At 70.7% G+C, this 56284-nt stretch carries 52 protein-coding genes, 1 tRNA gene and 1 pseudogene (2 of these 54 only partly in view); 18 read left to right on the plus strand and 36 right to left on the minus strand.

What is annotated here, in order from left to right; translation table 11 throughout:
* A protein-coding gene (cbiQ, locus tag ACIRQP_RS10580) for a cobalt ECF transporter T component CbiQ (protein WP_403886512.1) crosses the window boundary here: on the minus strand, positions 1–221 show its 5' portion. Its footprint begins 541 nt before the window's first position; 221 of the gene's 762 nt are visible here — the first part of the coding sequence; the start codon lies at positions 219–221; the stop codon falls past the left edge of the window.
* Position 222: 1 nt separating this feature from the next.
* Positions 223–1272: an energy-coupling factor ABC transporter permease gene (locus tag ACIRQP_RS10585; RefSeq protein WP_403886515.1), complete on the minus strand. Its 1050-nt coding sequence runs from the start codon at positions 1270–1272 to the stop codon at positions 223–225.
* A 266-nt stretch (positions 1273–1538) separates the two neighbouring features.
* Between ACIRQP_RS10585 and ACIRQP_RS10590 the strand changes: the two genes are divergently transcribed.
* Positions 1539–1952 (plus strand): SsgA family sporulation/cell division regulator, encoded by a 414-nt coding sequence (locus ACIRQP_RS10590; protein WP_403886518.1) that lies wholly within the window; start codon positions 1539–1541, stop codon positions 1950–1952.
* A gap of 137 nt (positions 1953–2089) precedes the next feature.
* Here the strand turns inward: ACIRQP_RS10590 and ACIRQP_RS10595 are convergent, their stop codons facing one another.
* Positions 2090–4327, minus strand: a complete 2238-nt coding sequence (locus ACIRQP_RS10595; protein WP_403886521.1) for an MMPL family transporter — start codon at positions 4325–4327, stop codon at positions 2090–2092.
* 104 nt (positions 4328–4431) lie between these two features.
* Complete coding sequence (locus tag ACIRQP_RS10600; protein ID WP_403886524.1) at positions 4432–5004, minus strand: TetR/AcrR family transcriptional regulator; 573 nt, start codon at positions 5002–5004, stop codon at positions 4432–4434.
* Positions 5005–5709: 705 nt separating this feature from the next.
* On the opposite strand from ACIRQP_RS10600, the gene ACIRQP_RS10605 reads away from it, so the two are divergent.
* Positions 5710–9075: a S41 family peptidase gene (locus ACIRQP_RS10605; RefSeq protein ID WP_403886527.1), complete on the plus strand. Its 3366-nt coding sequence runs from the start codon at positions 5710–5712 to the stop codon at positions 9073–9075.
* A gap of 55 nt (positions 9076–9130) precedes the next feature.
* Here the strand turns inward: ACIRQP_RS10605 and ACIRQP_RS10610 are convergent, their stop codons facing one another.
* The 3 genes and pseudogenes from ACIRQP_RS10610 to ACIRQP_RS10620 all read right to left on the minus strand — a co-directional run bounded on the left by ACIRQP_RS10610 (position 9131) and on the right by ACIRQP_RS10620 (position 11529).
* On the minus strand, positions 9131–9442 hold the full coding sequence (locus ACIRQP_RS10610) for a hypothetical protein (protein ID WP_403886530.1): 312 nt from the start codon (positions 9440–9442) through the stop codon (positions 9131–9133).
* 279 nt (positions 9443–9721) lie between these two features.
* Positions 9722–9853 (minus strand): annotated as a pseudogene (locus ACIRQP_RS10615) (alpha/beta hydrolase); the annotation flags it as partial.
* Entirely contained in the window at positions 9850–11529 is a 1680-nt protein-coding gene (locus ACIRQP_RS10620; RefSeq protein ID WP_403886532.1) for a flavin-containing monooxygenase, read from the minus strand. The pseudogene ACIRQP_RS10615 and the gene ACIRQP_RS10620, both read right to left, overlap by 4 nt.
* A 196-nt stretch (positions 11530–11725) precedes the next feature.
* On the opposite strand from ACIRQP_RS10620, the gene ACIRQP_RS10625 reads away from it, so the two are divergent.
* Positions 11726–12421, plus strand: a complete 696-nt coding sequence (locus tag ACIRQP_RS10625; protein WP_403886535.1) for a MerR family transcriptional regulator — start codon at positions 11726–11728, stop codon at positions 12419–12421.
* A gap of 9 nt (positions 12422–12430) precedes the next feature.
* Here the strand turns inward: ACIRQP_RS10625 and ACIRQP_RS10630 are convergent, their stop codons facing one another.
* The 8 genes from ACIRQP_RS10630 to ACIRQP_RS10665 form a co-directional block, all read right to left on the minus strand.
* The gene (locus ACIRQP_RS10630; protein WP_403886538.1) at positions 12431–13033 is read right to left on the minus strand and encodes a hypothetical protein; all 603 of its coding nucleotides are present in this window, start codon (positions 13031–13033) and stop codon (positions 12431–12433) included.
* Between the two features lie 115 nt (positions 13034–13148).
* Positions 13149–13955 (minus strand): exodeoxyribonuclease III, encoded by an 807-nt coding sequence (locus ACIRQP_RS10635; RefSeq protein WP_403886541.1) that lies wholly within the window; start codon positions 13953–13955, stop codon positions 13149–13151.
* A gap of 305 nt (positions 13956–14260) precedes the next feature.
* Positions 14261–14428, minus strand: coding sequence for a hypothetical protein (locus ACIRQP_RS10640; RefSeq protein WP_403886544.1), 168 nt, complete (start codon positions 14426–14428; stop codon positions 14261–14263).
* 162 nt (positions 14429–14590) lie between these two features.
* Positions 14591–16075 (minus strand): DUF2079 domain-containing protein, encoded by a 1485-nt coding sequence (locus ACIRQP_RS10645; protein ID WP_403886546.1) that lies wholly within the window; start codon positions 16073–16075, stop codon positions 14591–14593.
* Between the two features lie 40 nt (positions 16076–16115).
* The gene (locus tag ACIRQP_RS10650; protein ID WP_403886549.1) at positions 16116–16622 is read right to left on the minus strand and encodes a hypothetical protein; all 507 of its coding nucleotides are present in this window, start codon (positions 16620–16622) and stop codon (positions 16116–16118) included.
* Complete coding sequence (locus ACIRQP_RS10655) at positions 16615–17130, minus strand: SigE family RNA polymerase sigma factor (protein ID WP_403886552.1); 516 nt, start codon at positions 17128–17130, stop codon at positions 16615–16617. Before ACIRQP_RS10655 ends, ACIRQP_RS10650 begins: the two co-directional genes overlap by 8 nt.
* A 160-nt stretch (positions 17131–17290) precedes the next feature.
* On the minus strand, positions 17291–17698 hold the full coding sequence (locus ACIRQP_RS10660) for a rodlin (protein WP_403886554.1): 408 nt from the start codon (positions 17696–17698) through the stop codon (positions 17291–17293).
* A 175-nt stretch (positions 17699–17873) separates the two neighbouring features.
* The gene (locus ACIRQP_RS10665) at positions 17874–18284 is read right to left on the minus strand and encodes a rodlin (RefSeq protein WP_403886557.1); all 411 of its coding nucleotides are present in this window, start codon (positions 18282–18284) and stop codon (positions 17874–17876) included.
* A 254-nt stretch (positions 18285–18538) separates the two neighbouring features.
* Here ACIRQP_RS10665 and ACIRQP_RS10670 point away from each other — a divergent pair, with 254 nt between their 5' ends.
* The 3 genes from ACIRQP_RS10670 (at position 18539) to ACIRQP_RS10680 (ending at position 20639) form a co-directional block, all read left to right on the plus strand.
* Positions 18539–18949: a rodlin gene (locus ACIRQP_RS10670; protein ID WP_403887140.1), complete on the plus strand. Its 411-nt coding sequence runs from the start codon at positions 18539–18541 to the stop codon at positions 18947–18949.
* Between the two features lie 318 nt (positions 18950–19267).
* Positions 19268–19501 carry a chaplin gene (locus ACIRQP_RS10675; RefSeq protein WP_403886561.1) on the plus strand — a complete coding sequence of 78 codons (234 nt, stop codon included), beginning with the start codon at positions 19268–19270 and terminating at the stop codon, positions 19499–19501.
* Between the two features lie 139 nt (positions 19502–19640).
* Positions 19641–20639, plus strand: a complete 999-nt coding sequence (locus ACIRQP_RS10680; protein WP_403886564.1) for a chaplin family protein — start codon at positions 19641–19643, stop codon at positions 20637–20639.
* A 94-nt stretch (positions 20640–20733) separates the two neighbouring features.
* Here the strand turns inward: ACIRQP_RS10680 and ACIRQP_RS10685 are convergent, their stop codons facing one another.
* Entirely contained in the window at positions 20734–22002 is a 1269-nt protein-coding gene (locus ACIRQP_RS10685; protein ID WP_403886567.1) for an FAD-dependent oxidoreductase, read from the minus strand.
* Positions 22003–22067: 65 nt separating this feature from the next.
* Positions 22068–23441, minus strand: coding sequence for an ATP-grasp domain-containing protein (locus ACIRQP_RS10690; protein WP_403886569.1), 1374 nt, complete (start codon positions 23439–23441; stop codon positions 22068–22070).
* Positions 23442–23603: 162 nt separating this feature from the next.
* Here ACIRQP_RS10690 and ACIRQP_RS10695 point away from each other — a divergent pair, with 162 nt between their 5' ends.
* Positions 23604–24785, plus strand: coding sequence for a glycoside hydrolase family 26 protein (locus ACIRQP_RS10695; protein WP_403886571.1), 1182 nt, complete (start codon positions 23604–23606; stop codon positions 24783–24785).
* A gap of 39 nt (positions 24786–24824) precedes the next feature.
* On the opposite strand, the gene ACIRQP_RS10700 is transcribed toward ACIRQP_RS10695, so the two are convergent.
* From ACIRQP_RS10700 to ACIRQP_RS10735, 8 genes are read right to left on the minus strand one after another with little or no spacing between them, the layout of a single operon-like run.
* On the minus strand, positions 24825–26027 hold the full coding sequence (locus tag ACIRQP_RS10700) for a GNAT family N-acetyltransferase (RefSeq protein WP_403886573.1): 1203 nt from the start codon (positions 26025–26027) through the stop codon (positions 24825–24827).
* 7 nt (positions 26028–26034) lie between these two features.
* Positions 26035–26796, minus strand: a complete 762-nt coding sequence (locus ACIRQP_RS10705; RefSeq protein WP_403886576.1) for a lipopolysaccharide biosynthesis protein — start codon at positions 26794–26796, stop codon at positions 26035–26037.
* Between the two features lie 7 nt (positions 26797–26803).
* On the minus strand, positions 26804–27952 hold the full coding sequence (locus ACIRQP_RS10710) for a glycosyltransferase (RefSeq protein WP_403886579.1): 1149 nt from the start codon (positions 27950–27952) through the stop codon (positions 26804–26806).
* On the minus strand, positions 27949–28797 hold the full coding sequence (locus ACIRQP_RS10715; RefSeq protein ID WP_403886581.1) for a polysaccharide deacetylase family protein: 849 nt from the start codon (positions 28795–28797) through the stop codon (positions 27949–27951). Before ACIRQP_RS10715 ends, ACIRQP_RS10710 begins: the two co-directional genes overlap by 4 nt.
* Positions 28787–30598, minus strand: coding sequence for a murein biosynthesis integral membrane protein MurJ (murJ, locus tag ACIRQP_RS10720; protein ID WP_403886583.1), 1812 nt, complete (start codon positions 30596–30598; stop codon positions 28787–28789). Before murJ ends, ACIRQP_RS10715 begins: the two co-directional genes overlap by 11 nt.
* Entirely contained in the window at positions 30595–32058 is a 1464-nt protein-coding gene (locus tag ACIRQP_RS10725; protein ID WP_403886586.1) for an O-antigen ligase family protein, read from the minus strand. Before ACIRQP_RS10725 ends, murJ begins: the two co-directional genes overlap by 4 nt.
* Entirely contained in the window at positions 32058–33803 is a 1746-nt protein-coding gene (locus tag ACIRQP_RS10730) for a sugar transferase (RefSeq protein ID WP_403886589.1), read from the minus strand. Before ACIRQP_RS10730 ends, ACIRQP_RS10725 begins: the two co-directional genes overlap by 1 nt.
* Complete coding sequence (locus ACIRQP_RS10735; protein ID WP_403886592.1) at positions 33800–35002, minus strand: glycosyltransferase; 1203 nt, start codon at positions 35000–35002, stop codon at positions 33800–33802. Before ACIRQP_RS10735 ends, ACIRQP_RS10730 begins: the two co-directional genes overlap by 4 nt.
* 470 nt (positions 35003–35472) lie before the next feature.
* Between ACIRQP_RS10735 and ACIRQP_RS10740 the strand changes: the two genes are divergently transcribed.
* The 3 genes from ACIRQP_RS10740 to ACIRQP_RS10750 all read left to right on the plus strand — a co-directional run bounded on the left by ACIRQP_RS10740 (position 35473) and on the right by ACIRQP_RS10750 (position 37067).
* Complete coding sequence (locus ACIRQP_RS10740; RefSeq protein ID WP_403886595.1) at positions 35473–35712, plus strand: chaplin; 240 nt, start codon at positions 35473–35475, stop codon at positions 35710–35712.
* A 319-nt stretch (positions 35713–36031) separates the two neighbouring features.
* On the plus strand, positions 36032–36523 hold the full coding sequence (locus ACIRQP_RS10745; protein ID WP_403886598.1) for a hypothetical protein: 492 nt from the start codon (positions 36032–36034) through the stop codon (positions 36521–36523).
* A 205-nt stretch (positions 36524–36728) separates the two neighbouring features.
* Positions 36729–37067: a hypothetical protein gene (locus ACIRQP_RS10750; RefSeq protein WP_403886601.1), complete on the plus strand. Its 339-nt coding sequence runs from the start codon at positions 36729–36731 to the stop codon at positions 37065–37067.
* 131 nt (positions 37068–37198) lie between these two features.
* Here ACIRQP_RS10750 and ACIRQP_RS10755 read toward each other — a convergent pair whose 3' ends face one another.
* From ACIRQP_RS10755 to ACIRQP_RS10765, 3 genes are all read right to left on the minus strand, one after another.
* Positions 37199–37831 carry a vitamin K epoxide reductase family protein gene (locus tag ACIRQP_RS10755; RefSeq protein WP_403886603.1) on the minus strand — a complete coding sequence of 211 codons (633 nt, stop codon included), beginning with the start codon at positions 37829–37831 and terminating at the stop codon, positions 37199–37201.
* A 56-nt stretch (positions 37832–37887) separates the two neighbouring features.
* Positions 37888–38394: a DUF5949 family protein gene (locus tag ACIRQP_RS10760; RefSeq protein WP_403886606.1), complete on the minus strand. Its 507-nt coding sequence runs from the start codon at positions 38392–38394 to the stop codon at positions 37888–37890.
* Between the two features lie 91 nt (positions 38395–38485).
* Positions 38486–40030 carry a hypothetical protein gene (locus ACIRQP_RS10765; RefSeq protein WP_403886609.1) on the minus strand — a complete coding sequence of 515 codons (1545 nt, stop codon included), beginning with the start codon at positions 40028–40030 and terminating at the stop codon, positions 38486–38488.
* Positions 40031–40250: 220 nt separating this feature from the next.
* Between ACIRQP_RS10765 and ACIRQP_RS10770 the strand changes: the two genes are divergently transcribed.
* Both ACIRQP_RS10770 and ACIRQP_RS10775 read left to right on the plus strand, forming a co-directional pair.
* Positions 40251–40820, plus strand: a complete 570-nt coding sequence (locus tag ACIRQP_RS10770) for a SigE family RNA polymerase sigma factor (RefSeq protein ID WP_403886612.1) — start codon at positions 40251–40253, stop codon at positions 40818–40820.
* The gene (locus tag ACIRQP_RS10775) at positions 40817–41341 is read left to right on the plus strand and encodes a PASTA domain-containing protein (protein ID WP_403886614.1); all 525 of its coding nucleotides are present in this window, start codon (positions 40817–40819) and stop codon (positions 41339–41341) included. The genes ACIRQP_RS10770 and ACIRQP_RS10775 overlap by 4 nt, the downstream gene beginning before the upstream one ends.
* A gap of 126 nt (positions 41342–41467) precedes the next feature.
* Here the strand turns inward: ACIRQP_RS10775 and ACIRQP_RS10780 are convergent.
* From ACIRQP_RS10780 to galU, 7 genes are all read right to left on the minus strand, one after another.
* Positions 41468–41541, minus strand: a tRNA-Ala gene (locus tag ACIRQP_RS10780).
* 114 nt (positions 41542–41655) lie between these two features.
* On the minus strand, positions 41656–42828 hold the full coding sequence (gene glpR / locus ACIRQP_RS10785; RefSeq protein WP_403886617.1) for a gephyrin-like molybdotransferase receptor GlpR: 1173 nt from the start codon (positions 42826–42828) through the stop codon (positions 41656–41658).
* 137 nt (positions 42829–42965) lie between these two features.
* Positions 42966–43604 carry a GNAT family N-acetyltransferase gene (locus tag ACIRQP_RS10790; protein WP_403886620.1) on the minus strand — a complete coding sequence of 213 codons (639 nt, stop codon included), beginning with the start codon at positions 43602–43604 and terminating at the stop codon, positions 42966–42968.
* The gene (locus tag ACIRQP_RS10795) at positions 43601–44152 is read right to left on the minus strand and encodes a molybdenum cofactor biosynthesis protein B (RefSeq protein ID WP_403886623.1); all 552 of its coding nucleotides are present in this window, start codon (positions 44150–44152) and stop codon (positions 43601–43603) included. Before ACIRQP_RS10795 ends, ACIRQP_RS10790 begins: the two co-directional genes overlap by 4 nt.
* Positions 44149–44733, minus strand: coding sequence for a cyclic pyranopterin monophosphate synthase MoaC (gene moaC, locus ACIRQP_RS10800; RefSeq protein WP_403886626.1), 585 nt, complete (start codon positions 44731–44733; stop codon positions 44149–44151). Before moaC ends, ACIRQP_RS10795 begins: the two co-directional genes overlap by 4 nt.
* Positions 44734–44805: 72 nt before the next feature.
* Positions 44806–46140 carry a gephyrin-like molybdotransferase Glp gene (gene glp, locus ACIRQP_RS10805; RefSeq protein WP_403886628.1) on the minus strand — a complete coding sequence of 445 codons (1335 nt, stop codon included), beginning with the start codon at positions 46138–46140 and terminating at the stop codon, positions 44806–44808.
* A gap of 3 nt (positions 46141–46143) precedes the next feature.
* On the minus strand, positions 46144–47046 hold the full coding sequence (gene galU / locus ACIRQP_RS10810; RefSeq protein ID WP_403886631.1) for a UTP--glucose-1-phosphate uridylyltransferase GalU: 903 nt from the start codon (positions 47044–47046) through the stop codon (positions 46144–46146).
* Positions 47047–47149: 103 nt separating this feature from the next.
* On the opposite strand from galU, the gene ACIRQP_RS10815 reads away from it, so the two are divergent.
* Positions 47150–47767: a 5-formyltetrahydrofolate cyclo-ligase gene (locus ACIRQP_RS10815; protein WP_403886634.1), complete on the plus strand. Its 618-nt coding sequence runs from the start codon at positions 47150–47152 to the stop codon at positions 47765–47767.
* A 147-nt stretch (positions 47768–47914) separates the two neighbouring features.
* On the opposite strand, the gene ACIRQP_RS10820 is transcribed toward ACIRQP_RS10815, so the two are convergent.
* On the minus strand, positions 47915–50800 hold the full coding sequence (locus ACIRQP_RS10820; RefSeq protein ID WP_403886637.1) for a penicillin acylase family protein: 2886 nt from the start codon (positions 50798–50800) through the stop codon (positions 47915–47917).
* Between the two features lie 236 nt (positions 50801–51036).
* Here ACIRQP_RS10820 and ACIRQP_RS10825 point away from each other — a divergent pair, with 236 nt between their 5' ends.
* The 5 genes from ACIRQP_RS10825 to ACIRQP_RS10845 form a co-directional block, all read left to right on the plus strand.
* Positions 51037–52626: a potassium/proton antiporter gene (locus ACIRQP_RS10825; protein ID WP_403887143.1), complete on the plus strand. Its 1590-nt coding sequence runs from the start codon at positions 51037–51039 to the stop codon at positions 52624–52626.
* Between the two features lie 240 nt (positions 52627–52866).
* Entirely contained in the window at positions 52867–54222 is a 1356-nt protein-coding gene (locus ACIRQP_RS10830) for an MFS transporter (RefSeq protein WP_403886640.1), read from the plus strand.
* Between the two features lie 66 nt (positions 54223–54288).
* Complete coding sequence (locus ACIRQP_RS10835; protein WP_403886643.1) at positions 54289–54669, plus strand: FmdB family zinc ribbon protein; 381 nt, start codon at positions 54289–54291, stop codon at positions 54667–54669.
* Between the two features lie 101 nt (positions 54670–54770).
* Entirely contained in the window at positions 54771–55604 is an 834-nt protein-coding gene (locus tag ACIRQP_RS10840) for an S-methyl-5'-thioadenosine phosphorylase (protein WP_403886646.1), read from the plus strand.
* Between the two features lie 193 nt (positions 55605–55797).
* A protein-coding gene (locus ACIRQP_RS10845) for a hypothetical protein (RefSeq protein ID WP_403886649.1) crosses the window boundary here: on the plus strand, positions 55798–56284 show its 5' portion. Its footprint extends 152 nt past the window's final position; only the first 487 of its 639 coding nucleotides appear in the window; it begins with the start codon at positions 55798–55800; the stop codon falls past the right edge of the window.

The following is a 56284-nucleotide window of genomic DNA, read 5'->3' on the forward strand; positions in this document are numbered from 1 at the left end:
ATCAGCAGCCGGCGCAACAGGACGCCCGCGGGGATACGGGCCGCGCGCGTCACGGCCGCGAGCAGCACGGCGTACAGCGCGAACGCCCAGACCGCCTCGCGCGGGGTGGAGACCACCACGAGCACGAAGCAGAAGACGGCGGCCAGTTTGCAGTGCGGCGGCAGCGCGTGGACCGGCGAGTGTCCGTGCCGGTAGAGCGTGTGGGCGTGACCCGCGCCCATGTCAGACGTTCCCGCCGGCCACGGCCGTATCCGCCGTGGTACGGCGCCGTCGTACCGCCCAGAAGACACCACTGCCCACGGCCACCGTCGCGCCCACCCCGATCACGCCGGCGAGCCCGCCGGAGATCCGGGCGTCGCCCACGTCCTTGACGCCGTAGTCGGCGAGCGGGGAGTCGGCGGTGTGGTGCGGCTCGGTCTTCCGGTCGATGCCCTGGTCGGCGGCGACCTTCTCCAGGCCGTCGGGGCTCGCGGAGGCGTAGAAGGAGACGAAACCGGCCAGGACGAGCGCCGTGACCAGCCCGGTCGCCCAGACCTTACGGGTGGAGCGCGCGGCCACCGGCACCGGGCCGGACGCCGGGGCGGCGTCGACCAGTTCACCGCCCACCCGCAGCTTCAACGGCGCGGACAGCCCCCGGGCGCCGTACACGAGGTCGGGCCGTACGGCGATGACCGCGCCGACCGTCAGGGCGGTGATCGCGGCCTCGCCGATACCGATGAGCACATGCACCCCGACCATCCCCGTCAGCACCTTGCCGATCGGGATGTCGGTCGTCCCGCCGATCCAGTAGAAGAAGGTGAACGCGAGGGCCGCGGCCGGTACGGAGACCAGCGCCGCGACGAACGACGAGACGGTCACCGAGCGGCGCGTACGCGGCAGGACCTTCACCAGTGCGCGGAAGAACGCGTACGCGACGACGGTCGTCACCACGGCCATGTCGGTGATGTTCACCCCGAGCGCGGTGAGCCCGCCGTCCGCGAAGAGGATGCCCTGCATGAGCAGGACGACGGAGATACAGAGGACCCCGGTATAAGGGCCGACGAGTATCGCCGCGAGCGCACCGCCCAGCAGATGCCCGCTTGTCCCGGCGGCCACCGGGAAGTTGAGCATCTGTACGGCGAAGATGAACGCGGCGACGAGTCCGGCGAGCGGCGCGGTGCGCTCGTCCAGCTCCCGGCGTGCGCCGCGCAGACTGACCGCGACGGCGCCCGCGGCGACGGCACCGGACGCGGCCGAGACGGGCAGATCGATGAATCCGTCGGGGACATGCATGGCGGGGGCTCTGCTTTCTGATCGTTCGACGCGGTGATGAGCCGTTCGATGATTGCTCTCTTGCGAGAAGGTCGCAAGAGCAGGTGACATGCAGAGTGCTGGGAAGGTGTTCCGTAGGTGTGCGAACGGCAAAGCTGTGGACAAATGCGGGAGGTTTTGTATTATTAGGAGTTAAATGTCCGGTTCATTGAGGAACCGTGCTCCCGATCCAGCCCAGCCACAGCAGCCACAGCAGCCGTCGCAGCAGCCACCGAGGAGCCGAGTCGATGTCACGCACCGTCGAGCAGCCCGCCATAGCCCGTCTCATCACGGACGCCCCCCACCCGAAGACCGTTTCCGTCACCTTCCGCTACGACGGCGGCGATCCGCTCGCCATACGTATCGTGTTCCCTCCCGAGGTCTCGCCCGACGATGACGAGGTCGTCTGGGCCTTCGCCCGCGATCTCCTCGAATCCGGCCTGCGGCTGCCCTCGGGCGAGGGCGACGTACAGGTATGGCCCTGCGGCCGGGCCCAGACCGTGGTGGAGTTCTACTCGCCGGACGGGGTGGCGGTGGTCCAGTTCGACACCGCACCGCTGCGCCGGTTCCTGGACAGCTCGTACGCGATGGTCCCGGCCGGCCAGGAGCGGCACGACATCGAGGTCGAGACCGAGCTGAGCAAACTCCTCCACAGAACGTGAAACGCACAGCGGCCCGGCCGCCACCCCTCAGGGTGTACGACCGAGCCGCGTAGCACGCTCCGGCTCCCGTCCCCACGGCCGCCGGGCGCGATCCGGGGCCACGCACCGCTCATGCGGCGGCCCCGGAGCAGGTGGGGTCAGACGCCCACGAGCTCACGGTCCGCGCCGGGCCCGCCGTCCGGACCCCGTGACGCGTCGTCCCCGAGCCGGTGGCGCAGCGCCTCGCCCTCCACATCCACATTGGGCAGCGCCCTGTCCAGCCAGCGCGGCAGCCACCACGCCTTGTTGCCGAGCAGCGCGAGCACCGCGGGCACGATCGCCATCCGGACCACGAACGCGTCGAAGAAGACCGCGATGGCCAGCCCGAAACCGATCATCTTGATCATCGACTCGCTGGAGCCGATGAAGCCGGCGAAGACCGCGATCATGATCACCGCGGCGGCCGAGACCACCCGCGCGCCGTGCCGGAACCCGGTGACGATCGCCTCACCGGGCCGCTCCCCGTGGACATACGCCTCCCGCATCCGGGTGACGAGGAAGACCTCGTAGTCCATGGCGAGACCGAAGACCACGCCCACCATGAAGATCGGCATCATCGACATCACCGGACCGGTCTGCTCGACCCCGAGCAGCCCTCCGAGCCAGCCCCACTGGAAGACCGCGACGACCGCGCCGAGGGCGGCGACCACGGAGAGCAGGAAGCCGAGAGCGGCCTTGAGCGGCACGAGCACGGAGCGGAAGACGAGCATCAGCAGGAGAAAGGCGAGTCCGACGACGAGCGCGAGATAGGGCAGCAGCGCGTCGTTCATCTTCTGCGAGAAGTCGATGTTCATCGCGGTGGAACCGGTGACCAGGACCTTTGCACCGCTGTCCGACGTGATCTCCCCGCCGGTGTCCCGGATGGAGTGGACCAGGTCCTCGGTCTTGACCGAGGAGGGGCGGTCCTCGGGGATCACCGTGATGGTCGCGGTGTCGCCCGCCTTGTTGACGGTGGACGGAGTGACGACGGCGACGCCGTCCAGCTTCTTCACCGTGTCCGACAGCTCGGTGGCCGCCACCTTGGCGTTGTCATTGGCCTTGCCGTCCACGACGACCATCAGCGGCCCGTTGAACCCGGGGCCGAAGCCGTCCGAGAGCAGGTCGTACGCCTTGCGCTGAGAGGTGGACGGCGGCTGCGAACCGTCGTCGCCCAGCCCCAGTTCCAGCGAGGCCGCCGGGATCGCGATGGCCCCGAGACCCAGAACGGCCGTGACCAGAACCGCGACCGGACGACGCAGCACGAAGCGCGCCCAGCGGGTACCCATGTTCGGCTTCCCCGTCTCCTTGCCGCCCGCGGCCTTGGCGTCCATGGCCCTGCGGTCCTTGCGGCCGTGCACCCGCCTGCCCGCGAAGCCCAGCGCCGCCGGGATGAGGGTGAGCGCGATGAGGACGGCGATCACGACCGTACCGGCGGCGGCGAAGCCCATCTTGGTGAGCATCGGGATATTGACGACGGCCAGCCCGACGAGCGCGATCACCACGGTGAGACCGGCGAACACCACGGCCGACCCGGCGGTACCGACGGCCCGTCCCGCCGCCTCCTCGTGCTCCCTGCCCTCGGCCAGCTCGGCCCGGTAGCGGGAGACGATGAACAGCGCGTAGTCGATCCCGACCGCGAGACCGATCATCATCGCCAGGATGGAGGTGGTGGAGCCCAGATCGAGGACGCCGGCCAGCGCGGTGATCGTGGACACCCCGACGCCGACCCCGATGAGGGCGGTCAGCAGCGGCAGCCCCGCCGCGATCAGCGAACCGAACGTGATGACCAGCACCACCGCGGCCACGGCCACACCGATGATCTCCGTGGACCCGGTCTCGGGAGTGGCCTGGAGCGCGTCCCCGCCGACCTCCACCGTCAGCCCCCGCGCCCGCGCCTCGGCGCCGGTCTCCTCAAGCGCGGTACGGGTCTCGTCGGTCAGCTCCATCGAGGCGACCTTGTACGAGACCTGGACGTACGCCGTCGAGCCGTCCTTCGAGACGGCGTTCGCGGTGTACGGATCGGTCACGGAGCCGACCTGGTCGGACCCGCCCGACAGCTCATCGACGATCTCCCCGACCTCGGCCTTGTGACCGGCGTCGGTCATCTTCTCGCCGGCCGCCGCCTTGAAGACGACCCGAGCGGTCGCACCGTCGGCACTGGCTCCGGGGAAGCGCTGTTCCAACAGGTCGAAGGCCTTCTGCGCCTCCGTCCCCGGTATCGAGAAGGAACTGGACGTGGGCGTGGACGCGGAGGCGGCTCCGACACCGGCGAGCGCGAGCAGTGCCACCCACACCAGGGCGACAAAGTTGCGGCGCCGGAAGGCAAGCCGTCCGAGTTTGTAGAGGAACGTGGCCACGAGGGCGTACTCCCGGGTCTGTGAATGGATCTGAGGGCATGGGGAGCCGGCCCGACGGCGAGAGAGCGGCACGCGTCAGGTAATGCGGGTGCTGAGGGGGACTGTCAGACGCCGAGGGCGGGGAGGATCACGGCGTCGAAATACGAAGTGAGGAAGTCCCGGTCGGGCGACCGGTCCTCGATCAGCTGCCGGGCGACGAGGGCGCCGACCAGCATGTGCGTGACGTACTTCAGCGCGGGATTGTCCACGGCGACCTCGCCGCGGTTCACAGCACGCTGGAGAATCTCCGCGAGCCCATTGAGCTCGGGCTCGATCAAGAGCTCGCGAAGCGCCTGATGGAGATCGGGGTTGTCGTGGACGGCATGGAAAAGACCTCGCATCAGCGCGCTGTCCTTCTCCATCTGGCAGTCGTCGGTGAGTGCCATCACGGCGTGGAAGTCACCGCGCAGTGAGCCGGTGTCCACGTCGACGAGCTCGATCGGCTTGTTGTGCCGCATCGCATGGGCGACCAGCTCGGGCTTGCTCCCCCACTGGCGGTAGAGGGTGGCCTTGCTGGAACGGGTGCGGGCGGCGATGGCGTCCATGGTGAGGGCGTCATAACCGACCTCGCGCAGCAGATCGAGCACGGCGGCGTACAACTGTGCTTCACGCTCGGGGGTGAGCCTGCTGCGCGCCACGATCTGCTCCTGCCAAACGAAACGGTTTCGTACAGTACGAAGATAGCCCCACCCCCAACGAAACGAAACCGTTTCGCTTGTGGGCTACGCCATATTTTTTGGTGGACTCGGCCCGCCTCGGGGCGGGGTGGGGTGGGGCGGGGTTCACAAGACAGACACGCACCTCCTCCGACCCCGACCCCCTCCCCCCGGCGGTCGGCTCCCACTCACCGCCCGCCTGAGGATGGGGGTGAGTGCCGTCCGGTGGTCGCCCCAGCCTGACGCTCGGGGTGCTGGCTGGGGTGGGCTGCCGATCCGTTCCGGGTGCGGTCTGTCTTTCCGGCGGCGAGTGAGCCGAAGGGGCGCGTCGACGTCGAAAGGGAGAGCGCGCGGAGGTTCGTGAGGAACGAGCGAATCGAGCACGGTCGACCGTCGACGTCGGCATAAAGCGCCCCGGAGGCGAACCGAGCCCCCAAAAAATAGGCCGCGCGCGGCGGTGCGGAGACGTTGGCGTTCAGGTCTTTCCCCGGCCGCCGGCAGCCGACCACGCACCGCACCCCCGCCGGAGGCGCACCGCCCCGGCAGCCGACCGCGAGACCGCAACCGGCCACCCACCGACCCCGCACCCCCGCTGGAGGCGCACCGCACCCCCCCGCCGGACGGCGCCCCGCTGGACAGCGACACGCCAGGAGGCGCCACACCCACGGAAAGTGCAGCATTAGGTGGGTGAGTGACGACGTCGCGTATCTCCGCTTCCCGCACCTTCACGACGATTCCCTGTGCTTCGCCGCCGAGGACGACCTCTGGGTCGCCCCCCTCGTCCCCGCCGGGCACCGCCCCGCCCGTGCCTGGCGGGTCACCGTCGACCGCACCAGGGTCGGCCACCCCCGCTTCTCCCCCGACGGCCGCCACATCGCCTATACGACCTGGCGCAGTCTCGACCCCGAGATCCATCTCGTCCCGGTCGCCGGAGGGCCCTCCCGCCGGCTCACCTACTGGGGCGCCACCGACACCCGCGTCTGCGGCTGGGCGCCCCCCGACAAGAACGGCGAGTCCCAGATCCTCGCGGTCTCCTCGCACGGCCAGCCGTTCTCCTACTTCGCCTGGGCCTACAGCCTCCCCCTCGACGGCTCCCCCGGCGGCGCGCTGCCCTGGGGCCCGGTCAACGACATCGCCGTCGCGGACCTGGAGGGCGCGCACCGTACGCTCCTGCTCACCGGAAAGCCGCCGCACGAGCCCGCCGCCTGGAAGCGGTACCGCGGCGGCGCGATGGGCCGGCTCTGGCTGCACGGCGAACGGCTGCTCGCGGATCTCGGGGGCCATCTCGACTGCCCGATGTTCGTCGACGGCCGGATCGCGTTCCTCTCCGACCACGAGGGCGTCGGCAACCTCTACTCCTGCCGTCCCGACGGCACCGATCTGCGCCGGCACACCGACCACGACGCCTTCTACGCCCGCCACGCCTCGTCCGACGGGCGCCGGGTCGTCTACCAGTGCGCGGGGGACCTCTGGCTGGTCGACTCGCTGACGCCCGACGCGGTGCCGCGCAAGCTGGACGTACGGCTGGGCGGTCAGCGCGCGGGACGGCGGGACTACCAGGTCCCGGCCAGCAGCCATGTCGCCGGGATCTCCGTGGACATGACGGGCCGGGCGAGCGCCGTCTCCGTACGCGGCAGCCTGTACTGGCTCACCCATCGCGACGGCCCGGCCCGCACGATCGCGGACACCCCCGGCGTCCGGGTCCGGTTCCCCGTGATGCTCGGCGACAGCGGCCAGGTCGCGTACGTCACCGACGCGGAGGGCGAGGACGCGATCGAGATCGCGTATCTGCCCAGGGCGAGCGGTGAACGGCAGCCTCGGCGGCTGGCCTCCGGACAGCTGGGCCGCGTACGGGAGATGGTGGCGGGCCCCGACGGGGAGCGGATCGCGATCGCCTCGCACGACGGCAGACTGCTGCTGATAGACACGGCGGGACCCGAACCGGAAGCGAAACCGAAACCGATCGCGGACACAGCGACCGGCACGGAACCAACGGCCAACACCCAAGCGGCAACAGACACCGCCGCCCCCACCCCGGAACCGGTCACCGAACTCATCCGCTCCATCAACGGCGCCGTCACCGACCTCGCCTTCTCCCCCGACGGCGGCTGGCTGACCTGGTCCCACCCCGGCATCGGCCGCTCCCTCCGGCAGATCAAGCTGGCCAAGATCGCCGGGAGCTTCGCCCGTACGATCGTCGACGTCACCAACGGCCGCTTCGAGGACGAGAATCCGGTCTTCACCAGCGACGGCCGCTATCTCGCGTTCCTGTCCTGGCGCGGCTTCGACCCGGTGTACGACGTGCACACCGGCGACCTCTCCTTCCCGCTGGGCTGCCGCCCCTATCTCGTACCGCTCTCCTCCGCGACCCCGTCGCCCTTCGCGCTGTCGCCGGAGGGCCGCCCCGCGGCCGGCGGACTCGACCCGTCCGTCGGCGAGTCCGGCGACGGTACGGTCACCGTCGAGGTCGAGGGGCTGGCCGACCGCGTCACCCCGTTCCCCGTCACCGCGTCCAAGTACTCCGCGCTCTATCCGGTCAGCGGTGGCGGTCTGGTGTGGCTGCGCTGGCCGATCTCCGGCGCGCTCGGCGAGACCTTCGCCAACCCCGCCGACATGTCGGGCCGCCCCACCCTCGAACACTTCGACATCACGAAGGCGCGCAAGAGCGAACTCGTCGGTCATCTGGACTGGTTCGTGCCGAGCGGCGACGGCTCCCGGCTGGTCGTCGTGGACGACGGCGAACTGCGCGCCGTGCCCGCCACCGAGCCCGGTGACGGCGATACGACCGTCTATCTCGACATGCGCAGGATTCTGCACGACGTCGACCCCGGTGCGGAGTGGCGCCAGGCGTTCGACGAGGCGGGGCGCGTCATCCGCGCCTATTTCTGGGAGCCGGACATGTGCGGCATCGACTGGGACGGGGTGCTCGACCAGTACCGTCCGCTGGTCGAACGGGTCTGCTCCCCCGACGAGTTCGCGGATCTGCTGCGCGAGGTCCTGGGCGAACTGGGTACGTCCCACGCGTATGTCACCCCGGCCCGCCGCAACGAGGGGCCGCCGCACTACCAGCGCCCGATCGGTCTGCTCGGCGCCAATCTGGTCTGCCGGGACGGCGAGTGGATGATCAAGCGGATCCTGCCCGGCGACTCCTCCGACTCCAAGGCGCGCTCACCGCTGGCCGGTACGGGCATCCGCGAGGGCGCGGTCCTGACCCATGTGGACGGCCGGCCGGTCGATCCGGTGGCCGGTCCCTATCCCCTGCTGGCCGCCGCCGGCGGCACGACCGTCGAGCTGACCTTCCGGCCCGCGGAGCGCAACCGCCCCTCCCGCCGCGTCGCGGTGGTCCCGCTCATCGACGAACGCCCGCTGCGCTACCAGGACTGGGTGGCCAAACGCCGTGAGGCCGTACGGGAGATCAGCGGCGGCAGATGCGGCTATCTGCACATCCCCGACATGGGCGGCTCCGGCTGGGCCCAGTTCAACCGGGATCTGCGGCTTGAGGTCTCACGCCCCGCGCTGATCGTGGACGTACGGGGCAACGCGGGGGGCCACATCAGCGAGCTGGTCGTCGAGAAGCTGACCCGCCGGATCATCGGCTGGGACCTGACGCGCGACGCGCAGCCCGTCTCGTACGCGTCGAACGCGCCGCGCGGCCCGGTCGTCGCGCTCGCCGACGAGGCGACCTCGTCCGACGGCGACATGATCACCGCGGCCTTCCGGCTGCTGAACCTCGGGCCTGTGGTCGGCCAGCGCACCTGGGGCGGGGTGGTCGGGATGACGGGACGGCACCGGCTCGGCGACGGCACGGTGATCACGGTGCCCATGAACGCCGCATGGTTCGACGCGTACGGCTGGTCCATCGAGAACCATGGCGTGGAACCGGACATCGAGGCGCTGCGCACCCCCCTCGACTGGGCGGAGGGCCGGCACGCCCAGCTCGACGACGCGGTCTGGATGGCGCTGGACCTGCTGGCCGGGCATCCGGCCTCGACACCGCCGGGGTACGGAGCGGTCCCGGACCTGCGCCGCCCGCCCCTCCCGCCGCGGGCATAAAGGGGAGGCGCACCCGGCGGAACCGGGTGCGCCTCGCTGTCATCAAGCCATGCACTCAGGCGTCGAAGCGGTCATCCAGCTCGTCGCGCACGTTCTGCGCGTTCTGCACGTTCTTCTGCGCGTTGTTGTGCTGCGCGTCGTGCTGGACGTCGTTCTGCACGTTGTTCTGCTGGGCGTTGTTCTGCTGGGCGTCGTGCTGCCCCGGGTTGCGGTCCCTGGCGGGTGAGCCGGGCTGCGAACCGCGGTCGGGCTGTCCGGGGCGGCCGGGCTGCTGCGGCCGGTCGTCCTTCTTGTCGCCCTGTCGCGACTTCGCCTGCTGGGCGGCCAGCTCTTCGGCCTTGTCCTTGAACTGATCGGCAATAGCCATGGAATGTCACTCCTGAGGGGGTGTTGGGGGGCACCGGAGTGGGGCCTCGACCAGACTTACACGCCCCGACATTCCGCGCATTTCGATCAGTAACGCTGTGTGCGGTCCGGCGTGTCGGCCGCCCCGCCCGCCCCGACCAACCCCTTTCGCACGCCCGCCAGACGTGGTTCGAAGCGGCGCGTCTCGCGCTGCCCGACCGCCGCGACGAGGGCGGCGGATATCCGCGTACGGACCGCGTTCCGCGCGGCCACCACCGCGCGTACACATGCGCCGCGCGACGGCCGGGCCGCAGGTCCAGCCGTGCGCGAGGACGACGGCGGGCCGGCCGTCGTCGCCGTGGACCTCGACATGGATACGGGTGCCGTCGGCGGAGACGGCGGTCAGTTCGCGCTCCTTGTGCGGCTGCCTCATCGGACGCTCTCCCGCGCGGCCCGCGTCCCGGCGCGCGTCCCGGCGCGCTGCTCGGACGCCCGCTGCTCGGACGCCCGCTCCTCTGGCATCCGCCTCTCCGCGACCGGCCTCTCCGCCTGCCGCGGCACCCGCGCGGACGCGGTGGCGCGGATCACCTCGTACTCCGCGAGATCGACCTCCCGGGTGGCCCGCCGGAACTCGGACGTCGTCCCCGGCCAGACGGTGGTGTTGCGGCCCTGCTCGTCCAGGTACCAGCTGGTGCAGCCGCCGGTGTTCCACACGGTCCGCTTCATGCGCTCCTGCACCCGGTGGTTCCAGGCGCGTACGGCGGCGGGCCGCGGCTCCAGCGCCACGCGCCCGCTCCCCGTGCCGCCCCCGGCACCCGCCGCGCTCCGCCGGCCCCCGAGGCCGTCCAACTGCCGCAGATAGTCGGCCATGTAGTTCAGCTGGGACTCGATCATCAGGATCATCGAGGAGTTCCCGAGACCGGTGTTGGGGCCGACGATCGTCATCCAGTTGGGGAAGCCCGCCGCGGTCGCGCCGCGCAGCGACTCCATCCCGTCCTTCCACGCCTCCGCGAGCGTGATCCCGTCGGCGCCCACCACCCGCTCGGCGATCGGCATGTCCGTCACATGGAAGCCGGTCCCGAAGACGATCACGTCGGCCTCGGTCTCCGTACCGTCCGCCGCGACCAGTGTGGAACCGCGCACCTCGGCCAGCCCCGAGGTGACCAGGTCCACATTGGGCCGGGCGACCGCCGGATAGTACGAACTGGAGAGCAGGATGCGCTTGCAGCCGATGCGGTACGAGGGCGTCAGTTTGGCGCGCAGCACCGGGTCCTTGATCGCTCTCGCCATATTGGCCTTGGCGAGGGCCTCGACGAACCCGAGTCCGTCCGGCCGCTTGGTGAAGGCCTGGACCTGTAACTCCCGGATGCCCCACAGGAACCGGCGCCGCAGGCTCCCGGTGAACGGCAGCGCCCGGTGCAGCCGGCGCTCGGCCCCGGATATCGCCCGGTCGACGCGCGGCATCACCCAGGGCGGTGTCCGCTGGAACAGCGTGAGCCGGCCCACCTCGGGCTGGATCGCCGGCACGATCTGTATGGCGGAGGCGCCGGTACCGATCACGGCGACGCGCTTGCCGCGCAGGTCGTGGCCGTGGTCCCAGCGGGCCGAGTGGAAGACCTTCCCCGGGAAACCGGCGAGCCCGGGTATCTCCGGGATCTTCGGATCGGAGAGCGCCCCGGTCGCGGAGACGATGACATCGGCGGTGATCGTTCCGCGCGAGGTCTCGATCTCCCAGCGCAGGGCGTCTTTGTCCCAGCGCATCAGCCGTGCCTCGTGGTTCAGCCGCAGATGCGGCCGGAGCCCGAAGGTGTCCGCGACATGCTCCAGATACGCCCTGATGTGCCGCTGCCCGGAGAAGGTGCGCGGCCAGTCGGGGTTGGGCGCGAACGAGAACGAGTAGAGGTGTGAGGGTACGTCGCAGGCGCATCCCGGATAGTTGTTGTCCCGCCAGGTCCCGCCGACCGAGTCGGCACGCTCCAGCACGACGAAGTCGGTCATCCCCTCCCGGCGAAGCCGGACGGCCGCCCCGAGCCCTCCGAACCCGGACCCGACCACCGCCACGTGTACGTGCTCGCGCTGGTGGTCGTGGTCATGTTCGTGCTGGCCCATACCGCCTCCTGATACCGGACGACATCCACGCAACCCCGCCACTCATCACTGGCATGATGTGGAGGGTAGAGCAGTTGACTACTGATAGGTAGGGGCTGAGGACGGAAAGTTACCGCTGGGGCGGGCGCGCCTGCCGGGCGTCGCGGGCCCGGCGGGACTTTCCCAACACGCGTCGGCGCGCCATAAGCTGGCCGACATGGCAGAAGGCCGCGAACCCCGCGAGTACCGCATGGAGGAGCTGGCCCGTGAGGCGGGCATCACCGTCCGCACCGTGCGCTTCTACCGCGAACGCGGCCTGATACGGCCGCCGCGCCGGGAAGGCCGGATCGCCTGGTACGACGACCGCCACCTGGCGCGGCTCCGTACGATCGCGGGCCTGCTGGAGCGCGGCCACACCCTGACCGGCATCGCCGACCTCGCCACCGCCTTCGAGAGCGGCCGGGACGTGGGCGAGGTGCTCGGCCTCGGCGAACCCACCGAGGAGACCCCGGTCCGTCTCTCCCCCGAGGAACTCACCGACTACTTCGACGGCCAGGTCACCCCGGAGAACCTACGGGCCGCGCTCGACCTCGGCTATCTGGCCACGGACGGCGACGAGATAGTGCACATCAGCCGCCGTCTGCTGGAGGTATCGGCGGCCCTGGTCCGCGAGGGCGTCCCCCTGACAGCGGTCCTCGAAGCGGCTCGCCGCGTCCGCGTCCACGCGGACGCCCTGGCCGGACTCTTCGCCACGGTCCTGCGCACCCACACCACCACGCCGGACACGGAGAAGCTCCGCCCGCTGGCGAAGAGCGTGGTGGACGCGGAATTCTCGCTGGCCCTGGACCGCCACCTGCGCACGGACCCGGAAGCCGCGATGCCCCCCAACCCGCCCGAACCCACGGCTGGTTGAGAACCGCCCCTATTCGGCGCCGTCGGCCGCGCGCCTGATCATCCGGACGGCCCCGCCCGGATCGTCCACCGCGAAATGAACCCGCCGGGCGTGTACGGACCCGCCCCGCCGCGGGGGCACCGGCAAGGGACCGGTGAGTTCGAGGACGACCGAGGTCGCACTGGACACGGAGTACGCGACGACGTCACTCTCCCCGTCCCCGTCGCCATCCCCTGCCCCGGACACACGGCGCAGCCCGCGCCCCGGATACCTGCCGTGGGCGATACGCAACGACTTCACCGCCGGGAGCGGCACGACCAGCTCCCGGAACGGCCCGGTGCGCAGCCGCAGCACCTCGCCCTCGATCACATGGGGAGCGCGCGCGGTCATGGCGCAGAACCCGAGACAGAGGACCAGGAGGATCACCTCCCAGAAGATGTGCAGCGGCCGGAAGGCGGGCGGGATCACGGCGTCCACGACGACGGCGGTGACGACCTCGATCCCGGTCATCGCCCAGATCAGCATGCGGACATCGGAGGAGTGCGTCAGATGACGCCCGCCCTCGGGCAGACTCAGCGGCCTGCGCGCGCACCAGTCCCTCAGGTCCCGCAGCATGGTCGATATCCAGGTCACTGAGCGTCTCGGTCCTTCCGCGGGGGTCACCCAGGGCCTCTCGCCGGGCGGACGTACGGGCCGGACGCCGCCGGGCCCGCCCTTCGGGCGGACGGCGCTACTTTGAAGACAGGCCCTAGCCGAGATCGTAGGTGACCGTCACCGGCGCGTGGTCGCTCCACCGCTCCTCGTGGCTCGCGGCCTTCTCGACGTACGCCTTGACCGCGCGCGCGGCCAGGCCCCGCGTCGCCACGTGGTAGTCGATACGCCAGCCCGTGTCGTTGTCGAAGGCACGGCCACGGTACGACCACCACGAGTACGGTCCCTCCCGGTCCGGATGCTGGGCGCGGACGACATCGACGTAGTCCGCGCCCGTCTCCTCGAAGACGCGGGTCAGCCAGGCGCGTTCCTCGGGGAGGAAGCCGGAGGACGTGCGGTTGGCCCGCCAGTTCTTGAGGTCGGCCTCCTGGTGGGCGATGTTCCAGTCGCCGCACACCAGCACCTCGCGCCCGTCCGCCGCCGCACGCTTCTTGAACTGCTCCAGATACGGGAGGAACTCGTCCATGAACCGGATCTTCTCGTCCTGCCGCTCCGTGCCCACCTCGCCCGAGGGCAGATAGAGGCTGGCGACCGTGACACCGGGCAGATCGATCTCCGCGTACCGACCGCTCGCGTCGAACTCCGCGCTGCCGAAGCCGATGCGCGTGCGCTCCGGCTCCCGCCGCGAGTAGAGCGAGACACCCGCGCGCCCCTTCGCGGCGGCGGGCGCGTGCAGCGCGTGCCAGCCCTCCGGGGAGCGGACCTCCTCGGGAAGCTGCTGGGGCTCGGCGCGTACCTCCTGGAGGCAGATCACATCGGCGGAGGTGCCGGCCAGCCACTCCACGAAACCCTTCTTCGCGGCGGCGCGCAGTCCATTCACATTCACGGAGGTCACAGTGAGCATTCCGACACACTACCCGCCCGGCTCAGGCGCCCTCGGGCCCGGTCACGGCTATTCCGGCGTTCCCCCGTAACGGGCGGTAATCCCACGTGAGGGGAATTCCGCGGGCGTTCACGCCACTCACGCCCCGCCGCGACCACTCCATTTGTTCCGTTCCGCCACGCGCGCGGAGAGCACCCCGGAACGGGCGCCGACACGCGTCGCGCCCGCGCTCTTGCCGTCGGGGCAAATCGATTGTCCGCACTCGCACTTGGGCCACCGGAGACCGGACCCCGGCACCAGATCAGCGCCCTCAACTCCGCGTACGGTCATTCCGCCAGCCCTCGCAGTCCGACGGCGACGCGCTCCACCAACTCACGCGTGGGCTCGGGAAAATCGGGCGGCACCCAATCCGGATCCCATCGCACAAGATCGCGGCCCCCGCCCGACGTCGCCGGCTTGTCGATCTCTTCGATCGAGAGTGAATCCCTAGCCATAGGTGCGAGTCCTCGCCTCTTCGCGTGCAATTCCTCGTTTCTACACCCGAAGTGACCTTTACTCACTACTCCGCATGGGGAAATCTCCGTGACAACCCATATGGAATAGAGGGGAGTTGAACGCATGAGCGATCCCCGCCACCCGGCGACCGCCGCCCGCCCCTACGTCCGCGGTTTCGTCACCCGCTCCAGCAGCACATAACCGCCCGCCTCGCCCGCGACCGTATAAGTGCCCCGCGGATGCAGCCGCTTCGCGTACGCCGGCGGGTCGCCCACCCACCCGCTCGCGTTGTCGAGCGCGATGTAGTCCGGGGTGATGCCTCGCGTATCGCCCACCCAGAAGACCCGGCAGCGCGAGGTGAGACGGCTGATGGGCCCCACGTTGGCCTCGACCGTCGCCTCGTCGGGGATACGGTCGAGCAGCCTCTCCACCGCTCTCACCTCGGGCCGGACACGGTAGGTGTCCGGTTCGGCCAGGGCCGACAGCGGCAGCGACGTCGTCAGGGCGAGCGCCGCGCCCGCGACCGCCGCCGGGAGATGACGCGCGTACGCACGCGACCAGGGGCGTGGACTACGCCGGATCCGCCGGGCCGCGTCGACCAGCGCGAGCGTCACGATGGGCATCAGCACGGCGCTGTAGTGCCAGTCCGTGCCCCAGTAGTGGTCGTCCGACGACAGAAAGCGCCAGCCGAGCGTGGGCAGGGCGATCAGGATCAGCGGGGAACGCAGCGCGAGGAGCCCGGTGGTCGGCAGCAGGAGCCAGGCGAGGGTACGGAACTTGGTGTCGAAGCCGTCCAGCGGCCCGGTCCCGCCGTCGACCTTGACCCAGTAGTCGTATGTATCGCCCGAGTTGAAGGCCGGTATGACGAAGGCGAACGTGAGCACGGCGGCGACCACCGCCAGCGCCGCCACCGCCAGCGCGTCGGGCACGATACGGGGTGCCGTACGCCGCGCACGCCAGGCGACGACCAGCGCGATGGCGGCGGCGGTCAGCCCCAGGTCCTCCTTCACCAGTACCAGCGGCAGCGCCCAGCACAGCGCTGCGCGCCCGCGGCCCGTCAGCAGCGCTTCAAGAGAGAAGGCGATCAGCGGGACCGCGAAGGCGATCTCGTGGAAGTCGAACTCGACCGCCCGCTGCACCCCCCACGACAGGCCGTACCCCACGCCGATCGCCAGACCGGGCCACCGGCCCAGCCGACGCGCCGCGACGCGCGTGACGGGGATGACGGAGAGCGCGAACAGCGCGGCCTGGGCGACCAGCAGCGTGACGGGCGTCGGGAACAGCCGGTACGCCGGGGCCAGCAGCGCGGTGACGGGGCTGAAGTGATCGCCGAGGATGTTCACGCCGGGCCCCTTGAGGTCGGCGACCGGGGCCCGCAGATGCGCGTACGCGCGTATCACCTGCTCGAAGATGCCCAGATCCCAGGACATCGTGCGCATGTGCCGGTATCTGCCTATGGACAGGGCGGCGTACGCGCAGAACAGAACCACGGCCATGACGTACGGATCACGGACCCGGACAGCCCGCGCCGAGCTCGCGGCCGGTTCGGGAAGCGACCCGGAAGGCGGCGGGGAAGAGGGCGTGGAAGGGGTGGACGGCGGGCTCGGCGGGCCGTTTTCGGGCAGCGCGAGGCGAACTCCGTGCATGGGTGTGAGGTCTCTCTGTGCGTACGCCGGTGGATGGGATCTAGTCCGTGCCGCGACTGGGCGACACCGTGACCGACGGCCCGAGGCCCCCCTGGCCGAAGGTCGGCGTCGTGAACGGCGACGCGCCGCTGGGCGAACCCGAAGCGGGAGGGGCGGGCGAGTACGAGGCACTGCCGGACGGCACGCCGCCCCCCGGTGAGCCGGTGGACGCCTCGGCGGACGTGGTCGCACCGGACGGCGAGGAGAACTGGCCAGTGGTGGGCAGCGGACTGGGCGGCGACGAGAATCGCGACGGGGTGACCGAGGGAACGGGACGGGCGGGCGGCTGCTCGGAGGTGAGGTTCAGCGCGGCGACCGCGCTCGCTCCGCTCAGCACACACACCGCGCACGCGGCGGCGAGGGCCAGTACGGTACGCCGCCGTCGGGTCCCGCGTGCCTCGATCTCCTCGACGGGCAGCGGCACCACCCGCCGCCCGCTCTGGTCCGCGGCGTGTTTGAGCGCGGCGGACAGGGGATCCTCTCCGCCACTTCGATGGAACTCAGGCACCGTGCTCCTCCTCGGAGGTGTCGGAGGCGGGTGAGTCGTCGAGCCCGGCCGCGAGCGCGGCCCTGGCCCGGAATAGATGAGTCTTGACGGTTCCGGTCGAGATCCCGGCCTCTGCCGCCACCTGTTCCACCGTCAGGTCGCACACGTAGTGCAGGACCGTCACCAGGCGCTGTCGCTCCGACAGCCGCTGGAGTGCGGAGACGAGGGCGACCGTGCCCGGCTCGGGAGCGGCCAGGGCATGCGGTTCGCTTCCGCTGTACCGCCGCCAGGCCTCCAGGGCCCGGCCGCGCCTTCGCCACCGGCTGACCGCCAGCCGGAACGCGACGATACGGATCCACGCCTCGGGTCCCGCGTCCCTGTCCAGCTTCGCCCGGCGGCCCCAGGCGCGTACGAAGGCCTCCTGCACCACGTCCTGAGCCTCGTGAAGGTCTCCGGTCATCAGATACACCTGTCCCACCAGCTGCTGAACGGAGTGAGCGTAGAACTCCTCAAACTCCTCGACGGTCATGCGGCTCCCAGGACGTGGTCAGATCTCACGGGGTATACGCATGGGGTCGGTGATCCGGTTGACGCCGTTCCGCGAATTTTTCGCACTCGTCGCACACGGAGCCCGGACATGCCAAAGGCCCGGCCCCGCGCAATGCGCCGGGCCGGGCCTTCGAGTGGGATCAGCGGTTGCCGACACCGTTCCCGGACAGGACCGGGATGTCGTCCAGGATGTGCGACAGCGCCTCGTCGCCCTTCGCCTGAGTCGAGTTCTCGACACACTGCTGGTTCTGCGGGGAGGACAGCACGTTGATGTCCTGGACCGCGATCGGCACGGCGCCCAGCAGGGAGCCGACGTTCGCCTTGAGCGGCAGACCGATACAGGGCTTGTTCAGCGAGCCCTGGACCAGGCCCAGCTGCGGGCTCATGTCGCCCTTGGTGGACTGGTTGCCGAAGGCCTGCTTCGCACCGTTGCCGCTGAACGACGTGGTGCCCGAGTCATCACCGATGGCAAGCGCCGGCGACGCGGCGGCAGCCGTGGCTCCGACGATCGACGCCGCTACAGCGGCGGTTGCCCACAGCTTCTTCATTTAAATACCTTTCCGGAAAGTCGGACTCCACCGGTGGAGTCCGACATGCTCAACTCGCGCACGGATGGATTAGTTTCGGCGTTTCCCCCGAATGGCGTAATGCAATATTCAGAGAAAAAGGCCGGTCCACCGCGGAATCTCAGCGGCGGCCCGGCCCGGCGGCCCGGCCGGTTTCTCAGCGGTTGCCCGTGCCGTTCCCGGACAGGATCGGAATGTTGTCCAGGATGTGCGACAGCGGCTCGTCGCCCTTCGCCTGAGTCGAGTTCTCGACACACTGCTGGTTCTGCGGGGAGGACAGGACATTGAGGTCCTGGACCGAGATCGGCACGATGCCCAGCAGGGAGCCGACGTTCGCCTTGGCCGGAAGTGCGATACAGGGCTTGTTCAGCGAGCCCTGGATGAGGGCGATCTGCGGGCTCATGTTGCCGTGGGTCGCCATGTTGCCGTATGCCTGCGTGGCGAAGTTCCCGCTGGCGGACGTGGTACCGCCGTCGTTGCCGACGGCGAGCGCGGTGGGCGCGGCGGCGGCGGAAACGCCGACCACGGAGGTGGTGACGGCCAGACCGGCCATGACCTTCTTGATCACGATGAGTCCCCATTCTGAAGGAAGCCCCAAAGTCCCCGGGGCTACCGGTGCAACTCCAGACCCCGCTTTTGGTTCCGGCCCTTCACTCCAACGGCGTATTACCGGGGGTAACAGGCTCACAACTCCCGGCAACACCGCAGGACAATGCCGCACTCACCGGCAAGCCGATCGAGTGAAGCAGCGGAACTAAACAGCTGGTGACCGGTTGTGCAGGTCGCTCCGCATGCATTCTTTGAGAAAAGGAACACATCGTGATCAAGAAGATTATGGTCGGCGCGGCCGTCGCCGTCTCGGTGGTCGGTATCACGGCCGCGGCGGCGCCCTCGGCGTTTGCCACCGCTAATGACGGTGGCACCACCTCCTTCAGTGGAAACGGTGCCGAGGAAGCGTTCGGCAACCAGTCCACCAAGGGCGACATGAGCCCCCAGGCGGAGCTGATCCAGGGCTCGCTGAACAAGCTGTGCCTCGGGGTGCCGGTCAAGGCCAACGTCGGCTCGCTGGTCGGCGTCCTCCTGCCGGTCGCGGTCCAGGACGTCAACGTGCTGTCCAGCCCGCAGAACCAGCAGTGCGCGGAGAACTCCACCCAGGCCAAGGGCGACGAGCCGCTCTCGCACATCCTGGACGACATCCCGGTCCTGTCCGGGAACGGCGCGGGCAACCGCTGATCCCGCACCTCCCGCACCACGTACGGGCCGGCAGGGGCAATGGAGCCCCGGTCGGCCCGTACGGCGTTTCCGACGGCGAATCGAGAACACGACACGAGGCGCGGAATTCCCTCCAAATGGCGCATACATTCCGGGATAAGTAGTGACGAAAACATTATCGTGGCAATCGAGTGAACAAACGGCTGCCCGAATCCCGGACAGTTTCTTCGCCACCGCGTAATCGTTGGACCTCCAGCAGCGGACGTGTGAGCCGGAAAGCCGTGCTCGCGTTCCACGAAAGCCGTGCGAACGTATTCGCCGCTGCGGAAAGGGCTCAAGATGAAGTGCAAGAAGGCCGCAACGGTCGTCGCAGGCCTGCTCCTGGCCATGGGTTCAGCTGCCCCGGCCATGGCCGACGCCGAGGCGGAGGGCGTAGCCGCCCACTCCCCGGGTGTTCTCTCCGGAAATGTCATTCAGGTTCCTGTGAATGTCCCGATCAACGTGTGCGGTAACACCATCGACATCATCGCCCTGCTGAACCCGACCACAGGCAACGTCTGCATCAACAAGTGACGTTGTAAGGGCACCCCCACCGGGTGTTCTCCGCCGGTCCCGGGGCGCGAGCGACATGCGCCCCGGGACCGGCCTCAGTTGGCACCGATTTCAACCAGCGACCACTGCTCGCCGCACCGGCGGGCAGGAGGAGAACCAGATGCGAGATCTCATCAGTAAAGGACTGCTCACCGCCGCCGCGGCGTCGAGTGTCCTCTCCATGAGCGGCGGTTACGCCCAGGCGGTGGACGCGGACGGGGCGGCCGTCGGTTCACCGGGCGTGCTGTCCGGGAACAACATTCAGGCGCCTCTGGAGATCCCGGTCAATATCTGCGGGAATACGGTGGATCCCGTCGGGGTACTCAACCCGACTTTCGGCAATGCCTGCGCCAATTCGTCGAGCGGACGGAAGCACACGGAGCATCCTGCTCCCGCGCCCCACAGCGCACCGGGACCCCAGGCGGACCCCGCACCGCACTCGGACCCGGCGCCCCACGGTGCTCCGCCGGCCCCGCCCCACAGCGACGCGCCGCACCACGACGCACCCGGCCACGCGTCCCCGGGCGAGTACCACGACGAGGCCGACAGCTCCACGCACGCCTCCACCGTCGCCGCCGGCTCGCCGGGCGTGCTCACGGGCAACGCCCTGGAGACCGTCCTCGACATCCCGCTGAACATCTGCGGCAACTCGGTGGATCTGATCGGCGCCCTCAACCCGGCCTTCGGCAACCTCTGCGCGAACGGCACCCCGGGGGCGTCCCACGGAACACCCGGCAATCCCGGCACCACCCCCGGCAACCCCGGCACCCCCGGCAATCCCAGCAACCCTGGTGACCCCGGCAACCCTGGTGAACCGGGCAACCCTGGCGAACCCGGCAACCCCGGATCTCCGGCGGCACCCGAGGAGGCCACACCGCCGGGCGGCCCCACTGTGGACCCGGCCGCCCCCGCCACGCACCCGCGTACTCCGGCCCCCCGCGGTTCCTCGGAAGCGATCCTGCCCGCCGCGATGCTCAGGAGCGCGGCCTCCGACGAGAGCGCTCAGCTGGCCTCCACCGGCAGTGACCTGAACCTGCTCGCCATGGGAGCCGCCAGCGCCGGGCTCCTGCTCGGTGGCGGAATCCTGTACCGCCGCAGCACCGCCTCCTCGCGCGTCTGACGGCATGTCCGCCCTGCCGGGAGAATCACGACGGATTCTCCCGGCCGGCTTGAACCCGCCCCGCCCGCCCCGACCCGGCCCCGGGGCGGCGCCGTCAGGACAGTCTCGGCTCCCCCACCGGCGCCGACGAGGTCTGCCGCTGACGGACCGTGACAAGCGATCCGCCCCGTGATCCGAGCCGCCGCCGGACCCCCGCCACCAGCCGCTCGGCGGTGTACGCCGCCCCGTACACGAACCGCATGGAGGGGCCGAACGACGGGGCGCTCAGCAGTCCGGCGACGAACAGCCCCGGGTACGAGGACTCGAAGACCGCGCTCGCCTCCGGCGCGCTGCTCGGGCGTACCGTCCGCATTCCGATCCGCAGCTCACGGTCGACCAGGCCGAGCCGTTCGAGCCCCGGGGTGAATCCGGTGGCGGCGATGACGTGGTCCGTGTCCACGGTCTCGACCCGGCCCGTGGTGGCGACCAGTTCCAGCCGTACGCGCCCGCCCGCCCGTACCGCGCCCGCCACGCTCTCGCCCAGCCGGACGTCCACCGCCGGCTCGAAGCGTTCCCGCAGCCACCACGCGCCGGCGGGGCCGAGGGCCGAGGTGAAGACCCGGGCCCGGGTCGTCTCGGGCAGTCTGCGGAAGATGCCCGGGGTCTCCGCGTAGAGGTAGTTCTTCCATCCGCAGCCCAGACCGGTGTGCGGGGCGCGGGCCGCCTCCAGGGCGGGGCGCTGCCGGGGCGGCGGCAGGGTGTTCCAGTTCAGTCGGTCCGACCGTGCCACCACCCTTACCGCGGTGCCCTGTTCGGCGAGGAGCGCGGCGGTCTCCAGGGCGGCCTGGCCGGCGCCGATGACCGTCACGTCCCGGCCCTCGAAGCGCGCGAGATCGGCGTGGTGGCTGCTGTGCGACACCTGGTCGGAGGGGAGTCCGCGCAGCGGGGCGGGGATGTCGGTGAAGGGCATCACCCCGACCGCGAGCGCCACCGTACGGGCGAGGACGGTGGTCCCGTCGTCGGTGTCGAGCCGGAATCCGCCGGGGCAGGCCCGTACGGACGTGATCGTACGTTCGTCGACCGGCGGGGCCGCGCGCTCCGCGAACCACAGGCCGTACGAGGCGAAGAAGCCGACGGGCAGCGGGGAGGCGTGCCGTACCTCCACGCCCTGCGTCGCGGCGTAGGCGGCGAGGCTGAACGCGCCCTTCGGGTCGGAGAGATTCGACGCCCATGGTTCGGACTTCAGGAACATGCCGGGCGGCATATGGTCCCGCCACGAGGCCATGGGCCTGCCGAACACCCGCAGATCGAGGCCGGCCGCCGCCGCGTGGGCGGCGATGGAGAGTCCGTAGGGGCCGGCGCCCACAACTACCAGGTCGTACATCGTGTGTCCCGCTTCTCTGTGTCGGACGTTCGGACGTGGGGCTTGGGTGGTTGACGGACGGTTCATCAGGGCGTGTGGGAGACAGGGGGGCGTGGATTGGCGCGGTTCCTGCCACGTCCGCGGTGCCGTACGGGGGATGTACGGGGCCGCTTGGTGCCGGCCGTATGCCGCCCCGGCAGCGCCCGTCTGAGCCTGCGCCAGGCGCGCCGTACGACATGCAGCACCCACGCGACGGCCATGGCGTACGCGGGCAGCGGATCGTCCAGGGCGAACCACGCGGCCTCCGTGGACCGGGGCCGCGGCAGGCCGCGCCCGCCCAGGCGGACTCTTCTGGACCGGAAGTGCGTGAGGAGGGACGCCCGCGGGGACGCGAGGAAGGACAGCAGGGCGTAGTTCTCCACCACGAAGGTCCTGCCGTGCGCCGAGTCCTGCGGGGGGACGGCCCGGCCGGTGAGATCCAGATGCAGCGCCCGTACGACGTCGGTGCCCGAGCGGTCGGTGAAGAGCCGGAACTGCGCGCCGGGCCGGGGGTTGAAGTCGAGCAGGTGGTAGGCGCCGGTGGCGGTGTCGAGCCGGAAGTCGAGATCGAGGATCCCGCGATAGCCGAGCGCCGAGACCATCTGACGGGCCATCCGCTCGACCACCGGGTTCGGCAGCCACCGGCCCACCGCGGTCAGTCCGGCCCCCACCGGCCAGGACCGTTCCTTCCGTCCGGCGGCCCCGATCAGGCACTCGCCGCCGCTGCCGCTGTAGCCGTGGAAGAACCAGTCCAGATCCCGGCCCTGCGGCAGGAATTCCTGGAGGAGCAGCCGGCTGCCCGCCTCGGCGCTGCGCTCGTACAGCTCGCGGGCCTCCTGCGGGGAGCGTACGACCAGGGTGGAGCGCAGCCCGGTCCCCTCGGGAAGCAGCCACGGCCTGCTCCACTTCGCCACCACGGGCAGCCCGAGCGACCAGGCGGCCGCCGCGGCCTCCTCGGCGCCCGAGGGGATGACGGTGCGCGGGTGGGGGATGCCGAGCGTGCCGCAGATCCCGACCAGCTCCGCCTTGTCCGCGACCCGTTCGGGCAGCCCTGACGGCTGTTCAGGGAGCAGATAGCGGCCGACGAGCCGCTCCCGCAGCCGGCCGACCGCGATCGCGCTCAGATCGTCCATGGCGATGAGCACGGGCGGGGCGGCGAGCCGGTCCGCGATGCCGAGCAGCAGTCGCTGAATCTCCGCCAGATCCGAAGCCTCCGTCAGATCCGTGGAGCGTTCGGGCCGTAGATGCGCCCGGCGCAGATAGCGGGAGCGCCCCACGGGGCTGTGGGCGGCCTCGATCACCGCGTGGACCTCGATCCCGGCGCGGCCAAGGGATCTGACGGCGCCAAGGGTGCCGTGGTGGAACGGGTTGCGGTCGAGCCTCATGAGTACGGCGGGGACTCGGGTGTCAAAGCTCGGCACGGTGATGTCCTTCATTTCGGTAACCCATGCGGGGGATGAAATTCACGAACGGACTACTGGAACGCCAGACCGGGTTCCCGATCGGCTTATTAGAAATACTTTTGTGATCGACGTGACCACGATCGAGGCCACGGAAAGAGGTCCAACTCACGAGGAGCGGACATGCCCCTTCGACGACGACGGCTGACGACCACCTGCCTGGGAGTGGTCACGGCCGGCCTCCTCGCTTCCGGCGCGGCGCCTCCCGTCACCCACGACGCGGACGAGCCGGCCGTGGTGGAGGATGCGGCGGAACACGAGAAGCCGAAACCGCCGCGGGCACCCTCACCCGCGATGGGCGCGTATCTCGATTACGGCGGGAAAGGCGTCCGGCGCATCGCGGCCATGCAGAGATGGCTGGGCGGCAGGGAGCTGCGGGTGGGGCACACCTATCTTCCCGGGGACATGTGGTCCAACATCGAGGGCAGGCTCGAGTTCCTGGAGGACTGGGCCGCGTGGCGGAAGGCGAAGGACGACCGGCTGTTCGTCCTCAATGTCCCCATGCTCGAACACAATGAGGAGCGGGTGCCGGACGCTCCTGTCCGTCATGAGCTGCGCCGGGGCGCGCAGGGCGATTACGACGGCCACTTCAAGGTCCTGGCGGAACGGCTCGTCGGCCTGGGTGTTCCGGACACGGTGATCGTGCTCGGCTGGGAAATGAACGGGGCCACGTACACCCATCGCTGCGGGCCCGACCCAGAGTCGTGGAAGAAATACTGGAATCGCATCGTCACCACCATGCGTGCAGTGCCCGGACAGAAGTTCCGGTTCGATTTCGCTCCGAACCGCGGACGGGACGCCATTCCCTGGACCGAGTGCTATCCGGGTGACGATGTGGTCGACATCATGGGCATGGATTCTTATGACCAGCCCCCGGGCCGGACATTTGATGAACAGGTGAATGAGCCCTTTGGGCTCCAGGAGCATGTGGATTTCGCCGCTGCACACGGAAAGGTTATCTCCTATCCGGAGTGGGGCCTCTTCCGCAACGGTGACAACCCGGAATACATGCGCCGCATGCTCCAATGGGTCGACACGTACAAACCGGTGTACAACACGCTGACCGACTACTGCCCGCACGGTGTCTGGCAGTGCGGGCAGAATCCCGAGTCGTCGAAGATGTTCCGGTCCATGCTGTACGGGTTCGAGCCGGAGCCCGTACCGACCCCGGAACCCACGCCGACTCCCGCGCCCACACAGCCGCCGCGCAACTGTCTGCCGCTGGACCTCGGTCCCTGGGTGGAGAAGTGGCTGGGCGGCAAGATCTGCGTCCGCCTCAACTGGTCGCGGCGCGAGGACGGCTGACCAGCCCCTCCCCCGCTTACGGGGCGGCGGCGCCCGGGGTCATCCCCCGGCGCCGTCGCCCCGCAGCCGTTTGACGAGCGCCGCGGCCCGTTCACGGCCCGCCGCGTGCGCGACCAGCAGGTGCAAGGACGGCGCCAGATACGGCCGGGCGAGCAGCAGCCGCTGGTTGCGGACGGTCTCGGGGCGCCAGTGGTGCTTGTAGGGCTCGTTGCCGCGCAGCATGCTCAGCGTGGCGCGGCCGCTCGTACTGATCCGCTGCGCCCCGCTCCGCAGCAGCATCGTGGCCACATCCACCTTTCTGGCGCGCAGCGCCGGATCGGCCCCGTACAGATAGCCGCCCTCCAGCCGGCCGGACAGCAGGGTGAGATCCGCGGCGACCACCGCGCCGGACAGCCGGAACTCGGTCAGCCGCGCGTCGCCGTACTCGGTCATGGACCGTACGGACCGGGTCAGATGGTCCGCGAAGCGCGGGCTGAGGTGTTCCGGGGTGACCCCGCGGCCCCGCCACTGGAGCCGGTGCAGCTCCAGCAGCCGCCCGACCGCCGCCGGGATCTCGTCCTTCGGCACCACCCGCTCCTCGATGCCCAGCGCGTCCATCTTGCGCAGCTTGGCGCGGGCGCGCTGGGCGCGCGAGGAGGTGAGTCTGCCGAGCAGTTCGTCCATGGGGACGCCGGGCAGTTCGAGGCAGAGGGAGTCGTCCAGCTTTCTGCGCGGGCCCGCCCAGCAGGCGAAGATTCGTTCCGCCGCGGCCCCGGGCCGTACCTCGCGCAGATCGATCACCGCCGTACGGGCCAGCGCCGCGAGCGACTTCGCCAGAGCTGCCGCCGCGGCCTCGGTGCAGTCGTCGTGGAGCAGGACGTCGGAGAAGTCGGAGATGGAGCCGCCGAGTTGGACGAGGACGGGAAGGGGGCGGTGGACGAGCATCAGAGGCGCGGCCGCGACGAGTGTCGTGCCCCGGCGTACGAGCACGATCCGCAGCCCGCGCCGGTTCCCGTACGACAGCCACCACGAGTGCAGCCAGGAGTGGCTCTGGAAGGGCGTGGCCGTGCCCGAAGTGCGGTACAACTCCTGCCAGGCCGGGGCGAGTTCGGCGAAGCGGTCGGCATCACGGCAGAGTTCCGTGGTGAACACCGGGCCGGACGCCCGCGACGCGGAGGCGGAGAGCGGGGCGAAGACGCGAAGGTGCGTGACCGGAGGGGCTGTGCGGGTCGCGGTGGTGCGCGCGCTCGATTCGGTGGCCATCAGACCCTCACACCGTTTCCGTCTGCGGCAGCGACTGCGCCTGGGACTTGGACTGGGACTGGGACTGTGGCGGGGCGGACGTCGCCGGGCCGGGCACGTTCGCGTGGAACTCACCGCGCCGCGGCTTCGGCCTGACCAGCAGACCGAGCCCGCCGAGCAGCCCGCCCGCGCAGCCGCCGACCAGGGCCGAGAGCTCCACCGACGAGGTGACCGGGCCGGAGGGCCGCACAGCGCGGGAGAACTGGAGCACGCGTACCTTCGTACTCCCCTGCAAGTGGGAGCCGTTGACGACCAGCGCCCGCGCCACCCCGTCCGCCATGTTCACCGCGGACGAGGCCTGGTCCGAGGTCGCCGTCACGGAGATCATCGGAGCGTCCGGCGAGGTGGCCGTCTGCACGCTCTCCCGGAGCGTCCGCGCGGGCACCCCGGCCCAGACCGCCGCGTCACCGATCAGCGCGACCTGCGTGGCGACGCGCCCATAGGCCGTCGCGAACCCCAGCGCGTCGGCCGGGTCGGACTTCTCCGTCGGTACGACGACGACGTAACTGGTCGCCGAGTACTGCGGGGTGCGGAGCATCCCGTACGTACCGCCCGCCAGCGTACCGGCCAGAACCGCCACAGGCACGATCCATCGGGCGGGCAGCGCCGCCACCTTCGACAGCGGGAGACGGGGGCGGGCAGGACGCGCCGCCGCGGGGGCGGATACGGCTTCGGGGACGGCGGGCCGGCGCCCGACCGGGCGGCGCGGGGGATTGGTGTGCGGAGTCATGAGCAGCTCACTTCTCGGAAGGGGCCGGGCCGCGGACGGCGTTCTCGTAGACGGTCATCAGCCGGCGTGCGCTGTGGGCGATGTCGTAGTGGCGCGCGGCCGGGGGTACGGGCAGTCGCCGCGGCCCCGCCTCCTCGAACCGCCGCAGTTCGTCGACGAGTCCGGGTACGGAGCCGCTGACCCGGCGGGCTCCCGGCGCGGCGTCGGCGGGCAGATCCTGGAGGGCGGGGCAGGTGACATGGAGGACCGGCAGCCCGGCCGCGAGCCCCTCCACGACGGCGAGTCCGAACGCCTCGTCGTGGGAGGTGGAGACGAAGACGTCCATGGCCGCGAGCAGCGAGGGGAGATCCGGTCCGTGCTGCCGCGGGAGCGCCGCGGGCGGGGGCGGCGGGTCCTGGCAGGAGCCGTGCAGCAGGATTCGGTCGGCCGCTCCCCCCTCCCGCGCGAGCCGCAGGAGCCGGTCGCGCTCGGGTCCCTCACCGACGAGGAGCAGCCGCACGCCGGGCAGTTCGGCGACGGCCCGTACGAGCCGGTCGAAGCGTTTGCTCGCGGTGAGCCGTCCGACCCCGCCGACCACGAAGGCGTCCTCGGGGATTCCGAGGCGGGCACGGGCCGCGCGGCGTGCGGTCTCGTCGAAGGCGAAGCGGCCGACCTCGATGCCGTTGGGCACCACATGGATACGGTCGGGACGTACCCCCCAGCGCGCCAGACGCCGGGCGACGGTGTCCGAGACGGCGACGGTCGCGGTGCCCAGGCGTTCGCCCGCGAGGTAGAGGCCGCGGGCACCGGCGGACAGCGGCCGGCCCTCGATCTGGACGGCCCCCAGGGAGTGTTCGGTGGCCACGATGGTCCGTACGCCGGCGAGCCTGGCCGCGAACCGCCCGTACAGGCAGGCGCGGAAGAGGTGCGTGTGCACCAGGTCGTACCGTCCCCGCTTGATCAGCCGCGTGAGCCGGGGCAGGGCGCCGAAGTCGCGGTTCCCCGCCATGTCGAGGTTGGTGACCCGGACACCGTCGGCGGCGATGCCCTCGGCGACCGCTCCCGGGTTGGTGAGCGTGATGACCTCGCTGTCGGTCGGCAACTTCCTTAATAAAAGCCTGAGTTGCTGCTCGGCGCCGCCGATGCCGAGACCGGTGATGATGTGCAGCACCTTCATGTCGTCGCCGCCCGGGTGCCCGCGTACGCGGTCTGCTCCGCGTGCGCGGCCTGCGCGGCCAGCGCGGTCCGCCTGGTGTGCGCCGCGTACTCGGCGTACTCCCCCGCCGGAACGGGCTCGCGGCGCCAGCGGTGCGTCCGCCGCTTGAGGTGCAGCCTGGGGCCGGTGTCGTTCTCCCCGACATGGACGCGGGGCAGGGCGAACACACCGGTGAGCGGCCCCGGGCTGATGGCGCAGGCGTACGCGTAACCCGCGGCGCGTACGGCCTTGATGGCGCGCGTGTCGACCGTGCCGTACGGATAGCAGTAACCGGCCACCTCATGACGGCCGGTCAGATCCCGGAGCAGTGCGCGCAGGAGTTCACGGCTCCGCGCGGTGTCGGCGGCGAGCACCGCGTCGTCGGCCTTGGTCAGATCGGTGTGGCGCAGTCCGTGCGAGCCGATCTCCATGCCCGCCCGCGCCGCCGCGCGGATGCCGTCCGCGGTGAGGAGGGGCTTGCGCGGGCCGGGGCTGTCCCATTCGTTCGTACCGCCGAGACGGCCCGGCAGGACGAAGACGGTCGCGGTGAACGCGTAGCGGCGCAGCAGCGGGACGGCCTCTTCCAGGAAGTCGGCGTACCCGTCGTCGAAGGTGAGCCCGACGAGCCCGGCGCCCCGCCCTTCGGCGTGGGCGCACAACAGCCGGTCCATACTGACGCCGGTCAGCCCCCGGCGGCGCATCCAGCGCAGCTGCCGTTCGAGCCGGTCCGGCGAGACCGTCACCCGGTAGGGGTCGTCGGTGGGGTCGGCGACGGAGTGGTACATGGCGGCCCACAGGGGGCCGGCGGACACCGTGTCAGCGGGCATGCGCGAGCTTTCGTGTAAGGGGGCGGGTGAGGAAGCGGAGAATGGTGCCGGTCTCGGGGGCCCGCAGGGCGTGCGCGATGACGAGGAACACCGCGGTGACCACCACACAGGCCGCCGTGGCGCCCAGGAAGGGTGACGGGACGAGGGCTCCGCAGAGCCATCCGGAGCCGGTGGCCGCCGCCGCGGCGGCGCTGAGTTTGACCAGGCCCCCGGTCATGGACCGGAGGCTGACGGGCACGCTGTGCCGGCCGACCCCGTGCAGCATCAGGGCGGCCGTGACGGTGATGCCGAGCGCGTTGGCGGCGGCGATGCCGAGCACGCCCCACACCTGTACGAGCAGGGCGCCCGCGCCGGTGGTCAGCACGAGCCCGGTGAGCATGGCGAACGCCGGGAACCACAGCGGGCGCGCGGCGGAGAAGTAGCAGCGTACGAGCACCCCGACGAGCGTGTGGCCCAGCAGACCGAGCGCGTACACCCGCATCACGTCGGCGGTCGCCGCCGTGTCCGCCGGCTCGAACGCGCCGCGCTGGAAGAGCACTTCGACGATCTGTGGCGCGCAGGAGACCACCGTGGCGGCCCCGATCAGCACGATTGTCCCGGCCAGCGCGAGATCGCGCTCGACCCGGAGCCTGGCGCGCTCGGTGTCCCCCGCCGCCATGGCGCGGGCGACCACCGGGAAGGTGACGGTGCACAGCATCAAGGAGAGCGTCATCGGAATCTGCGCCACCTTCTGCGCGTAGTTCAGATGCGAGATGGCCCCGGCGGGCAGCGGCGCGGCGAGGAACCGTTCGATCAGGACCTGCGATTGCCGGCTGAGCGCGAAGAAAATGACGGGCGCGAGCAGGGCGAGGGCGACGGCCGGTCCGCCGCCCGTGTCCTTCGGCCCCTGCCCGGGCACGGTCACGTCCACCGGCCGGCGCGCGCGCAGCCTGCGCCACAGGACCGGCAGTTGGACGAGCACCATCAGTACGCCGCCGATGGCGACCCCGGCGGCGGCGGCCCGTACCCCCCACTGGTCGCGGACCACCAGCATGGTGATGATGATCCCGGCGTTGTACGCGACGTAGATCATCGCGGGGGCCGTGAAGCTGCCGTGCGCGCGGAGCGCCGCGCTGCAGTACCCGGCCATGCCGAAGGTGAAGGCACAGGTGGCGGTCAGCCGGGTGCAGTCGACGGCGAGCCCCGGCTCGGACAGCCCCGGCGCGAGGACGGCCACCACCCAGGGCGCGGTGGCCACCAGCAGGGCCGAGCCCGCGCCGAGGGCGAGGAACAGCCGGGGCAGGGTGCTGCGCACCAGGAGCCGTACGGGATCCGGGTCCAGGCCCGGTGTGCCGGCACGCCGGGCCAGTGCCAGGCTGAACGCCGGTACGAGGATCAGCGCCATGGCGTCCTCGATGAGGAGCGTGGCGGCCACCTCGGGCACGGTCCAGGCGACCAGGAAGGCGTCGGTGTCGGGACCGGCGCCGTAGAGATGCGCGATGGTCTGGTCGCGGACGAGCCCGAGGAGCGCCCCGGCGGCGGTCAGCAGCGCGGTGAGGAACGCCGCGCGCGCCAGGAACCGTCCGGAGGAGAAGGAGCCGCGGCCCTCCGCGCCGGGGCGGGCCTCTCCTCCTGTGCCGTTTCCACCCGTGCCGTTTCCACCCGTGCCGTCTCTTCCTGTGCCGTCTCTTCCTGTGCCGTTTCCACCTGTCCCGTCTCTACCTGTGCCGTCTCCTCCCGTGCCCCCGCCCTTCGCGCCCTCCACGGAAGGCGACTCGGGCTGCGGCGGTACGGCGGGAAGGGAGTGCCTCGTATCGCTCACGCGCGACCGGCCTCACTCTTCGCGGGCCGCCAGGCGGGCCCGAGGGCCCACCGGGCCGCCAGGCCGAGCATCACGGCCGTCAGTACGGTCGACGGGCCGCCGATGTCCGCGTAACCGAAGTCCACCAGCTGCCAGACCAGCAGCCCGGTGACGGCGAGGCCGCAGTCGGCACCGGTACGGGTGCGATGCGCGCCGGGCAGCCGGCGCAGCGCGCGGACGAGAAGCGCGGCCCAGCTGCCGGCCAGGGCGACGATGCCCAGCAGCCCCTGTTCACTCAGGACCAGCAGATACATGTTGTGCGGGGAGAGCAGCGGCTGACGCTGGAAGCCGAGACCGGCGCCCTCGGTGTCGCTCGCGGCGGAGAGCGCGAGCGAGGCGTGGCTGTCGCGGTAGGCGGGGAAGCCCTTCAGTCCGACACCGGTGACCGGGTGCTCGCGCCACATGTCCGTGGCCGCGGCCCACATGGTGTACCGGTCGGTGACGGACTGGTCGGGCGCGTCGGTGACCTGCGAGATGCTGTCGAGCCGCTCGGTGATCAGCTGCGAGCCGATACCGAGGCCTCCGACGAGTACGACGCCGAGCGCCCCGGCCACGAGCGCGACCAGGACGGCGCGGCGCGGACCGGACAGCGTCAGCTGGAGGGCGACGGCCACGGCGGTGGCGATCCAGGCGCCGCGGCTGAAGGACAGGGCGAGGGGTACGGCGAGCAGCCCGGCGCAGCCGAGCGCGACTCCGCGCCGTACGCGGGCCGCGTGCTGCCCCCGGCCGTCCGTCCCCGGGCTCAGGGCGAAGCCGACGCAGATGACCAGTCCGTACGCGACGACCGTGGCCATGCCCATCACGTCGGTGGGACCGAAGGTGCCGACCGCGCGGATCTCCTCGCCCATGTACGAAGCGCCGGTGCCGGTCAGATACTGCGTGACGCCGACCGCGCCCTGTACCAGCGCGAGGACGACGACGGACCCGGCGACCAGCCGGAAGTCACGGCGGTCGCGCAGGAGGAGCAGCAGCGCGCCGGGCACCAGCACGAAGATCTGGAGATAGCGCGCGACTCCGGGCAGGCTGGAGGCCGGGGCGTGGGCGGTGATGGCCGCGATGGTCACGCCCAGCACCGGAAGCCCGAGGACGACCGCGGCGGTACGGGTCAGTGGCCTGGCCCGGTCGCGCAGGACACGCACGAGACAGTGCAGGACGAGCAGGCCGGAGGCCGCGTCCGCGACGCTCCCGGACCCGGAGGAGCCGTCCCCGGCCGGCGCCGAGGGCACGGCGAGCAGCGCGACGACCGCGACGGCCGGCAGCAGATGCGCCGACCGGCGCAGGACGTGTCCCCAGGGACCCGCCGCCGGAAGCACCCGGCCGACGGGCCGGTGCACGGCGGGATGACGGGCGGTCTTACGGGCGGTCGGCCCCGCGACCCCGACGGTGCCCGGGAAACCGACGCCGGTGGCGTCCGAGGCCATCAGCTGCCCGCCGGGCGGACGAGCGACGCGGCGGTCCGCAGCAGGATGCACACGTCCTGCCACAGCGACCAGTGGTCGATGTAGTGGTTGTCGAACCGCGACCGCTCCTCGATGGAGGTGTCGCCGCGCAGCCCGTGGACCTGCGCGAGACCGGTGATGCCGACGGGCATCCGGTGCCGGGCCGCGTAACCGGGCTGGGTCTTGCTGAAGTTGGCGACGAAGAACGGACGCTCCGGCCGGGGGCCGACCAGGCTCATGTCACCCCGCAGTACGTTCCAGAGCTGGGGCAGTTCGTCCATCGACGTACGGCGCAGGAAGTTGCCCACCGGGCTCATCCGCAGATCGTTGGCGATGTTCCAGCGGGTGGCGGACTCGTGCTCGTCCGCCGGGCGCAGGGTGCGGAACTTCAGCAGGGTGAAGGTGCGGCCGTTCTGTCCGACACGTTCCTGGCGGAAGATCACATCACGGCCGTCGCAGAACCGGACCGCGAGCGCGCAGGTCAGCAGGACCGGGGAGGCGGCCACCAGGAGCGGGAGCGTGAACACCACGTCCAGCAGCCGTTTGACGACCGCGTCGCGGCGGTGGCGGCGTACGGGGTGCGGCTCGACGCGGCGGGCGGCGAACCCCCACAGGTGCCGCTCCATGGCGACGGGCGCGGCGGTCAGATCCCACGGGCCCGCGCCGACGAACCAGGTGGCGCAGCCGTACTCGTGGAAGAGCGCGACGAGGGACGCGCGGTCCGTGCCGTCGCCCGGGTCGGTGGCGCCGGGGTCATGGAACCCGGGCTCACGGAACCCGGAATCGTCGAACCCGCGGTCGCCGGGCCCGCGGTCGCGGTCGATGAACCGGCTGTCGATGAACAGCGCGTCCTGGACACCGTTCTGGATGACCGCCCGGTGGATCTCCTCGGCCGAGGTCAGCACCGGCAGGGCGGGGGCGTCCGTCACTCCGCCGTCCCGCCCGCCGGTCCTGGTGGCGGCCCGGTCCGTCTCGTCCTCCTCCTGGGCGGGCCCGGCGATCCCGACGGGCCGCAGGCCGTATTCGGGATGCTGGGCGAGCAGCGCGGCCAGCCGCCGCGCGGCCGACCCCGAACCAACGACCAGCGCGGACCGCAGCCGGTTGCGCGCCACGGCGCGGCGCCGGGTGTGCAGGAGCGAGCGGCAGCCGCACGCGCCGACGAGTTGGAGTACGCAGCCGCCCAGCAGGGCCGGGATACCCACGGTCAGCGCGGGGAAGAGCGCGGCGAGTACGGCCGCGGCGGCGCACCAGGCCACCGCGATCCGGACGGCCAGCGCGGGGAGCTGGTCCAGCCCCGACAGGACGACACTGGGGCGGTAGAGCCCGGCGGACGCGTTCAGTACGGTCACCCAGACGATGAGCTGGACGACGAGGACGGGATCGCGCTGCTCGTCGTTGAGTACGACGGTGGACAGCAGCGCCGCCAACACGTCCGAGACGATCAGCGGCAGGCCGAAGCGCAGCGGTGAGCCCGCGGGACGGCGGGACGGCCGCGCGAGACGGCCCGGGGTGTCGCGGGGAGAGGCGATCGAGACGGGCCGCAGGACCTGCTGCCCCAGGGTCTGTGGCCCCGAGGTCTGCGGTCCGACGGTCTGCTGGCCCAGGGTCTGCTGCCCCACCGCCTTCTGTCCCGCCGTCTGTTGTCCCAGGGCCTGCTGCCCCATGGCCTGTTCCGCTGTCCGCGCCCGCCCGGTGGGCGGCGGAACGCTGGTGCTTTCCGTGGTCACTGGGGAATCGGCTCCCTGCGTTCGGGGCGCGGCACGGAGGCGACTTCGCGATACACGTCCGCGATGGCCCGCGCTGTCTGCCGCACGTCATAGGTGCTGAGTACGTGCTGATGGCCCTGGCGGCCGATCGCTTCGCGCAGTGGCGCGTCGCGGAGCAGAGCGCCGATGGACGCCGCCAGCGCGGGCGGGTCCTCCGGCGGAATGAGACAGAGCGCTTCGTGGCCGGGGGGCAGGCTCTCGCGCGCCCCGTCCACATCGCTGAGAACGACGGTCCTGCCGCTTGCCATGGCCTCCAGCGGGGCCACCGCCATGCCCTCCCAACGCGAGGGCAGGACAACCAGATCGGCCGCCCGGTACCAGGGCGCGGTGTCCGTCACGGCTCCGGCGAAGAGCACCGACGGCGGCGCGGCGGCGCGCAGCGCTTCGGTGTCGGGACCGTCCCCGACGAGGACCAGCCGCGCCCGCGGCAGTTGGAGGAGGACCTGCCGCCAGGCCCGCAGCAGGATGTCCTGCCCTTTCTGCCGGCAGAGCCGCCCGACGCAGAGCACGACGGGTGTGTCCGGCGGAAGGGCGGCCAGCGGCGGGAGCGCGGCCCGCGCGGCGGTGGTGTCGGTCATGTCCGCGGGCCCGGACGGCCCGTGCGCGGATCCGAACCGTCCGACGTCGACTCCGTTGTGGACGACGGACCAGGAGGCGTGGATTCCGGCTCGCTCGCCGGTGCGCCGTTCGGCGTCGCTGACGCATACGACCCGGTCGGTCCACCGGACGGCCCACCGCTCCCAGTGCCCGGCCAGCCGGCCCGTCACACCGCCGACCGCCTCGAACGACCAGGCGTGCGGCTGGAAGACGGTGGGCACCCGGCCCCGGACGGCGAGCCGTCCGGCCAGTCCGGCCTTCGCGCTGTGGGCGTGCACCAGATCCGGCCGGACCCGCCGTACCACCCGGGCGGCCTGCTGGACCTCATGGACCAGTCCGGGCCCGGGGTCACGGGTCACCCGCCAGCCATGGACCTCGGCGCCGAGCCGGGCCGCCGCCACGGCCAGCGGCCCTTCCCCCGGACAGGCGACGGCCACGCGTACTCCGGCCTCCACTTGCGCCTCGACCAGATCCAGGACCACTCTGGCCACTCCGCCGTCGACCGGCTGGACGAGGTGGAGCGCGGTGAAGCCGGCCCCGGGCCGGTGCCGTTCTGGCTGCACGCGCAACTCCTCCACTCGTGGATACGGAAAACGATCTCTTCGAGCGGACTCGGGCACCCGGAGTTCAGTTCGGGTTTTCCGCTCCTACGAAAAAGCCACCGGCGCGGCGCGAGTCACGCTTGACCGGGTCGAACGCATGAGTTACCCGGCGCCCCGCGAATTCATTACCGCCTCCAAGAACTGCCGAATTCCACATACTGGCTCTCCGTCTCGAAGACCGAAACAAGAAGGCACCTTTACAGAGGGCGGACTGAAAATCACGTGAGACGCGCTGAATCGCACTGAACGTACAAAAGGACTCTTACGAGCGGTTGTTCCTGACCCGACCGTTCACCGGGTCCGCCCGGGTGACAGACACGACATCACTCTTTCGGGCACGCAACCGACAGGCGCATTCGGCGTTGATGCATAGGTCGGGCAATCGCGCCCGGCGCGTATAGCATCCCCTTTCGACCGAGGAGCCCTTCTCCATGTCGCGTATCGCCAAGGCTGTTGTTCTCTCCACCGCGACCGCCGCCGCTGTCGCCGGCGCCTCCGGCGTCGCCTTCGCCGACGCCGACGCCGCGGCCGCCGCCATCGGCTCCCCGGGTGTCATCTCCGGCAACGTCATTCAGGTCCCGATCCACGTGCCCGTGAACCTCTGCGGCAACACGATCGACATCATCGGCCTACTCAACCCGGCCTTCGGCAACGCCTGCGTCAACGCCTGACGACCTTCGCTGTCGGCGCCAAGCCGACGTCGCGTCGACGTCGCACGCGAGAGCCGCTCTTTCCCTCGGGGGCAGAGCGGCTCTTCCGCTGTCCGGCGGTCACCCTTACGCGTCCTGCCTCCACTCCCACGGCGGCGCGGCACGGGCACACGCGGGCGGCCATTCGGAGGCGTCGGACCAGATGAGCGTGGATCGGAGCGGGCCGTAACCTGTACGGCCGCCGTCCGACGGGCCGTACGGAAGGCCTGTTCGGTTGCGGGCCCCGCGCGTGGAACCGACGGTGAGGAGAACGTTAAGACTCGTCCCGAAAGGACCAGGTATGCGTCTCCAGCTCTCCCGCCGCGTCACGACCGCCGCCGCATGTGCCGCGCTCGCACTCGGCGCCGTGGCCCCGGCCGTCGCCCATGAACTCCCGCGCGACACCGGCACCGACACCGCTCCGGCCCCCGCACCGGGCCCGATGGCGTCGTCGGAGCCGACGACTCCATCGGCGGACGTGGCTGCCGCGGCACCCACCGCACCAGCGGCACCCACGGAGCCCGCGGACCCCGCGCAAGAGAGCAAGCCCCTGGACAACGCCAGTGACGTACTGAAGCCCGTCGCGGATCTGGTCCAGGCTGCGCTGAAGGCTCCCGGTGGCGAGCTCTCCGCGGCGGACATCGAGAAGCACGCCAAGGCCATCAGCGACGCCGTGGCCGCTCTGAAGGCGGCCGCTCCCGCCGACTCGCTGGCCGATGTGGTGGTGACCGTGGAGAAATCCACGGACTCAGTGCACGAATCAGCCATCGCGGCCGATGCCCGACAGCCGTGAATGGCCCCGCCCGGCTGCTCGTTCGATACGAGAACAGGGCGAGTCCCCTTCATTCGAGTGGCCTGCCCAGAATTCCTTCCCGACGGAGTTTCCGCCGCGCGCACGCGTCGTTACTGATGACGGGCGACCGCGCGAAGGGTTCTCCAAGAGGCCTGTGCGAAGCGCGAGTTGTCTCGCAACAGACATCGCTGAAAGAAGGATTCCCATGAAGCCCATGAAGGTCGCCGCCGTCGTAGCCGGTTCCGTGATGGCTCTGGGCGCCGCCGCTCCGGCGTTCGCCGCCGAGGGCATGAGCCTCAATGGCGGGCTGGAGACCGTGATGAGCGAGGGCCTCAAGGACCCCCGGCCGCTGCAGACCAACGCGCTGGACACCGAGAACCCGGGGTCCGTGCTGAACGCCGTGAAGGCTGCCGCGGACAGCCTGAACAAGAAGAAGGGCGGCAAGACGAACGGCAAGAAGACGTCGGGCAAGACGGGCGCCAAGGAGATCGTCGGCACGTCGACCGGCAACAAGCTGCTCGGTGGTCTCCCGCTCGGCAAGTAGTCTCCGGCAGCGGTTTCCGGAAGCGGCGTGACGGTTTCCGGAGACGCGGCGATTCCCGTGCGTGACCGGACGGGACGGTCCGGGCCCCGCGAGGGCCCGGACCCCGTATTCAGTCCCCTGGGGCCCCGGCCTCAGCTGGTCCAGAAGTCCCACCAGCGGGTCAGGACGAGCATCCCGATGATCCCGGTCCACAGCACCGGCGGCACCCAGTGGAACTCGCTCAGCGCGCCCCGCAGCCCCGCGGGCGCGGGCAGGATCCCGTGCTCGATGTTGTGCGCCGTGACGTAGCAGAACATCACGATGGTGGCGACCCAGGCCAGACAGCACCACAGACACAGCGAGTTGATGCTGTAGAGCGACTGGTACTGGAGCCAGGTGCAGAAGCCGACGCCGAAAAGCGTTCCGGCGTTCAGGCCGAGCCAGAACCAGCGCCGGTAGCGCGCCCCGGCCAGCAGCCCGGCGCCGACGCCGATGACCACCGCGTACGCCGCCAGCCCCAGCATCGGGTTGGGGAAGCCGAAGACCGACGCCTGGTCGCTCTTCATGATGTTCCCGCAGGAGACCACCGGGTTCAGACTGCATCCCGGGGTGAAGTCCGGGTCCTCCAGCAGTTTGAACTTGTCGAGGGTGATCACCCAGGCCGCCAGCAGCCCGGCCGCTCCGCTGATCATCAGCACGAGCGCGAAGGCCCGGCCGCCGCCCCACGTACCGCCGGATCCCTCCGTACGTTCGTCGGTGCTGGTGTTCTCGGCCAGTGCCGTCATGACGTCCGCTCCCCTGCTTCCGGTGCTCATCCGGTGTCCGTCCGGGCTTCCGACGCTCAGCCGCGCAGGCTGCGTACCGGCACCATGCAGTGCGCGGCGCTGGTGAGCATCGCCTCGTCCCCCGCGAAGGCGCGCAGTTGCTCCTCGGTGACGGGCCTGCCCGGTGTCGCCTCGGCCCACGGCTTGGTGGCGACGATGAAGTAGACCTGCCCGTGATCCCGCGCGTCGCGCTCCCACTCCGGCGGGACGGGGCACTGCGCTTTCAGATACGGCATCGTCAGTACGGCGCGGCCCGCCTCCACCAGCAGCGTGATCGACACATTGGGGGTCTGCGAGACATCGACCAGATCGCCGCCTGGGATCAGCCCGATCTCGGCGAGCACCGTACGCATCGTCTCCTCGCAGGCCTCCGCCCCGTCCTTCCCGTCCCCGAGTGAATAGGCGAGCAGGAAAGGCGCGTTGCGTTCGCCGTCGGCGGGGTCGCTGGTCCAGGAAATCACCGAGAGAGTACCCAGCCTGGAGGCGTTCCGCGCACTGATCCAGACGGAATTGGTAGAGGTCATGTTGCGGCACAGTAGTGGCCTGCGGGGAATATCCGTGAGCCCGCTTCACCCAAGTGGGGGACCACACACGCCACTTAGGGACATCACTCCCTCAATTTCGTTTTTCAGTACGAGACTTATTCATCTGTCCGCGCGTGGGTTTTCCCTGCGCGGACGGTGACAGACAGGCGCGCCAGTCGCTCCGGCCCGGCAGATCGGGAAGGCGCAGGACGCGCCACCCCTGGGTGTAGGCGGGCCGCGTGTCCTCCCCCGCCACCACGACCGCCACCGGCCGGTCGCGGGCGAGTGCGACGAGTCCCGCGGGGGTGATGGAGCCGTCATGGCCCCCGGTCTGCCGTGACGCGCAGCCGGCGAGGTAGGCGACCCGTACGGCCTCCGCGCCGCTGACCACACAGGGCGGCCCTACGCCCTGGCGCGCCAGCTCGGCCACCACCCGGCCGAACGCCACCCTGTTGGTACGGCCGCGCGCGGCGGCGCTGTCGAGGACCGCGAACTGCACCGCCAGATGCGCCGCCAGCAGCGCCGCGAGAGCGCCCACCGCCAGCGGTCGCGGCCACGCCGCCCGGCCGATCCGGGCCAGGCCCGCCGCCGTCGGCAGCGCGAGCAGCGCATACGTGGGGAGGAGGAAGCGCGGCGCGGCGTAGCCGATCAACAGGACGTACGGCACGGCCATCGACAGTCCGGCCAGCGTCGGCACCAGCACGACGGCCGGCCTCCTGGCGCGCGCCGCGGCCAGCACCCCGCCGACGACGAGGAGCGGCAGCACGAACCACCACAGCGCGGTGACGGGCCGCCGCCACGGGATGTCGCAGGGGCGGCAGAGCAGCCGCCCGTCGAGCGCGCGCACCTGGTCGTCGAAGGCGAGGTGCCAGCCCAGGTCGCCCTGGATCTCGCTGGCGCGCCGCAGTCGCTCGGAGAGACCGCCGTAACTGACGTACGCCTCGACGGCCCAGGGCGCGCAGCCGAGGACCGCACCGGCGGCGAGTGCCAGCAGCGGGAGCGGGCGCCGCCACGCCCCGACGAGGAGCGCGGCGGCGGCGAGCGGCAGGCCGAGCCAGAGGGCGTCGCTGGGCCGCATGAGCGCGACGAACGCCACGCCCCCGCAGAGACCGGCGAGCGCCGCGCGGTCGGACCGGTCGCGCACGGCGCGCAGGAAGCAGCCGACCGTGAACAGGGCCCCGAGGGCGACCCACAGATTCGGCATGGCCTGCGGACCGTAGAGGACGGTGATCCACAGCCCGGCGAACAGCGCGCCGGCGAGAGCGAGCACGGGCGCCGGGAGCAGCCGTCGCCACACCCACAGCGCGAGCAGCAGACCGGCGCCCGACAGCAGCGCGAGATAGACGCGGAGCGCCTCGACGGACGAGGTCAGCGCGGTCACCGGCGCGATCAGATAGGTGATGCCCCGGGCGCGCGGCGCGCTGAAGAACGCGGCCTCCGCGTCCCGGGCGACCTGGCTGACGTACACCGTCTCGTCCCAGCCGAGACCCGACCCGGGCACGACGAGGACCAGTTGGAGGATGGTGTACGCCACCGCGACGGCGGCGGTCCACCCGAAGCCGCGGGCCGCCCGCCCGCCACCGGCCCGTGGCTCCATCCCGCTCGGGCCCGCGGCGACGGCCGAGGTCTCTGCCATGCGCCCCACGCTGCATCCGCGACGCCCGCCCGGCCATCGGGACAAGCCACTCGGACGAACGGCCGGGGCTCGTACGGCAACGCCCCGGGGCCGCCGGTCGCCGCGCACCCCCCGAACCGGCACGGGGAGGTCCTCGCCCTGTGACCCAGCTCTCATCGCGGCCGTGCAGCAGATGAAACGGCTTCCGCGTCGAGGAGGGGTGACAGGAAGGGAGGAGCGTATGGATCTGGCAACCGAGTGGAAGCTGGGCGCCGACATCGGCGAGGCCGAGTCGGCGGAGATCGATTTCCCCGGTTTCGTCGCGACCCGGTCGGCCGCGTTGTTCCGCGGCGCTCTCGTCTTGACGGGGAATCGCGAGGCGGCGGAGGACCTGGTCCAGGAAACCTTGGAGCGGGCCTGCCGCAGGTGGCGCACGATCGCCGTCAAGGATGCTCCGGACGCCTACGTACGGCGCATCATGGTGAATCTGGCGAACGACCGGTGGCGGAAGTACCGCCGCACGGTTCCGCACCAGGACAGCGGCGACAGGGTGTCTCCGGGCGACGAGTACGGGCGTATCGACAGCAGGGACCAGTTGGTCCGAGCCCTTCAGCGGCTGCCGATGCGTATGCGCACGGTCGTGGTGCTGCGTTACTTCCACGACCTGACCGATGCCCAGATCGCGGCCGACCTGAGGATCTCTCCGAGCACCGTACGGTCCCAGCTCGCCCGCGGCATCGAAAAGCTCAGAGGCCAGTACCCCTCGCTCTCCGACCCTTCACCGCAGCAGCCCACGGAGGGAAACCGATGACTTCTCATGGATCCCGGCCTTCCGGCTGCACCGGTTACACACACTTCGAAGAGGAACTGGTGAACGCCATGAACGACTTCGTGAACGCCGCCGACGCACCGACCTTCGATGCGGACGGCATCGTGCGCGGGGCCCGTCGCAAGAGGGCCACGGCCATAGCCGGCGTCGCCGCCGCCCTTGTCGTGGCCGGCGGCGGAACTGCCCTGGCCACCGCCGTCACCAACGGTTCTGACGCCCCGAAGCCTGCCGCCGCGGCCACAGCGACGGAGGCGACCACCGTGACCACCGACGAGGCCGCCACCGTTCTGGTGTCCGGCAGCAAGTACAAGATCGACCTCGCGGGCATCGACCTGGACTTCGCCAAGCAGCGGCTCCTGAAGTCCCAGCTCCAGCCGGGCACGGTCAGCGAGGTGCCCTGCGGCAAGAACGGCAAGCCGGGCTCGGTCATCGCGGCCGACCCCCACAGCCCGAAGACCGTGTTCAAGGGCGACACCGTCAATCTGACAATCTGCGCCGACTGACCTGAGAGGGCCCCGCCGCGGCAGGGGGAAGAGGCATCGAACGCCCCTGCGAACGCGAGAATCCCGTCCGATCTTCCGATCGGACGGGATTCTCGTTGTCGCTGTTGCTGTTGTGTTTGTGTTGTGTGGACCTGAGGGGATTTGAACCCCTGACCCCCTCGATGCGAACGAGGTGCGCTACCAGTCTGCGCCACAGGCCCTTGCAACGAGTGAAACCTTAGCACCACCGCCGCTGTGCCCGGAAATCCGTTAGCGGCTGGTCACCGGGCCCGGAGGTGGGCGGGGTGAGCGGGGACGGGGTGGCGGGCGGTGGGTCACTCGTTGGCCGCTCGGGGGCGGTCGTCCTCGTCGTACTGGTCGAACAGCGGGGTCCTGCCGCGGTCGCGTGTGCGGCGGGGCGCCGGGGCGCGGGGTGACGGCGGGGGCTCGGCGGTGGGTTCGGCCGTGGAGGAGCGCGCCGCGCTCCACGTTTCCGGGTCGCTGACCTCGACGCCGCCGGTGGCGCGGGGAGCGACCGGGGCCGTGACGTACGTGGGGAGCGGGACCGGTACGGGGTCCCAGCTGTTGCCGCTCGCCGGGCCGCGTTCGCGCTGCTGGTCCACCCACTCCGCGTGGTCGGTCTGCTCGACCAGGGCGCGGCGGCCCGCCTCTTGGGGCGAGACCGTGGGAACGAGGGCCGGTTCGGGGCCGGGTTCGGGCTCCTCGTCCGGCTCGCCCGTGGCGGCCGTCGACGGCTGGTGGCGGCGCGTGCGGTTCTCGCGGAGCCGCTGCGCCGCAGCCTCGGCCCTGCGCCGGTCCATGGTGAACGCGAAGCGCCGTCGCTCCTGGCCGCGCAGATGCACGATGTACACGCTCAGGAGTACGGCCGGGAGGGCCGGCGCCCAGAGGAAGCCGAGGCCGCCGACCGCCGCGACGATCGCGCCGAGTGTGAAGGTGAGAAAGAGGACCACGGTGGTACGGCGCCGGCGGGCGAGGACCTGGAGGCGCTGCGCGCGCCGGGCGCGTTCCGCCGCGGCGCCCGAGGGACGCGGGCGCCGCTCGGGAGCGCGCCGCTCGGGAGCGGACGCGGAACGGTCGGGCGCGGGGCGCGCGGGGCGCGCGGGGACCGGGCGGGACGCCTGGGCGGGACGGGACGCCGGGCGCGCGGCCCCTGACCTGGCGGGGGCGGGCACGTCCGCGCGGATTTCCATCCGGGCTTCGGTACGGGCCGGGGGCGCGGAAAAGGCCCGGACGTCGACGGAGCTGATCGACTCCGTGCGGCTGTCCGGTTCCCCGTCGGGCCCCGCCTCCTCGGCGGCGCGTCCCTGAAGCTCCTTGGCGTAACGGCGCTCCATGGCCGCCCGTCCGGACAGCAGCCGGATGGCGGTGCTGAAGCGTTCCGTCGGGCGTGCCTCATTGAGCTCGTCCTGCCTGCGGAGCCACATCGGCACCAAGTAGGCGGCCCAGGCCCCGACAATGACTGCGTAGATGAGGCCGCTGCTGCTCACGGTTCACACCGTAGAGGGGTTCGCATGAGGGCATCCGCCAATTGAGCCGGTGTGTCGCACGATCTGGCTCATAGCACTGACTTTTTTTGTGATGGTGCGGATCAGTTTATGGCCATATGCCGATCAATATCGAACACTTATTTCATTTTTTGGTCGTTGCCGGTCGCACCTGGTCGGGCCCTGCGCCAGCGGCGGAGCAGCCCCTCGGGCACCTCCTCGGCGGTGAGGACAAAGATGAGGTGATCCCGCCACGCCCCATCGATATGCAGATAGCGGGGCCGCAGCCCTTCCTCGCGAAATCCGAGTTTGTCGACCACGCGGCGGCTGGGGCCATTCTCGGGGCGGATACAGATCTCGACGCGGTGCAATCCGACCGTACGGAAGCAGTGGTCCACCGCGAGGGCGACGGCGGTCGGCATGACACCGCGACCCGCGACCTCGCGGTCCACCCAGTAGCCGATATGGCCCGAGCACATCGAGCCCCAGGTGATACCGGCGACGGTCAGCTGGCCGACGAGCCGGCCCTGGTACTCGATGACGAAGGGCAGCATCCGGCCGGCGTTGGCCTCGCCTCGCAGATGGCGGACCATCTGACGGTAGGTGGGGCGCTGGGCGACCGGGCCGCCCGGGGGCGGCGGCGGGATCGTCGCCTCCCAGGGCCGCAGCCAGTCGCGGTTGCGCCGGTTCACCTCACGCCAGGCGCGCTGGTCGCGCATCCTTATCGGGCGGAGGGCGATGTCGCCGTCCACCAGCATCACGGGCCAGGCCGGGTTCATCCGGAGGTACGGGGGTGATCGCCGCCGTGGATCTGGTCCACGGCATGGACGAGCAGCCGGCCGAGCACGGCGAGACCGTCCCGTACCCCGCCCGTCGAGCCCGGCAGGTTCACGATCAGGGTCCGCCCCGCCACACCCGCCAGGCCCCGGGAGAGGGCGGCGGCGGGGGCCTTCGCGGCGCCCTCGGCGCGGATCGCCTCCGGGATGCCCGGGATCTCGTAGTCGAGCACGTGCCGGGTGACGTCCGGGGTGCGGTCCGTCGGGGAGATGCCCGTACCGCCGGTGGTCAGGATGACGTCGTACGCGGCGGCGACGCCCCCGCGCAGGGCCTGCTCGACCGGATCCCCGTCGGGGACGACCTTCGGTCCGTCGACCGCGAAGCCCAGCGCGGTCAAGCCGTCGGCGAGGATCGGGCCGCCCGTGTCCGCGTAGACGCCGGCGGCGGCGCGGTTGGACGCCGTGACCACCAGGGCGCGGTACGTGGACGCGGACGGGGAGGCGGACCGCGGCTCGGGCCCGGGGCCGCCGTTTCTCGCGGGCGTACTCACTGCGCACCTCCGTCCGCCTCGGAGACCGCCGCCCCCGGCGGCGCCTCCGTCTCGGGCGGCGCCTCCGGCTCGGGCCGGGTCCAGTGGCCCGACTTGCCGCCCGACTTCTCCTCGACCCGTACGTCCGTGATGACCGCGCCCTTGTCGACCGCCTTCACCATGTCGACCACGGTCAGCGCGGCCACCGACACGGCGGTCAGGGCCTCCATCTCGACGCCCGTACGGTCGGTGGTCTTCACCGTCGCGAGGATCTCGACGGCGTCGTCCGCGACCGAGAGGTCGAGCGTGACCCCCGAGACGGCGAGCGGATGGCAGAGGGGAATCAGGTCGGGGGTCCGCTTGGCTCCCATGATGCCCGCGATACGGGCGGTGGCGAGGGCGTCCCCCTTGGGCACTCCCCCGCCCCTGAGCAGTTCGACGACGCGCGGCGAGACCAGTACCCGGCCGCTGGCGCGCGCGACGCGCGCCGTGACCTCTTTCGCCGAGACGTCGACCATACGAGCCGCCCCCGACTCGTCGATATGGGTCAAGCTGCCTTGCTGAGGGGGTCCGGGGGTCTCCCCCCGGGAAAACACAGTCATTCGCTGTGGCGCTCCCGGTCCGGGCCCGACAGGGCCTGTGTGGGCAGACACGGTACCGCCACCGCGTGGCGATCAGCCGATCAGGACGACGTCGACCTCCGTACCGGGCTCCACCGAGACGGACTCCTCCGGGATCACGATCAGCGCGTCGGCATGGGCGAGAGCCGCGATGAGATGGGAGCCCGCCCCTCCCACGGGGGTGATCGTGCCCTCCCCGGCGTCGTACGTACCGCGCAGGAACTGGCGGCGGCCCGCCGGGGACGACAGCGTCTTGTCGGCCGCGAGTGTCGCCCGGACGACCGGCCGGTGCACGTCCTCCCGGCCCATCAGCGCGCGGATCGCGGGGCGGACGAACAGCTCGAAGGAGACGTACGAGGAGACCGGGTTGCCCGGGAGGGCGAGCAGTGGGGTGTGCTCCGGGCCGATCGAGCCGAAGCCCTGCGGCTTGCCGGGCTGCATGGCGAGCTTGCGGAAGTCGACACCGCCGCCCGGCTCGTCCTCGTCACCGACGGAGGAGAGCGCCTCCTTGACGACGTCGTACGCCCCGACGCTGACGCCGCCCGTGGTGACGACCATGTCGGCGCGGATCAGCTGGTCCTCGATGGTCGCGCGGAGCGTGTCGGCATCGTCGGTGACGGCGCCGACCCGGTAGGCGATGGCGCCCGCGTCCCGGGCGGCGGCGGTGAGCGCGAAGCTGTTCGAGTCGTAGATCTGGCCCTCGCCCAGCTCCTCGCCGGGCTGGATCAGCTCGCTGCCGGTGGAGAGCACGACCACGCGGGGGCGGGGCCTGACCCGTACCGAACCGCGGCCGATGGCGGCCAGCAGGCCGATCTGCGGCGGCCCCAGGACCGTGCCCGCTTCCAGGGCCAGGTCCCCTGCGCGCACATCGCTGCCGCGCGAGCGGACATGGTCGCGAGCCTCGGCCGAGCGGAACACCCGTACCTCACCGCTCGCTCCCTCACCACCGGCGCCGGCGGGGCGCATGGAGGTGGCCGCGGCGCCGCCCGCGCCGCCGTCGGTCCACTCCACCGGGACGACGGCCTCGGCCCCGGGCGGCAGCGGGGCGCCGGTCATGATCCGCGCCGCCTGCCCGGGGCCGACCTCGGGCAGCGCCCCGCTGCCCGCCGCGACATCGCCGATGACGGTCAGCACGGCCGGGAACTGGTCGGTGGCGCCCGCCACATCGGCCGTACGGACCGCGTATCCGTCCATGGAGCTGTTGTCGAACGGCGGCAGAGCCACCGGTACCGTGACGTCCTCCACCAACACACAGCCCTGGGCGTCGGGCAGTTGCAGCTCGATGGGGTCGAGCGGGTGGACCGCGGCGAGAATGTCCGCGAGATGGTCGTCCACCGACCACAGCCGCTCATGGCCGGCGGCCGGTACCGGTTCTGCCGTGCTGCTCAAGTGCTACATCTCCTCGCTGACATAACTGCGGAGCCAGGCACGGAAGTCCGGGCCCAGGTCTTCACGTTCGCACGCGAGTCTGACAATGGCACGCAGATAGTCGCCGCGGTCACCTGTGTCATAACGACGGCCCTTGAAAACCACGCCATGGACCGGTCCGCCCACCTTCTCGTCCACGGACAGCTGCTGAAGCGCGTCGGTGAGCTGGATCTCGCCCCCGCGGCCCGGCTCGGTCTGACGCAGTATGTCGAAGACGGCGGGGTCGAGGACATAGCGGCCGATGATCGCGTAGTTGCTGGGGGCGTCGGCGGTGTCGGGCTTCTCGACCAGATCGTGCACCTTGACCACATCGGCGTCACCGGTGGGCTCCACCGCGGCACAGCCGTAGAGGTGGATCTGCTTCGGATCGACCTCCATCAGCGCGATGACGCTGCCGCCCTCACGCTCCTGGACCTCGACCATGCGGGACAGCAGCGGGTCACGGGGGTCGATCAGGTCGTCACCGAGCAGCACCGCGAAGGGCTGGTCACCGACGTGCGGGGCGGCACAGAGCACGGCGTGGCCGAGGCCCTTGGGGTTGCCCTGACGCACGTAGTGCATGGTGGCGAGGTCACTGGACTCCTGGACCTTCGCGAGCCGGCCGGCGTCCCCCTTCCGGGTAAGCGCCTCCTCCAGCTCGTAATTCCGGTCGAAATGGTCCTCCAGCGGACGCTTGTTGCGGCCGGTCACCATGAGGACGTCGGAGAGCCCGGCGGCCACCGCCTCCTCGACCACGTACTGAATCGCGGGTTTGTCCACTACCGGCAGCATCTCTTTTGGAGTGGCCTTCGTGGCGGGCAGGAACCGGGTGCCGAGGCCCGCGGCGGGGATGACAGCCTTGGTAATCCGAGAGGGCGAGTGAGTCATGCGGAGTACACTATCGGCGCCCTCTGGGCGGAAGATGATACTCCGGTTAACTTTCGTCTCATAAAACATCAGACGCGAGGTTTGTGATGTCCGGTGCGTAATCATGAGTAATGACATGCCCGGAAAGGCCGCGCTGCGCCGTGAACTCCTCGCCGTGAGAGCCCTCCTGTCCAGTGATGACGCTCGCGAAACCGCGGCGGTTCTCGCGCGGCGCGCACTCGATCTGCCGGAGCTCGCCGACGCCCGTACCGTCGCCGCCTATGTCTCGATGGGGCGAGAGCCGGGCACGCGCGCTCTGCTCGACGCGTTGCGCGCCCGAGGGGTACGGGTCCTGCTGCCGGTGCTGCTGGCGGACAACGACCTCGACTGGGCGGAGTACGAGGGCGCGGACCGTCTGGTGCCCGCGGGGCGGGGGCTGCTGGAGCCGGACGGTACCCGGCTCGGCGTGGACGCGGTGCTGGAGGCGGAGGTCGTGCTGCTGCCCGGCCTCGCGGTGGACGGGCGGGGGATACGGCTGGGGCGGGGCGGCGGCTCGTACGACCGGGTCCTCGGCCGGCTGACCCGGGCCGGAGCGGAGCCCGCGCTGACCGTCCTGCTGTACGAGAACGAGGTGGTCGCGCGGGTCCCTGAGGAACCGCACGACCACCCCGTACGGGCCGTGGTGACGCCGGGGGGCGTCAGGCGCTTCGGCGACCGGCGTGAGCGGCGTCAGCGGCCTTAGCGGTGCCAGGTGCGTCGGCGACGTCAGGTGCGTCAGCGTCGTCGGCGTCAGGTGCGTCAGCGTCGTCGGCGTCAGGTGCGTCTGTGGCGTCGGCGTCAGGTGCGTCTGTGGCGTCGGCGGCGGCGTTCACCTTCGGCTCGCCCCGGCTCACGATTTGGGCGGCTCAAGCCTGAGCGTGTCGATCGTCGCGCCCTCCACCGTGTTGACCTTGTAGGGCCAGTCGAGCAGCTCGCCCTTGGCCCACTTGTCCGTCTGGTCGGTGTAGTGCGCGCTGTACGCGTGCCCCGAGGCGCCCGTCAGATTGATCCAGCGGGACTTGTCCCAGTCACCGACGTTGACGACCATCCGCATCGACGGCACCCACACGACCTCGTATCCGCCCGCCGCGTTCCAGCCCGTCGCGTCGACCGCGGCCTCGCCGCCGCCGAGGTTCCACGGGCCGCGGTTGAGCATCTGCTTCAGGAAGCCGGGGCCGCTGGTCCCGAGGGTCTGGTTGTCCAGCTGGAGCTGGTGCAGCCGGCCCCAGCTCCAGCTGGAGACGTCCTTGCCGAGCTTGGCGGTCAGCTCCCAGCGGGCGTCCTCCATGGCGCGCTCGAACAGCTTGTCGCGGGTCTTGGTGGCGTCGAACCTGCGGCTGCCCGGGGAGCTCCACCACGCGTTGTCCTCGTCCTTGATGATGCCGCGCACGACCTCGTACCAGCGGTCCCCGCCGTCCGGCTGGGCCGCGTCGGGCGCGCGCTGGCCGCACTCCCGTACCAGCTGTATGTCGTCGTCCGCCGGACCGGTGCTGTCGGCGGGACGCACGTTCAGGCACTCGCCCTCGACGCGCACCTCCTTGGGAAGCTTGTTCCCGAAGGCGAGCTTGAGGACATTGCGCCAGACCGCGTTGAAGTAGGCGGCGGCTCCCGAGTCGGGTTCCTGGGTGTAGTCCCAGCCTTCGAGGAGTTTCTGCGCCTCGCGTACGGACGGGTCCGGGACATTGATCTTGAGCAGATAGGGCATCAGCAGCTTCGCGATCTCGCTGGTGTTGTCCATCTGCATGGTCTGCATGTCGTCGGTCGAGATCTTCCCGCCGTCCTTGATCTTCGACTCGATCAGGTCGTTGATCCGCTGGCTGCGGGCGCCATAGCCCCAGTCCTCGGTCAGCGGGTACGGGTACTTCTCCGAGTCGACGACGGCCTGGTTGGCGGTGACGATGTAGCCGCGCTCCGGGTCGTACTCGTACGGCAGCTCGTCGAAGGGGATGTACCCCTTCCACTGGTACTTCGGGTCCCAGCCCGGGGCCGGCGTGCGGCCGTCGAAGCCGTCCGAGCGGATGGGGATGCTGCCAGGCGCCTGGTAGCCGATGTGGCCCTTGGTGTCGGCGTAGATGAGGTTCTGCGAGGGGACCTCGAAGTGCTCGGCGGCCTTGCGGAACTCGCTGAAGTCCTTGGCCCTGTTGAGCTCGAAGACCGCGTCCATGGACTTGCCCGGCTGGAGCGCCGTCCACTGGAGCGACACGGCGTAGCCGTCGCCGCGGTCCGGGGCGACATCGCCGACCGGGGCCTTCTCGCCGACCTTCACCAACTCGTTGTCGCGGTCCGAGACCAGCGGGCCGTGGTCGGTGGAGCGGACGGTGATCGTCTTGCTCTGGCCACCCGCGACCTTGATGGTCTCCTCACGGGTCTTGAACTGCTTCTCCTTGTCGCCGTACTGGTAGAAGTCGCCGTTGACCTTCTCCAGGAAGAGATCGGTCACATCGGCGCCGAGGTTGGTGAAGCCCCAGGCGATGTCCTGGTTGTGGCCGATGATGACGCCGGGCATTCCGGAGAACGTGTATCCCGCGACGTCGTACTGGCAGGTCTCCGAGACGCTGCGGCAGTGCAGACCCATCTGGTACCAGAGCGAGGGCAGCTGGGGCGCGAGATGCGGGTCGTTGGCGAGGAGAGGCTTGTCGGTGGTCGTGTACCGGCCGGAGACGACCCAGGAGTTGGAGCCGATGCCGCTGCCGCTCGGGCCGAGCAGCTCGGGGATCTCGTCCAGCGTGCCGGAGAGCGCTTCGAGCTGGGAGTTGAAGTCCTCGGTGGCGCCGGACGCGGTGACCATCCCGCCGGCGTCCGTGCCGGTGCCGGTGTCCGTGCCGGTCCCTATGCCCGTACCTGTGCCGGTCCCGCCCGTGCCTGTGCCGGTGCCTGTGCCGAGGTCTGAGCCCGTGCCTGTGCCTGTGCCCGTATCGCTTCCCGTGCCGTCTCCGGTGCCGTCTCCCGTGGCGTCGCCGGGTTCGGCCTCGGGGTCGTACTTGCCGGTGACCGGGTCGATCCCGCCCTCGCTGACGATCGGCTTGTTCCGGTCGTACGGATACGACGGGTACAGGTCGTCGATCTGCTGGTCGCTCAGCCGGCTGGTCAGCAGCGAGCGGTCGATCTCGTCCTGCATATTGCCGCGCAGGTCCCAGGCCATCGCCTTGAGCCAGGCCACCGAGTCGACCGGCGTCCACTTCTCGGGCTTGTAGTCATTGGTGAAGCTCAGGGCCGCGTACTCGACGGAGATGTCCTTGCCGTCGCGGCCCTCCAGATACGCGTTGACGCCGTCCGCGTACGACTGGAGGTTCTTCTTGGTCTCCGCCGAGAGCTTGGTGTCGTACTCGCGCTGTGCCACCCCGTGCCAGTCGAGGGTGCGCAGGAACGTGTCGGTCTTGACCTGGCTCTTGCCGAACATCTCGGAGAGTCGGCCGGAGGTCATATGGCGCCGGACGTCCATCTCCCAGAAGCGGTCCTGCGCCTGGACGAAGCCCTGGGCGAGGAACAGATCCTGGTCGCTGTTCGCGTAGATCTGCGGGATGCCATAGCTGTCGCGTCTGACGTCCACGGGTCCGGAGAGGCCCTTGAGTGCGAGCGTCCCCGTCGTCTGCGGGAAGGAGGCACGGACCGTGCTGACGCCCCAGTACGTGCCGTAGCCGACACCGCCGACGAGCGCCAGCACCAGGACGATCACGATCAGACGGGCGCGTCGCCCCTTCTTTTTGGCGGAAGGGGGGGCTGTGTTGGCGGGCATCGCTGTCCTTCGAGGGGCAGGGTGGTCCTGGAATGCTGGAGCAACCATAGGCGCAGCCGTTCATCGTCCCGGACGCGGTGTCATGTAGTGCGACTCGTCGGACGATCGCACAGGTGATCACGCCATGGTTCCCTGCGGATAGCGGCCGAAAGGGAGGCACAGATCACATTGCCTCGCACTGGCGATCGAAAGCGTCAAGAAAACGTTAAAGATTAGGTAAGGTAACGAAGTACCGGCTGCCGGAGGAACGATCCGGCATACGCGAGGGGAAGGATCGGCCGCTGTCTGTCCACCATCTCAACGAACTTCTGCTCATCAGCTCCCTCGTGCTGCTGATCGCGGTCGCGGCCGTCCGGATCTCCTCCCGGAGCGGGCTCCCCAGCCTGCTGCTGTATCTCGGGATCGGGGTCGTCATAGGGCAGGACGGCCTCTTTCACGTCAAGTTCGACAACGCCGAACTGACGCAGGTAATCGGATACGCCGCCCTTGTGGTGATCCTGGCCGAGGGTGGTCTGGGCACCAAGTGGAAGGAAGTGAAACCGACGCTGCCCGCCGCGGCCGTGCTCTCGACCGTGGGCGTCGCGGTGAGCGTCGGGGTGACCGCCTCGGCCGCGCACTATCTGATCGGCCTGGACTGGCGGCAGGCGCTGATCGTCGGCGCGGTCGTCTCCTCGACGGACGCCGCGGCGGTCTTCTCCGTACTGCGCAAGGTGCCGCTGCCGTCCCGGGTGACCGGGGCGCTGGAGGCCGAGTCGGGTTTCAATGACGCCCCTGTGGTGATCATGGTGGTCGCCCTCTCGGCGTCGGGTCCGGTCGAGCACTGGTACGTGCTGGTCGGCGAGATCACGCTGGAGCTCGCGATCGGCGCGTGCGTCGGACTGGCCGTGGGCTGGGTGGGCGCCTTCGGGCTGCGGCATGTGGCCCTGCCGGCCTCCGGGCTGTATCCGATCGCCGTGATGGCCATCGCCGTCTCGGCGTACGCGATCGGCGCCACGGCACACGGCAGCGGCTTCCTCGCCGTCTATCTCGCCTCGGTGATCCTGGGGAACTCCAAACTGCCGCACGCCCCGGCCAACCGCGGGTTCGCGGAGGGGCTCGGCTGGATCGCGCAGATCGGCATGTTCGTCCTGCTCGGGCTGCTGGTGACCCCGCACGAGCTGGGTGACGACTTCCTGCCCGCGGTCGTCGTCGGTCTCGTACTGACCGTGGTGGCGCGGCCCCTGGCCGTGCTGATCAGTCTGCTGCCGTTCCGTATCCCCTGGCAGGAACAGGCACTGATGTCCTGGGCCGGTCTGCGCGGCGCGGTGCCCATCATCCTGGCGACCATCCCGATGGTGTCGAACATCGAGGGCAGTCTCCGGATCTTCAACATCGTGTTCATCCTGGTCGTCGTCTACACACTGGTCCAGGGACCCACGCTGCCCTGGCTGGCCAAGGCCCTGCGGCTCGGCGACCCCTCCGAGGCCGCCGACCTGGGCATCGAGTCGGCGCCGCTGGAGAGGCTGCGCGGCCATCTGCTCTCCGTGGCGATCCCCGCGCACTCGAAGATGCACGGCGTGGAGGTCGGGGAGCTGCGGCTGCCGGCCGGGTCCGCGGTGACCCTGGTCGTACGGGACGGCAAGAGCTTCGTACCGCAGCCGACGACCGTACTGCGCCGTGGCGACGAGCTTCTGGTGGTCGCGACCGACCCGGTACGGGACGCCGCCGAGCGACGGCTTCGGGCGGTCGGACAGGGCGGAAAGCTGGCCGACTGGCTGGGGACGGGCGAGGGTACGGTCACCGGTGCCGGGACCGGGGCCGGAACCGGGGGCAGGATCCGCTCCTGATCGCAGGCGTGCGTTCAGGCGTTCGCTCCTTTCCCAGGTGACATAGCGTTCGCACCTGTACGATGAAGGCACAGTTGATCGACCACCTCTGCCTGACGCAGTGCTGGCGCGACCGTATGGCGGCCGTGGCGTTCCCCGATGTGGGCCCTGGTATCTACCGCAGTTCCGCGCAAGAGGACAGCTCTCGGCGGCGCCCGTACATCCGGGGGCGCGCTACCAGGCGGCAGAAAGGCAAGGACCGTGTCCCACAACACGGTCGACACCACCGAGGGCGCCGCCCCGGCCACGACGCCCCGCCCCGGATACGGACGGCTCCTGCGCACGCCCGGCGCCTGGACGTTCCTGCTGCCGGGGTTCGCCGCCCGGCAGCCCTTCGCGATGCTGACGATCGGCATCGTGCTCCTGGTCCAGCACACCACCGGCTCGTACGGCAGCGCGGGAGCCGTCGCCGCGGTGACCGGCGTCTCCATGGCGCTCTTCGCGCCCCAGGGCGGAAAGCTCGCCGACCGGTTCGGGCAGCGCGCGGTGCTCGTCCCGGGCGTGCTGCTGCACACGGCGTCCGTCACTGCGCTGATCCTGCTCGCACTCGCCGGCGCCCCGCTGTGGGCACTGTTCCTCGCCGCTGTCCCGACCGGCGCCTCCGTCCCGCAGATCGGCCCCATGGTCCGGTCACGCTGGGCCGCCGTACTGGGAGGCAGCCCCTCCGGATCGAGCCCCGGGTCGAGCCCCGGCTCCCGTTCCCGTGGCTACGCGTCGCTGCTCCCGACGGCTGCCGCCTTCGAGTCCGTGACGGACGAGTTCACCTTTGTCGTCGGCCCGGTACTGGTGACCGCCCTGTGCACCGGCGTCCATCCGGCGGCCGGACTGATCGCCGAAGCCGTGCTGACGCTGGCCGGCGGGCTGCTCTTCGCGGCCCAGCGGGGTACCCAGCCCAAGACCGGCCGGCGTGGGGAAGGCGGCTCGGCCGAGGCACGCGTCTCCGCGCTCTCCGTGCCCGGTGTGCGGGTTCTCGCCATCTCCTTCCTGGGGATCGGTTCCGTCTTCGGTGGAATGCAGGTCTCGCTGACCGCCTTCGCCGAGGAGATCGGCAACCCCGGTGTGAACGGTCTGCTGTACGGCGTCTTCGCGGCGGGCAACATGCTCGCCGGAATCGTCTGCGGCGCCGTGGCCTGGAAGATCGGGCCGCGTCGCAGGCTGGTGATCGGATACGCGGGGCTGACGCTGGCCGCGTCAGCGCTGTGGGCTGTGCACTCCGTGCCGCTGCTCGCCGGACTCGGACTGCTGGTCGGACTCTGCATCGCTCCCGCGCTGATCACGGGCTACACGCTGGTCGAGTCGCTGGTGCCCGCTTCGGCCCGTACCGAGGCGTTCACCTGGCTGACCGGTGCCGTCGCGCTGGGCCAGGCCGCGGCGGTCACCGTCGCCGGACAACTGGCCGACGCCCATGGCGCGAGCTCCGGATTCCTGGTGCCGCTGGTGGGCACCGCGCCGGCGCTGGTCACGCTGATCGTGCTGCGTTCGAGGCTGACCCCGAATGCCTCCGGACGCGTCGCCGCGCGTGGGATGAGTCACCGCGTGCCGGTGGCAGTGGACTGATCGCGCGGAATACGTCACTATGGAGCGTCGTTAGCACTCATTGAGTGAGAGTGCCAGGAGGAGCAAGTGCCGACCTATCAGTACCAGTGCACCGAGTGTGGCGAGGGCCTCGAGGCGGTGCAGAAGTTCACCGATGATGCCCTTACCGTGTGCCCGAATTGCCAAGGACGCCTGAAGAAGGTCTTCTCCGCGGTCGGCATCGTCTTCAAGGGCTCCGGGTTCTACCGGAACGACAGTCGTGGCTCGTCGTCGAGCAGCGCCCCCGCTTCGGCGAGCTCGTCGGGCTCCACCTCGGGTTCCGCGGGTACGAAGTCGTCCTCGGAGTCCAAGGCCCCGGCGTCGGCCTCGTCCTCCGCCAGCTCGGGCGGCTCCGGTTCGGGCTCCGGCTCCGGATCGAGTTCCAGCTCCAGTTCGTCGAGCAGCTCCAGCGGCTCCTCGGCCGCCTGACGCCCTCTCCTTTCGCTCCTTTCGTTTCCGTGGGGACCCCGCCGTCTTGAGCGGCTGGGGTCTTTCGCGTACACGCGCGCGAGTACGGCTACTGTGATCGGATGGCGAACGCAGAGATCGGTGTGATCGGTGGCTCGGGTTTCTACTCCTTCCTGGAGAATGTGACCGAAGTCGAGGTGGAGACCCCCTACGGGCCTCCCAGCGACTCCCTCTTCCTCGGCGAGATCGCCAGCCGGCAGGTCGCGTTCCTGCCCCGGCACGGACGCTCCCACGGCCTCGCGCCGCACCGCGTCAACTACCGCGCCAATCTGTGGGCACTGCGTTCCGTCGGTGTGAAGCAGGTCCTGGGACCGTGCGCCGTGGGCGGGCTGCGGCCGGAATTCGGGCCGGGCACGCTGCTCGTACCCGATCAGCTGGTGGACCGTACGAAGGCACGCACGCAGACCTTCTACGACGGGCTGCCACTGCCGGACGGAAGCACCTCGAAGGTCGTGCACATCTCGCTCGCCGATCCTTACTGTCCTGAGGGACGCAGGACAACGCTGGCGGCGGCGCGGGGGCGTGACTGGGAGCCGGTGGACGGCGGAACGCTCGTGGTCATCGAGGGACCGCGTTTCTCGACGCGGGCGGAATCGCGGTGGCATGCGGCGATGGGCTGGTCGGTGGTCGGGATGACCGGGCACCCCGAGGCGGTACTCGCTCGTGAACTGGGGCTCTGCTACACCTCCATGACTCTGGTGACGGACCTGGACGCGGGCGCGGAGACCGGCGAGGGCGTCTCCCACGAGGAGGTCCTCAAGGTCTTCGCCTCGAATGTCGACCGGCTGCGTACGGTGCTGTTCGACGCGGTGGGCGGATTGCAGGCGAGCGAGACCCGCGACTGTCTGTGCGCGCACGCTCTGGACGGGATCGACACCGGGATCGAGTTGCCCTGATCGGGATTTGCCCGGGCCCCTCGCGAACCATGCGCGAGAAACCGGGAATTGCGGCCTCACCCGCCTGAACCACTCCGGCGGGTGAGGAAGTTGTCCACAATCGGCGACTGATCCACAGGCCGCAGCGGGATCGTGACGGACCGTGCATCGTGAGGAGCGACCGCAGAACTCCTCACGACAGGTGGTGGTTGCCATGTCCCGCTCCTTCTCGCGTGATCCGTCCCTTCCTCACCTCCCGCACCCCTCGCCCGACCTCTCCCCACTCTCCTCGCCCTTCCCTTCTCCCCTCCCCGCGCCCGCCGCGCCCGAGCCGTGCGGCGTGCCGCCCTTCGATCCGCTGCGGGTACGGGGCTCCGGCCGGCGGCTGCGCAGGGCGCTGTTCAGGCGGCGGCGCACGACGGCGGCCGGTCTGGCCATGACCGCCGCCGCGCTGGCCGCCGCCGGGGCTGGGGGTTCGGTCCGCGCGGCGGCGGATACCGACGCCGCTGCGGAGTCCACGGCGTCCGGCGCCGTGGCGGCAGCGCCGTCCCGGCCGTCCCTCGCTCAGCGAGCGGCGGAGATGGTGTCCGCGCCGGTCCGCATCGCGGACGCGGCGACGGTCCGGCTGCTGCGCCGAGGGGACCGGGTGGATGTGATCGCGGCGGCCGAGGGAGCGCCGGAGGCGAGGGTGGTGGCTTCGG

The sequence above is a fragment of the Streptomyces sp. NPDC102274 genome (genome assembly GCF_044766385.1).
Taxonomy (GTDB): Bacteria; Actinomycetota; Actinomycetes; order Streptomycetales; family Streptomycetaceae; genus Streptomyces.

Bases quoted from the DNA above. Each gene is read 5' to 3' on its own strand.
- ACIRQP_RS10585 (WP_403886515.1), bottom strand. From the start codon at position 1,272: ATGCATGTCCCCGACGGATTCATCGATCTGCCCGTCTCGGCCGCGTCC.
- ACIRQP_RS10590 (WP_403886518.1), top strand. From the start codon at position 1,539: ATGTCACGCACCGTCGAGCAGCCCGCCATAGCCCGTCTCATCACGGAC.
- ACIRQP_RS10610 (WP_403886530.1), bottom strand. From the start codon at position 9,442: ATGGCTATTGCCGATCAGTTCAAGGACAAGGCCGAAGAGCTGGCCGCC.
- ACIRQP_RS10620 (WP_403886532.1), bottom strand. From the start codon at position 11,529: ATGGGCCAGCACGAACATGACCACGACCACCAGCGCGAGCACGTACAC.
- ACIRQP_RS10625 (WP_403886535.1), top strand. From the start codon at position 11,726: ATGGCAGAAGGCCGCGAACCCCGCGAGTACCGCATGGAGGAGCTGGCC.
- ACIRQP_RS10635 (WP_403886541.1), bottom strand. From the start codon at position 13,955: ATGCTCACTGTGACCTCCGTGAATGTGAATGGACTGCGCGCCGCCGCG.
- ACIRQP_RS10640 (WP_403886544.1), bottom strand. From the start codon at position 14,428: ATGGCTAGGGATTCACTCTCGATCGAAGAGATCGACAAGCCGGCGACG.
- ACIRQP_RS10645 (WP_403886546.1), bottom strand. From the start codon at position 16,075: ATGCACGGAGTTCGCCTCGCGCTGCCCGAAAACGGCCCGCCGAGCCCG.
- ACIRQP_RS10655 (WP_403886552.1), bottom strand. From the start codon at position 17,130: ATGACCGTCGAGGAGTTTGAGGAGTTCTACGCTCACTCCGTTCAGCAG.
- ACIRQP_RS10660 (WP_403886554.1), bottom strand. From the start codon at position 17,698: ATGAAGAAGCTGTGGGCAACCGCCGCTGTAGCGGCGTCGATCGTCGGA.
- ACIRQP_RS10675 (WP_403886561.1), top strand. From the start codon at position 19,268: ATGAAGTGCAAGAAGGCCGCAACGGTCGTCGCAGGCCTGCTCCTGGCC.
- ACIRQP_RS10680 (WP_403886564.1), top strand. From the start codon at position 19,641: ATGCGAGATCTCATCAGTAAAGGACTGCTCACCGCCGCCGCGGCGTCG.
- ACIRQP_RS10685 (WP_403886567.1), bottom strand. From the start codon at position 22,002: ATGTACGACCTGGTAGTTGTGGGCGCCGGCCCCTACGGACTCTCCATC.
- ACIRQP_RS10695 (WP_403886571.1), top strand. From the start codon at position 23,604: ATGCCCCTTCGACGACGACGGCTGACGACCACCTGCCTGGGAGTGGTC.
- ACIRQP_RS10700 (WP_403886573.1), bottom strand. From the start codon at position 26,027: ATGGCCACCGAATCGAGCGCGCGCACCACCGCGACCCGCACAGCCCCT.
- ACIRQP_RS10705 (WP_403886576.1), bottom strand. From the start codon at position 26,796: ATGACTCCGCACACCAATCCCCCGCGCCGCCCGGTCGGGCGCCGGCCC.
- ACIRQP_RS10710 (WP_403886579.1), bottom strand. From the start codon at position 27,952: ATGAAGGTGCTGCACATCATCACCGGTCTCGGCATCGGCGGCGCCGAG.
- ACIRQP_RS10715 (WP_403886581.1), bottom strand. From the start codon at position 28,797: ATGCCCGCTGACACGGTGTCCGCCGGCCCCCTGTGGGCCGCCATGTAC.
- ACIRQP_RS10725 (WP_403886586.1), bottom strand. From the start codon at position 32,058: ATGGCCTCGGACGCCACCGGCGTCGGTTTCCCGGGCACCGTCGGGGTC.
- ACIRQP_RS10740 (WP_403886595.1), top strand. From the start codon at position 35,473: ATGTCGCGTATCGCCAAGGCTGTTGTTCTCTCCACCGCGACCGCCGCC.
- ACIRQP_RS10745 (WP_403886598.1), top strand. From the start codon at position 36,032: ATGCGTCTCCAGCTCTCCCGCCGCGTCACGACCGCCGCCGCATGTGCC.
- ACIRQP_RS10750 (WP_403886601.1), top strand. From the start codon at position 36,729: ATGAAGCCCATGAAGGTCGCCGCCGTCGTAGCCGGTTCCGTGATGGCT.
- ACIRQP_RS10755 (WP_403886603.1), bottom strand. From the start codon at position 37,831: ATGACGGCACTGGCCGAGAACACCAGCACCGACGAACGTACGGAGGGA.
- ACIRQP_RS10760 (WP_403886606.1), bottom strand. From the start codon at position 38,394: ATGACCTCTACCAATTCCGTCTGGATCAGTGCGCGGAACGCCTCCAGG.
- ACIRQP_RS10765 (WP_403886609.1), bottom strand. From the start codon at position 40,030: ATGGCAGAGACCTCGGCCGTCGCCGCGGGCCCGAGCGGGATGGAGCCA.
- ACIRQP_RS10770 (WP_403886612.1), top strand. From the start codon at position 40,251: ATGGATCTGGCAACCGAGTGGAAGCTGGGCGCCGACATCGGCGAGGCC.
- ACIRQP_RS10775 (WP_403886614.1), top strand. From the start codon at position 40,817: ATGACTTCTCATGGATCCCGGCCTTCCGGCTGCACCGGTTACACACAC.
- ACIRQP_RS10790 (WP_403886620.1), bottom strand. From the start codon at position 43,604: ATGAACCCGGCCTGGCCCGTGATGCTGGTGGACGGCGACATCGCCCTC.
- moaC (WP_403886626.1), bottom strand. From the start codon at position 44,733: ATGACTGTGTTTTCCCGGGGGGAGACCCCCGGACCCCCTCAGCAAGGC.
- galU (WP_403886631.1), bottom strand. From the start codon at position 47,046: ATGACTCACTCGCCCTCTCGGATTACCAAGGCTGTCATCCCCGCCGCG.
- ACIRQP_RS10815 (WP_403886634.1), top strand. From the start codon at position 47,150: ATGAGTAATGACATGCCCGGAAAGGCCGCGCTGCGCCGTGAACTCCTC.
- ACIRQP_RS10820 (WP_403886637.1), bottom strand. From the start codon at position 50,800: ATGCCCGCCAACACAGCCCCCCCTTCCGCCAAAAAGAAGGGGCGACGC.
- ACIRQP_RS10840 (WP_403886646.1), top strand. From the start codon at position 54,771: ATGGCGAACGCAGAGATCGGTGTGATCGGTGGCTCGGGTTTCTACTCC.